Here is a 52,928-nt window from a genome sequence, read left to right as displayed (position 1 = left end):
GCCGGAAAATAGCTGACAAAAAACATCCAGTCCCTCACACGGGGGTATGAAGAACCGGAAACCAAAAACATTTGGCACTGACATTCATCGACACACTATTGAGTTCTCAAAGAACACACGCACACACTTCACAGCCGGTCTTACCCGGTATTCGGTGAGGCAGGTTTTCCAGCTTAACCAGTCAGTGGCTCAGAGTCAAACTCCGCTCTTCGACCGGTCCTGTCAGGCGCTCCTCGTCCAACCTCGTTTCCCGGGCTCTTGGGCTCCGGGTCGGTGTCCGTGTCGCTCTGACGTGGAATAAGTTACGCGGCGGAGAACACTTCGTCAAATCGCCACGACAACGGTGTGTTTACGCAGGTCAGAGGCTTGCATTCGGGCCGGAAAACGGCCTGAATCACACAGATGTGACTCAGGCCACCAAGATCAATTTCCGGAACCGCGGACAGCGCCGGCGAAATTGCGCTTGCCCCTGCGCAGCACGAGCCAGCGTTCGTGCAGGTAGTCGGCCTCGTCGGGGGTCCAGTCGGGGTCGCTGATCCGCTGGTTGTTCACCGATGCGCCGCCTTCGTGCACCGTGCGACGGGCCGCTTTCCTGCTCTCACACAGGCCGGTGGCGACCAACAGGTCGACGATCGTGTTCGAACCGGCGGGCGAGATCTCGGGAACCGCCCCGTCCACCGCGGCCTCGCGCAGTGCTGCGGCAAGGGTGGACTCGTCGAGATCACGCAGTTCCCCGCGACCGAACAGCGCCTGGCTCGCCAGCTGGACCGCGCGGGTGTGCTTCTCCCCGTGCACCAGGTTCGTCATCTCAGCGGCCAGCCTGCGCTGGGCTTCACGCGCATGCGGACGTTCGATCGTGGCCTGTTCCAGCTCGGCCAGTTCGTCGCGGTCGAGGAAGGTGAACCAGCGCAGGTACCGGACGACATCGGCGTCGGCGGTGTTGACGAAGTACTGGTACCAGGCGTACGGGCTGGTCAGCTCCGGGTCGAGCCAGAGGCTGCCACCGCCGGTGGATTTCCCGAACTTCTTGCCGTCGGCGGAGGTGACCAGGGGAACAGTCAGCGCGTGCACGTGCTCGCCGTCAACGCGGCGGTTCAATTCCACGCCTGCGATGATGTTGCCCCACTGGTCGGACCCGCCGACCTGCAACCGGCAGCCGTGTTCCCGGCGCAGCTGCAGGTAGTCGTTGGCCTGCAGCAGCATGTAGCTGAACTCGGTGTAGGAGATGCCCTCGCCTTCCAGGCGGCGTTTGACGGTGTCGCGGGCGAGCATGACGTTGACCGAGAAGTGCTTGCCGATATCGCGCAGGAAGTCGACGGCGGTCAACGACCGCGTCCATTCCATGTTGTCGACGATCTTCGCTCCGGTGGGCGAATCGTCGAGGTCGACGAAGCGTTCCAACTGAGAACGGATGCGCTCGGCCCAGTCGGCGACGGTTTCGGCCGAGTTCATGGTGCGTTCACCGACATCACGCGGGTCGCCGATCATGCCGGTGGCGCCGCCGGCGAGCACGATCGGCCGATGGCCGGCGCGCTGGAAACGTTTCAAGGTCAGCAAGGGCACAAGGTGACCCGCGTGCAGGCTGGCGGCGGTGGGGTCGAAACCGGCATACAGGGTCAGCGGGCCGTCGGCCAGCGCGGCACGCAGCGCGTCGAGGTCGGTGGACTGCGCGATGAGACCGCGCCAGGTCAGTTCGTCGATGATGTCGCTGCTCACGGTGCCTATCTTTGCGCATTCCCGGAGCGCGGGCGGCCACGGGATCTCCCCGGAACACGATGGCGCGCCCGATGCTGCTTCGGGCGGGCGCGGTGGCCTTCGAGTGGTCAGGCCGTTTTCTCTATCCGGGGAGCGCGCGGGCTGCGGCGATAGACCGAGACGGCGCTGGAGTCGGACAGCCACAGCCGCCATGGGCGATCCGCCGCGGTGCTGACCCCGACCCGCGGACCGGAGGCGATCAGCGCCGGGTCGATCGGTTCCCCCAGCTCCAGCCGAATCGACGACCGCGGATCGAACAGCGGGGTGCCGTAGTCGGCGAGTTCGATGCCGAGAGCACCGCCGAGGTTGCCCGGGCCTTTCGCCAGATCCGCGTCGGTGCGGGCGGGACGGCGGCGTTCGCGTGCTACCGCATGGCCCGCGACGACCTCCCCGGCGCGGATCAGCACCGCGCTGGCCACCCCGTCCGGTCCGCTGGTGACGTTGACGCAGGTGTGCATCCCGTAGCTCAGGTACACGTACAGCACGCCGGGCGGCCCGAACATGACCGCGTTGCGCGGGGTGCGCCCGCGACCGGAGTGCGCGGCGGGGTCGTGCCAGGGCCCGGCCGGGTCACCGCCGTATGCCTCCACCTCCACGATGCGCACCGCTACCTGACCCGACCACAGGGTCGCCCCCAGCAGACGGCGCGCGGCGGCCAGGGGTTCGACGTCTAGTTCCTCGGCGCTCACGCCCCGGATTGTCGCAGCAGTTCCGGACGAGGACGCCATGGAGGGGCCGCACGGTGCCTCGTTGCGGCGGGTGGGCCGAGACGAGCAGAGGCGAAATCAGGGTGCGGATCGGGGCTGTCCTGGATGTGCTCTACCTGCCGGAATTCCTACCGTCGCTCCATGTCTTACACCACGCGGCCACGAGGTAAGCGGCCACTTTTCGCCGGTCTGGGTTTGCTCGTCATCATGCTGATGGCGTTGGGGGTGGGCGGTGTCGCCGTGGTGTACACGCGGGCGGAGGTGTCCACGGTCGAAGCGGTGGAGTTCACCGAGGAGCTGGCGATCCCGCCGATGGCGCCGTCGCGGATCGATCCGGACGGGACCCGCGTCTTCGATCTGCAGATGCGCTCCGGGCAGCGGGAGTTCCGGTCCGGGCAGACCACCACTACCTGGGGCTTCAACGGTGACTACCTCGGGCCCACGCTGCGTGCCGCCCGCGGTGAACGGGTGCGGGTACAGATCCACAACGCGCTGCCGGAAGCGTCGACGGTGCATTGGCACGGTATGCATCTGCCTGCGGCGATGGACGGCGGTCCGCATCAGATGATCGACCCGGGCGGCAGCTGGGCACCGGAATGGACGGTGGACCAGCCTGCGGCCACGCTCTGGTATCACCCACATCCGCACGGCGCGACCGAAGGCCATGTACAGCGCGGGCTGGCGGGTCTGTTCCTGCTCGATGATGCCGCATCGGCGCAGCTACCGCTGCCGCGCACCTATGGGGTGGACGATCTGCCGCTGATCGTGCAGGACGTGCGATTCCGGGGCAGTGGATTCGACAGCAGTCACACGATGTTCCGCGATGTCGGTTTTCTCGGGGATCGGACCATGGTCAACGGGACACTCGCCCCGTACCGCACGGTTTCCGATGAGCTGGTGCGGTTGCGACTGCTCAACGCGTCGACTGCGCGCACCTACACTTTCGGTTTCGCCGACGATCGCGATTTCGCGCTGATCGCCTCCGACGGCGGGCTGCTGGAACGACCCGTGCGGCTGCAGCGGCTGCGGCTTTCACCAGGCGAACGGGGTGAAATCGTGGTCCGGGTGCGGCCGGGTGAGCGCACCGTACTGCGCAGCTACCCGCTGGAGGCGGGGATGAATTTCTGGACTCAGCGGTTCAGCGGTGGTGACGACACCTTCGACATCCTCGAATTGCGGGCGGCCGAGCAGTTGCGTCCCTCCCCCGCGCTGCCTGCCGAATTGGTGCCTGCCGCTACCCCCGACGGGTCGGATTCGGTGGCCGAGCGCCGCTTCGATCTGGCCTTCGCCACCGTGAACGGCCAGGAGATGGCCATGGACCGTATCGATCTGACCGTCACCCGCAGCACCACGGAAACCTGGGTGGTGCGCAATATCGACGGGATGCCGCACAACTTTCATGTGCATGATGTGCAGTTCCGGGTGCTGGAGTTCGACGGCGCCGCCCCACCACCGGAACTGTCCGGTCCGAAGGACACAGTGTTCCTGCCGCCGGGTAGTTCGGTGCGGCTGGCCCTGCGTTTCGACGGTCCCGCCGATCCGGATACGCCCTACATGTATCACTGCCATCTGCTCTGGCACGAAGACCTCGGAATGATGGGCCAGTTCGTGGTCGTCGAACCGGGCGGCGCAGCAGGAACACCTCCGCGCCACCACCATTGACCAGCCGGAACAACCCTTGTGCCTTGCGCGCTGAACACCCCGACGGTAAATTCATCGCATAATGAATTAACGCTCGACGAATCGAGACGGCCATGCCCGATCACACGACCTCCCCTGCCGTCGACGTCCGCGGCCTCACGGTCCGCCGGGGCAGGAAGGTGGTGCTGCACGATGTGTCGCTCACCGTCCCGCGGGGCACGATCACCGGCCTGCTCGGGCCGTCCGGGTGCGGTAAGACGACGTTGCTGCGCAGTATCGTCGGCACCCAGATCACCGAATCCGGTGAGATCGACGTGATGGGGCTGGCTGCGGGCAGCGCCGCGCTGCGCCGTCGGATCGGATACGTGACCCAGGCACCCAGCATCTACTCCGATATCAGCCTGCGCGATAACGTCGCCTACTTCGCAGCGCTCTACGGGCGCGACCGCGACGATATCGAGGCCGCGCTCGACGCCGTCGGGCTGCGGGAGTACCGGCAGCAGCGGGGAGACGAACTCTCCGGCGGCCAACTCACCCGCGCTTCCCTGGCCTGCGCGCTGGTGGCCCGGCCCGAACTGCTCGTCCTGGACGAGCCGACCGTCGGCCTGGATCCGGTGCTGCGCGTCGGTCTGTGGAAACAGTTCCGCGAGCTGGCCGCGGCAGGCACGACGCTGCTGGTGTCCAGTCATGTGATGGACGAAGCCGACCACTGCGACCAGTTGCTGCTGATGCGTGACGGCAGGCTGCTGGCCCAGCTCAGCCCCGATCAGCTGCGCGAACAAACCGGTGAGCAGAACCTCGAACGAGCCTTCCTCACCCTGATCACGATGGGAGAGCCGGTATGAGCACCGTCGGCGTGCGTGTGACGCCGTATACGGCGACCACGACCCGTATCCTGCGCCAGTTACGCAACGACCACCGGACCGTCGCGATGATCCTGGTAGTGCCTGCCCTGCTGATGACGCTGCTGTATTTCATCTACAAGGAGACACCGGCCACCTCGGCTTCACCGCTCTCGCTGTTCGACCGGGTCGGGATGAGCATGCTCGGCATTCTGCCGTTCATTGTGATGTTCCTGATCACCGCGATAGCCATGCAACGGGAACGCACCTCGGGCACCCTGGAACGGCTGCTGACCACCCCGCTGTCCAAACTGGACCTGCTCGGCGGCTACGGGACCGCGTTCTCGCTGGCCGCGGCCGCGCAGGCGGCGGTGGCCTGCCTGGTGTCGTTCTGGTTGCTCGGCCTCGAATCCGCGGGCAGTCCCGGCTGGGTGGTGCTGATCGCGGTGGTCGACGCTGTGCTCGGGGTCGCGCTCGGCCTGTTGTGCAGCGCATTCGCGCGCACCGAATTCCAGGCGGTGCAGTTCATGCCGATAGTGGTTGCGCCACAGATCTTCCTGTGTGGGTTGCTCGTACCGCGCGATCAGTTGCCGCGGTGGCTGGAGATCATCAGCAATGTGCTGCCGTTGAGTTACGCGGTCGATGCGTTGCAACAGATCTCGCTGTATCCGGAACCGACCGCGGTGATGTGGCGGGATCTGGCGGTGGTGGCCGGTTTCGCGGTGGTGGCGCTGGTGCTCGGCGCAGCGACGCTGCGACGGCGGACTGCGTGAGCGGCGGGCGCCCCGCTCGCTCCGGGCGCAGACCGGGACAGTCCGGGACGCGGGAGGCGATACTGGCCGCCGCCCGGGCCCGGTTCGCCGACAGTGGGTTCGACAAGACGTCGATCCGGGCGGTGGCGACCGATGCCGGGGTCGATCCCGCGCTGGTGCACCACTACTTCGGCACCAAGCAGCAGCTGTTCGCCGCGGTGGTGCAGATTCCGATCGACCCCGAGATCGTGCTGCGGCAGATCGATGCGGCCCCGCTCGACCGATTGGGCGAGACCATCGTGTCCGCCGTTGTCGGCGTCTGGGATTCGCCGGCAGGTGCCGGGGCTGTGGCAGAGGTTCGCAGCGTCATCGCCGGTGGGGAGACCTCGCTGATACGCAACTTCCTGCTGCAGGTGGTGCTGGAGCGGGTCCGGCGGCGGGTAGCGGGGCCAGGAGACGACGGCTGGCGGCGGGTGAGTCTGGTCGCCTCGCAGATGGTCGGTCTGATCGTGGCGCGCAAGATCGTCAGGTTGGAACCCCTCGCCTCGCTGCCGTTACCCGAGGTCGTTGCCGCCGTCGGCCCCACGCTGCAGCGGTACCTCACCGGAGATATCGGCTCGGTCGACGAGACACCCGGCTGACAGGTGCCTCGGAAAACTGTCAGTCTTCGGTGAACTGGGCGCTCAACTGTTCGTGTTCAGCCTCGTCGACGTCGCGGGCCTCGTCGACGAGCAGCACCGGGATACCGCTGTCGATCGGATAGGCGCGGCGGAGCCGGGGGTTGTAGAGGACGTGCGCACCGTCATCGGCGCGGACCAGATACAGCGAACCCTTGTCCTGCGGGCAGGCGAGCAGACGCAACAGAGTGGGGTCGATAACCGTTTCCTCCGACATACCGGCCAACCTACCCGACACCGGCCCGCGCTCGGCGTACGCCGCCCGGGGCCCGCATGGCCAGGGAGTACTCTGGGGCGCTTCCCCTGGGCGTCGGCGGGACAGGTGTGGATCCTTGTTCCCGGCTCGCACGGTGTTTCGTTCATACCTGGGCAGTCGCGAGTTCGCGGCCGGGGATGGGTGGGTCGCTGGTGTCCGGTGCCGGTGGGTCGCTGTTGCGGCGGTGTCGGCGGATATGCATCCATTCGAGGAGGGCGAGCCCGAGCACGCCGAGCAGGGCTGTTGCGGCGCCGATTTTCCAGCCGGGCGGCCGCCAGGTGAGTTCGAGTTCGGCGCCTGCGGTACCCGGTGGGATGTCGACGGTGACGAAGGAGTCCGCGACGACGTCGATCGGGATCGGGTTCCCGTCGAGGTGGGCGCGGTAGCCGGGCCAGCCGAGGCGGGCGAAGACGATGCGGCCGCCGTCGGGTGAAGTGACGCGCACGCGACTGGTGCTGTCGGATTCGGAGATCGAGGTGGCGGTGACGCCGTCGGTGTGGGCGATCCGGCCGTTGCGGGTGGAGACAGGGCCGGTCGTGCGTTCGAGGACGGCGATATGGGCCTCGTGGCCCGGATAGTCGACCCAGGTCCAGCCCGGCGGGGCGGGCTGGTCGCGGGCGTCCGGATAGAGGGCGCGGTGCAAGACCACCCGGTCGATTTTCATCAGATCCACGATGCGGCGGCCGGTTTCGGGTTCGGTGGCGAAGGCACGACGGTAGGCGTCGGGGCAGACGCTGGTGTCCCAGCGCATGCACAGCAGGTGACCGAAATGGAAATGCCCATTGGGGGTGTAGCCGCCGACGTAGTCCAGTTCCAGGTTCTTCGCATAGTTGCCGAAGGCGAGCGATCCGTAGGCTGCGTCGAGGGTGTGCTGTCCTGATGGGATCAACGCGCGATCGGCCAATTGCAGTGTGGTGCCGTCGAAATCAGGGAAGGCGGCCTTCATCTCCGAACGGCGTTCCGGCAGGTTCCAGCTCATCGGGGTCGGTTGCGCGGCCCGCACCTGCCAGTAGGCGATGGGGCCGACGGCGGCCACGATCAAGGCACAGGCCCATGCCGTGCCGCGGGTGCGGCCCAGACCGACCACGAGCGCGCCGAGTCCGCCGACCCCCAGGGCGGCGAGCAGATGCCAGGGCGCGTAGTGCGGTGCGGACCCCAGCGACCGCAACAGCAGCACGCCGATCAGCAGGCCGGCGGTGCTACCGCGACGGCGCCAACCGGCGGTGGTTCCGTAGCGGCCCAACAGCACGCACACCAGCACCAGCAGGGCCAGGGCCACCATCGGCAGCACCCGCACCGGCCAGCGCAGCGGGCCCATCGTCCCCGGCCCCGCTGCCCACAGCAGTGTCAGCACCGCGAACCCGGCGACAGCGCTGAGCTCGCGACCGGCCGCCGTCGCGCGCCGCCAGTCGACGAATGCCAGTGCCGGAATCAGGAACCACGCGATATAGACCATCGGCAGCGGCTGCACATACCCCCACCAGGAGGTGAACGCGGGCAATGTGCTCGGCAGGCTGGCGTTCAACGACTCCGACCACGGCACGGTGAGGAACTGGTCGTTGACGATATCGCCTGCACCGCGCCAAGTGACATCGGCGGTGAGCACACTGGGTAGATAGGTGGCCAGCCCGGCCAGCGCCGCGCACCCGGACACCGCCGCCAACCGCAACGACGGCACCCACCGGCGCTGGTGCACCACCTCTCCCACGACCACACAACCGATCAGCAGACCCGCCTCCACCGCCGGAAACACGTACTGCACCGATATCGCCAGGTACAGGAATACGAACACCGGAATCGGCCCACCACGCCCACGCACATACCGCACCGCCGCCGCCCACGCGTGCACCAGCCACGCGGTGCCGGTGAACGCGGTCATCCAGCTGGCCGCATCGAAGAACAGCACAAAACCGCTGAACGGCAGCGATACACCGGCCACCGCCGCCCAGGCGGGGTGGGCGCCGTAGGCCAGGCAGACCCGGTACACACCCAGCCCGAGCACGATCGCGAACACCAGCTTCACCACGGTGGCGTACAACGCCAGGTTGTCCACCGAAGGCGCGATCAGGTCGATCAGCAGCTGTGGCGGATTGAGCAGACCCGCTTCTTCGATCGCGTAATTACCGGCCAGCCAATGCTCGGGTACCAGCACCGGGAACCGGCCTGCGCGCAGCCGATCACCCAGCATCACCCATAGCGGGGCGTATTGGGATTCGGTGTCGTCGGTATAGAAATGCCGGGAGTTCGCCGACAGCACCGCCAGGTACCCGGTGAGCACACCCAGCACGCACACCGCACCCCACCGGAGCACGTCTCGCCGGCTGCCTGCTCGACCATCCGTCACGGGTTCCAGACCCTACCGCCCATCGCGCCGTCAGCGGCCGTAACGGCGCGTCTGCCGAAACCGCCCGAACTTCGCCGAAGTACCTGTTACAGTTCACGATCTCGGGCTCAGCCAGCGTCAACGAGCACCGGCACGCGTACCGTCGTCGAAAGTCGATCTCGCCAATGCCGTTTTCTGACAGCTCTTTTCCCTCCGGTCCGAATGCTTATTCGGCATCGCCCCGCTATCGCATGCGGGCCCGCGGCGACACCGTGTCCTCAGGGCCGCAGGCGGTTACCCGTCCTCGGTTGCCCGCTGTGTGCTCGGTGTCGGTGGTGATTCCGGTGTACCGGGGCGAACAGACCATCGCCGCACTGGTCGGTGAACTCGACCGGCTCGCCGCACCGACGGTCGCCGGACGTATCGCCTTCGCGGTCGAGGAGATCGTGCTGGTGCACGACAACGGTCCCGACCGTTCCGATATGGTGCTGCGGCAACTGGAGTACGACTATCCGCAGGTGCGGGTGATCTGGCTGAGCCGCAATTTCGGCCAGGACGCGGCGACCATAGCCGGAATGGCGGCGGCGCGCGGCGACTGGATCGTCACCATGGACGAAGACGGCCAGCACAATCCGGCGTTCATCGCCGATTTCCTGCACGCCGCGCTGAACGCCCGCGCCGATCTGGTCTACTCCAAACCCACCAACACCCGGCCGCACGGCCTGCTGCGCAATATCACCTCCCGCGCCGCGAAACTCGCGCTGGCCACGGTATTCGCGTTTCCGAGCTCCACCAGGTTCGAAAGTTTCCGGCTGATCCGCGGTGATATCGGCCGCAGGCTCGCCGAAGTCGCGAGCAACGGCGCCTACCTGGATGTGGCACTCACCTGGGTGGTGGGGCGATGTGTATCGGTACCGGTGATCTTGCGGGCCGAGGGCCGCGCCGAATCCGGGTACAACTACCGGCGGCTGTTCTCGCTGTTCTGGAAGATGGTGTTGTGCACAGGGACTCGCGGCCTGCGGCTGGTGAGCCTGCTCGGTGTGACGCTGGCGCTCGGGGGTGGCGCGCTCGCCGCCGTTGTCATCGGTACGGCGTTGACCAGCGGCGACGGGAACCCGGAGGGCTGGGCGTCGATCATCGTCGTACTACTGCTGTGCTCGGGGGCGATCCTGTTCTCCCTCGGCCTGATCGCCGAATATCTCGGGGTCGCATTGCACATCCTGGTCGGCAAACCGCTGTACCTCACCGTCGACTCCCCCACCCCACGGCCGCCCGAACCCGCCGGTGGTCGTCCTGGTTCCGGTGTGCGGGGGAAGGTCTCGGCGTCGTGAGCGCCGAACGGATCATCTTCAGCAGACCCTTCCGCACCGGCGCGGAACTGGCGAACCTGGCCGCTGTCCTGGATTCCGATCACAGTCACGGCGACGGGCCGTTCACCGCGGCGGCCAGCGCGAAGCTCGCCGCGATCACCGGCGCACCCCATGTGCTGTTGACGACCTCGGGCACCCATGCCCTCGAACTGGGCGCGCTGCTGCTGGAGCTCGGACCGGGCGACGAGGTGATCGTGCCCAGTTTCGCGTTCACCTCGGCGGCGACCGCGATCGCATTACGCGGCGCGACCAGCGTTTTCGCCGATATCGACGACACCACCGGCAATCTCGACCCGGCCGCGGCCGCGGCAGCCGTCACCGAACGCACCAGGGCGATCATGGTCATGCACTACGGGGGTGTGGCCGCCGATATGGCGGCGCTGCTGGCGCTGGCCGACCAGCACGGCCTGGCGATCATCGAGGACAATGCGCACGGTTTGGGCGGACGCTGGCGCGGGCGTGCGCTGGGCACCCTCGGCACCATCGGCGCCCAGAGCTTCCACGACACCAAGAATGTGCACTGCGGGGAGGGCGGCGCGCTGCTGTTGTCCGACGAGATCCTGCTGGGTCGCGCGGAGATCATGCGGGAAAAGGGCACCGATCGCGCCCGGTTCCTCCGCGGACAGGTCGACAAGTATTGCTGGCAGGACATCGGCTCCAGCTATCTGCCCAGCGAACTGAACGCGGCGGTGCTGGACGCACAACTGACTGCGTTCGGCACCATCCAGGCCAACCGGCATCGGGTGTGGAATGCCTATGCGGCGGCGCTGGCCGACTGGGCCGACCGGCACGGGGTGCGGCCGATGAGGGTGCCGCCGGACTGCAGGCACACCGCTCACCTGTTCTATCTGCGGATGCCATCCGAGGACGCCCGCGACGGCCTGATCCGGTATCTGGCCGAACGGGGCATCGTCGCACCGTTTCATTACGTGCCCTTGGATTCCAGCCCGGCCGGACTGAAATACGGCCGGACACCGGTACCGTGTCTGCGCAGCGCGGAGTTCGCCGCGACGATCGTGCGGTTGCCGTTGTGGCCCGCGCTCACCGAGGCACAGGTGGACCGGGTAATCGACGCGGTCACCGGTTACACCTGCTGTTGACTTCCTCCCCCGCCTGAAGGCGGGGGATTCCCGGGTTCACACCCGAGGTTTCCTGTTTCATCAACGGCTGCCTCCCCGCATCAGCTGCGGGGCGGTCTCACACCATCTCCGCAGGCGAGCACGGCCAGCCCGGCCGCGCGTATGTTTTTGGCCGCGTTCACGTCCCGGTCGTGGGATGCCCCGCACAGGCACTCCCACTCCCGGACGTGCAACGGCATCGTATCGGTGATCCGTCCGCAAGCCGAGCACGTCTTGCTGGACGGGTAGAAGCGGTCGACCGCTATGACGGTGCGCCCGTACCAGTCGGCCTTGTACTCCACCATGCCCCGGAACTGCGCCCACGACGCATCCGAGATCGCCCGCGCCAGCGAGCAGTTGCGAACCATGTTCCGCACGCTCAGGTCCTCGATGGCGATCACTTGGCTTTCGCGCACCAAACGAGTCGAGAGCTTGTGCAGATGATCGCGGCGGCAATCGGAGATCCGCGCATGAATCCGCGCCACCCGCCACCGCGCCTTCGCCCGGTTCTTCGAGCCCTTCTGTTTCTTCGACAGCACCCGCTGAGCCTTCGCCAACCGAGCGCGGTCGGTCTTCTCGTGCCGAGGATTCGACACCTTCTCCCCGGTCGACAGCGTATACAGCGAGGCGATGCCCGCATCCACCCCGACCGTGGCCTCGGTGGGGGCGTGTTCGCTGATGGTGTCCTCGACCAGAATCGAGACGTGATAGCGACCCGCCGAATCCTTCGACACCGTCACCTGCGACGGCACCGCCCCCTCCGGCAAGGGGCGCGACCAGCGGATATTCAACGGCTCGGACTGCTTGGCCAGCTTGATTTCCCTGTCGCGGTAGGTGAAACAGTTCGAGAAATAGGTGGCTGAGTCTTTCGACTTGCCTTTCTTCTTGAACTTCGGATACCCGGTCTGTTTGCGCCAGAACTTGTCGAACGCGCCCTGAAGGTTACGCAGAGCTTGCTGTAGCGGACCTTTCGACGGCTCCGCCAGCCACGCGGTGTCGGGGTCGCGTTTCTACTGCGTCAACATCAGGGACGTGTCAGCGTAGTTGACGCGCCGCTGTTGCTGGGTCCAGGCGCGGGAGCGTTCCGCGAGAGCCCGGTTGTACACGTAGCGGACACAGCCGAAGGTCACCGAAAGCTGTTGCATTTGATCGGGAGTCGGGTAAAAGCGGTACTTGTACGCCCGTCACCGCCGTAGCTCCCATGCTTGGCATGATAGGAGGTTATTGCGTCACAATCGAACTGATGCGCTATCCCCGCCCTGAAGGACGGGGTCTGCACGCTACGTTTTCTGATCAACTCAGCAGGGCGCGTCCGGTCTCTTCGGTCAGCTCCTCGTACACCTCGGTATCCGAGTTGTAACGCCAGGTAAGCGGGCCCGGCTCGGGCGCCCCTGCCGCCTGAACCGCTGCCGCCGACGGGCGGTACCACGGGCTGCGGGGGATATCGGCGACGACATACACCAGGTCGGGGCGTTGCGCGGGGGCCAGTGCGCGCAACGCCTCGGTGAGGTGTTCGGGTTCGAGCCGGAATCCGGGCCGGACGCTCACTGCCGCCACCGCCAGCGTCCGGTCCCGTGCAGTCAGGCCGTAGACGACCTCCATATCGACGGCGGTGATGTCGTTGAGCGCGTCGGCGATCGGCTGGGTGAACACCGGGCCACGCGGGGTGCGGATCACGGTGTCGGTGCGGTCGACCAGCCAGTAGTCGCCGTCGCTGTCGCGGCGGAACAGGTTTTCCGTCGGCATCCACGAATCCCCCGGGGCGAAAACGCCGCGCAGGCCGCCCGCGGACAGGTCGACCGAATCGGCGGCCGAACCGATCAGCAACCCGACCTCGTTATCGCCGCAGCGGCGGGCGAAACCGGACTCGTCGACGAGGATCTGCTGGGTCTCCGGGTCGTAGGCCACCAGTTCCACTTTCGCGGTGCCGGGCAGCGGCCTGCCCTTGCAGCCCGCCTTGTTGCCCGGCACGTTCGCCAGCACCACATCGCCTTCGATGGAGGCGTAGAACTCGACCACGCGGGCGGGCGCGAACTGTTCGGTGGTGCGTCGCCACAAACCCGCGGGCATACCGGAGCCGATGAACAGGCGGATCGGGTGGCGGTGCCCGGGCGGGAACACGTCGGCGTCGAGGATATCGCGCAGCATCGTCCACGTGTAGGTGACCACGGTGACGCCATACCGGTACACCTCCTCGGCGAAGCGGGCCGGGTCCATCGATCTGGCCAGCGCGATCCGGCTACCACCCGCGACCGCGCCGCCCAAGCTCACCAGCAGTCCGGACGAATGGTGCAGCGGGGCGAGGCAGTACACGGTGTCCCGGTGGTCCAGGTCGGCGGCCGAGGCGGTGCCGAACGCCGACAGCGCCCACCGGTAGTTGGTGATGTATTTGACTTCCAACCGGTCTCCGGTGCCGGTGACCAGGATGAACGCCAGTTCTCGCGCCCGCCCCGGGTTGGGCCGGTACCAGGCGGGCAGCCGCACCAGGGCGGGGTCGATCTGTTCCAGGTCGACCAGGTTCGCGCCCAGCGGGACATCGAGGCCGCGGTTGTCGCCCCCGCCGAGTACCAGCACATCGGCGCCGGTACTCACCGCGTGGCGCACATTCTCCGGGTCGGCGATCACGATCTTGGCGCCGGTGCGGGCCAGCGCCTGTTTCAGTTCGCTGCCCGGCGCCAACAGCACCGCGACGGCGCCCAGCCGGGACAGCGCGGCCACGGTCACCAGCGCGCTCGGCCGGGTCTCCATGACCACGGCCACGCGAATGGCGGGCCGGATTCCGACGGAGATGAGCCCGCGGACCACATTGTCGATGCGCACCTCGACGGCAGCGTGGGTGTGCACCCGGTCGTCGAACAGGAAGCATTCGCTGTCCGGCGAGCGCCGTGCCTGCTCGGCCATGAGCCGGCCCAGCGAGATCCGGGTGCTCGGCTGGATCTTCCCCAGCCGGGTCAACCTGGGCAGTGCCCGCGCGGCCTCGCCGACCAGCCCGACCGAGCCGCGCAAGGTGTTGGCCGCGATCTGTTCCAGCGTTCGGCTCATGCTCGCGCCGGCTTCGACGATCCCCGCCGCGGTATGCGCGGCTCGGCGGCCCGCCGACCGGGGACGATTGACCGGCACATGTTCGGCCATAGGCACGATTTCCTCGGGCAGCGGCGCCTGCCCGGTCTGCCATCTGATCCAGTCGCGCACCAACGGCCAGGTGTGCTTGCCTGCCATACTGCCCGCGACGAGGCCGAAATGCCCTGCCACCAGGGTCGCCTCGTACACCTCTGCGTTCGGTGCGGCGCGCACGATAGCGCGCACGGCCGCAGGCTGGCCGATATCGTCGACCTCACCGACGAACGCCAGGATCGGGCATTTCAGTTCGGCCAGCGAAATCGGCTGATCCCGGATGACGAACCCGCCCGTCATGAGCCGGTTGTGCACCACGAACTGTTTGAGCAGGTCGGCGGCGGCCGGTCCGGCGTAGCCGACCCAGCCTTCGCTGTTGAGGAACCGCCGCTGGCGTTCTTTCGGCAGCAGCGCATCCCGGTCGTGCAGTTGCCGCAGGAAATCGATTCTGGCCTTGGCCGTTTTGACCGGATCCAGCATTTGGAACCCGAAGCGCACCATGGCGTCGGTGATCGGCAGTCTGGTCACCACATGATCGGCCAGGAAACCCGCGACATCGGAGACCATGTCATACGGGAGGCCGAACGGGATGCCTGCAATGATATCGACCGGGCTGCCGAAGGTGACGATACTGGCCACGCCCTTGCCGTAGCGGAACGCCGCCGTCTGGTAGGCGAACATCCCGCCTTGGGAATACCCCATCAGGTGCACGTTGTTGCCGGTGGCCGCGCAGACGGTGTCGATCGCGGAGTTCACGGCGAGCACGTGGTCGGCCAGATCGCGTTCCCAGCCGCCTTCCTCCGCCGCCGGGGAACCGAAGTCCACCACCCAGCAGTCGATCCCGGCCCGGTGCAGGATTCCTACGGCGCCGTCGTCGGTGTTGACGTCCCAGATATCGGCGCTGACCATCAGCGGCGGTACCAGCACCGCGACCGGGCTGCCCGGGGTGACATCGTCAGGGAAGTAGTGCCGCAACCGGTAGGTGCGCCGCCGCTCCACCACCTCGAAAGGTGAGGATTCGATATCGCTGCTCAGACCCCCGTAGCGGATCACCTCGAGACCGTTCTGCGCGGTCGCCATCAACCGCCGCACCGGTCCCGTCACCTCTGCCACACTGAACTTCACGATCCGCTCCCAGCCCTACCCTGAACATGACGGACATCACACACCCCGATATGTCGCGCCGAGCTTCCCATGCGCACCTCGCTCGCACTGCCGTTGTGTCATCTTCCATCATGGACCCGCCACCTGCTGGGGCGGTGTCACCGGCACGGATATGGTGGGGCGGTGACCGACCCCCTGGATCAACCGCTGACCGACCGCGAGACGCTGCCCGTCGAGCTCGTCGACGAGCACGGCCGCGCCGTCGGCGTATGCCAGGTATCGCAGGCGCACCGGGCGCCCGGCCTGCTGCATCGCGCGTTCTCCGTGGTGCTGTTCGACTCCGCGGGGTGGGTGCTGTTGCAGCAGCGCGCCCACGTCAAGACCCGGTTCCCGGCCCGCTGGTCCAACACCTGTTGCGGGCATCCGGCACCCGGTAAACCGGTCGCCGAAGCGGCCAACGTGCGACTGGCCGAGGAGATGGGCCTCACCGCTGAACTCATCCAAGCCGGTGTCTACCGTTACCGTGCCGAGGACCCGGCTACCGGCCGGATCGAGCACGAATGGGACCACGTGCTGGTCGGCCTGCTCGGCACCGAAACCCCGCGCCCCAATCCCGCGGAAGTCGCCGACCATCGCTGGGTGCACCCCGACGAACTCCGGGCCGCCCTGCACGAAGATCCCACGCGCTACAGCCCGTGGCTTCCCGGCGTTCTGGATGTAGCCACCACCCGAAGCGCCCCGGCCTGATCGATCGGCTCCGGCCGACATACCGCCCCGCTTCCTGTGAAATGTCGAGGTGTGCGCGCAGTGGCGCCATCATGGGCGAGGTCAGTTGGCGGCGCCCAGTTCGAGAGCCAGGACGCCGAGGACGACCAGGACGATACCGCCGACTTGGACGAGGGTGAGACGTTCGTTCAGGAAGAACGCGCCGATGGTGGCGACCGCGGCAACGCCCACGGCCGACCAGATACCGTAGGCGACGCCGATCGCCATCCCTCGTTTCAGCGCCTGGGACAGGAAGGCGAAGGCCGCTACGTAGCCGATCACCACGACGATCGAGGGCACCAGTTTCGTGAAGCCCTCGGATAATTTGAGCGCGACGGTCGCCGAGATCTCGGAGACGATGGCCAGCGCCAGGAACAGCATGGTCATCGTCGGCTCAACCCAGCCAGCTCCGGACCTCACCGACGGCGCAGCGCACCTCGTCGAGCTGTTCGGCGACCCGCACGCCCGCGGTCCCACCCCTGGCGTCGCGGGAGGCGACCGAACCTGCGACGGTCAGCACTTCCCGTACCTGCGGAGTGAGCGCGGGATCGATGCCCGCGAATTCCTCGTCGGTCAACTCGTCCAGGCCGACACCGCGCGCCTCGGCGACGCGCACGCAGGCGCCCGCCGCTTCGTGCGCCACCCGGAACGGGACCCCCTGACGGACCAGCCATTCGGCGATATCGGTGGCGAGGGTGAAACCGGCGGGCGCGAGTTCGGCCATCCGGTCGGTGTGGAAGGTCAGGGTGGACACCAGTCCTGCGATGGCGGGCAGCAGCAGTTCCAGCTGCGCGACCGAATCGAACAGGGGTTCCTTGTCCTCCTGCAGGTCCCGGTTGTAGGCCAGCGGCTGCGCCTTGAGCGTGGCCAGCAGGCCGGTGAGGTTGCCGATCAACCGGCCCGCTTTGCCGCGGGTGAGCTCGGAGACGTCCGGGTTCTTTTTCTGCGGCATGATCGACGAACCGGTTGACCAGGCGTCGGCGAGGGTGATGTAGCCGAATTCCGGGGAGCTCCAGATGATGACCTCTTCGGCCATGCGGCTCAGGTCCACCCCGATCATGGCCAGCACGAACGCTGCCTCGGCGGCGAAATCACGCGCAGAGGTGGCGTCGATCGAGTTGGCGGCGGCGGCGTGGAAGTCAAGGTCGGCCGCGATGGCCTCGGGATCGAGGCCGAGGGAGGACCCGGCCAGCGCACCGGAACCGTACGGCGAGACCGCGGCGCGTTTGTCGGCATCGCGCAGCCGGTCGATATCGCGCAGCAGCGGGTGGGCGTGCGCGAGCAGGTGATGGGCCAGCAGCACCGGCTGCGCAGCCTGCAGGTGGGTTTTGCCCGGCATCACGGCGTCCGGATGGGCTGCCGCCTGCTCGACCAGCGCGTCCACCACCTCGACCAGGCCTGCGGCCACGCGGCGGATCGCGTCGCGCAGCCACATTCGGAACAGGGTCGCCACCTGGTCGTTGCGGGAACGTCCCGCGCGCAGCCTGCCGCCGAGTTCCGGACCGACCCGCTCGATCAGGCCGCGCTCCAGCGCGCCGTGCACGTCCTCATCGGATTCGGCCGGGACGAACGCACCTGAGGCCACATCCGCGGCGAGCCGGTCGAGCCCGGCGAGCATACCGGCCAGGTCGGTCTCGGACAGCAACCCTGCGGAGTGCAGCACCTTGGCATGTGCCGTGGAGGCGCGGATATCGTAAGGAGCGAGCGCCCAGTCGAACTGGGTCGATTTGCTCAGTGCCGCCATCGCCTCGGCGGGTCCGGATGCGAACCGGCCGCCCCACAACGCGCCTTCGTTGGTGCCCACTACTTCTCCCAGTCGTTTCGATGACGATCGGCACATGGTTCGCCGATCACGGTATTCCGGCGTACCGGGTCGGCCTGCGCTGGTCCCGGCAGGGCACACAGCGGCGGGAACATGCGGAACCTGGTGGGTGCCGCACGTTCCCGGCGTGTGCCCCTACTTCTGGTTGAGGTCCCGGCGGGCGGCGACCTTCGAGGACAGGCCGTGGATCTGCACGAAGCCCTTGGCCAGGCTCTGGTCGAAGGTATCGCCCTCGTCATAAGTGGCGAGGTTGAAGTCGTAGAGGGACTGCTCGCTGCGACGGCCGTTCACCACGACGTTGCCGCCGTGCAGCACCATCCGGATCTCACCGGAGACGTGCTGCTGGGTTTCGGCGACGAACGCGTCCAGGGCACGCTTGAGCGGCGAGAACCACAGGCCGTCGTACACCAGCTCACCCCAGCGCTGCTCGACCTGGCGCTTGTAGCGGCCCAGTTCGCGTTCGATGGTGACCGCCTCCAGTTCCTGGTGGGCGGCGATCAGGGCGATGGCGCCGGGGGCCTCGTAGATTTCGCGGCTCTTGATGCCGACGAGGCGGTCTTCGACCATATCCAGGCGGCCGACGCCCTGGCGGCCCGCCCGGTGGTTGAGTTCGGTGATGGCTTCGAGCACGCTGACCTGGCGGCCGTCGATAGCGACCGGGACGCCCCGGTCGAAGGTGACGATCAATTCGTCGGGTGCCTCGAAGTTGACGGTCGGGTCGGAGGTGTAGTCGTAGACGTCCTTGGTAGGGGCGTTCCACAGGTCTTCCAGGAAGCCGGTTTCAACTGCGCGACCCCACACGTTCTGGTCGATGGAGAACGGCGACTTCTTGGTGACGTTGATCGGGAGCTTGTTCTCCTCGGCGAAGGCGATGGCCTTCTCCCGGGTCCAGGCGTAGTCGCGGACCGGGGCGATCACCTCGAGGTCGGGCGCGAGCGCGCCGATGCCTACCTCGAACCGCACCTGGTCGTTGCCCTTACCGGTGCAGCCGTGCGCGACGGTGCTCGCGCCGTGGAATTTGGCGGCCTCCACCAGGTGCTTGACGATGAGCGGGCGGCTGATTGCCGACACCAGCGGGTAGCGGCCCATGTAGAGGGCGTTGGCCTGGACGGTGGGCAGGCAGTAGTCGTCGGCGAACTCCTCGCGGGCATCGATCACGATGGCCTCGACCGCACCGCAGTCCAGGGCGCGTTGGCGCACCACGTTCATGTCCTCGCCGCCCTGTCCCAGGTCGATGGCGACGGCCACGACCTCGGCGCCGGTCTCCTTGCCGATCCAGCTGATGGCGACGGAGGTGTCCAGCCCACCGGAGTAGGCGAGTACGACGCGATCGGACATGTTCTGGTGCTCCTCGAAAGTGTGTGTAGTGCCTGGGTCTGTGCGGCTGCCCTGAGCAGTATGCTCGCCCATCGACAGCTCGGGCCAGTCCGAGTCGGTCCTGGCCGGTTCGGGCCTGTCCGAACCAGCGCGAGCCGGTCCGAGCCGGCCGGAGCCAACCCTGGGCAACCCGGGGCCGGGTTGGGCTCCCTCCATCGCCACAAATGATTATGCAGGATGATGCAATCTCATTCACACCCGGGGTCTACCGCCCACTACCTGCGCGAACCCGTCAGTGAACCCCTCGACTTCGCGGCCGTGACCCCTTGGCCGGACACAGAGGATATGGGACGCTGGTCGCATCCATCCTCGGAGGCCAAGGACGCCAACCATGGAGCAACTCAGGGAACAGTTACAACAGTTCGCAGAGGATAACTACGAGACGATCGGCTTCTTCGTCATCACCATCGGCAACGCCGCACTCACCATCGCCAAGACCGCGCTGGAGCTGAGCACGCCGCTCCTGCGGGACTTCTTCGCCACGTTCTAGTACTACCGACCGAAGACGCCGACAACGGTGCGGCAAGCATGCCTCACCGCAGCACTCCGCTGTCGCCGGAATCGGGGCACGACATCGGGAGACAGTGTCTCGGGCCGATCTACAGCTCCGAGTAGCGGGCCTGCAGCCCTTCGAACGTAATCAGCGGTCTCGCTGTCGCCCGGTGTTCGCCACGAAGCCTTACGCCACCCCGGCTACCGAGCTTGCCCGCATACACATCGTTCACCACATCGACCGACTACCCTTGCTTTCGCTCGAGAGTTTGCGGTGCGGACAATGCCTACGGCCGCAAACGGTGACACGCTATCCCCGCACGAGGTCATCATGCTTGTTCGCCGGGCAGCTGCTCTGGCTGCCGTCTTCGTCGTGTCGACTCTTCTGGTCGTGGCGCCGCCGGCGGCGGCATATTCGAAACCGGGGACATGTCGAAACCATTCCCTGACTGTCGCGCTCATCGAGGGGGCACCGAAAGAGCACACTCTCGCGGCGACGCTATGCCTACCGCAGGTATGGGCACCGGGTGAACACCAAGTCGACCTACTCGTGGCCGGCGGCAGCTACAACCGAATGTATTGGGATTGGCCGACCAACCCGGCCGTCTACTCCTACGTGGATCACACTTTGGCCGCGGGACGGGCGACACTGAGCTTCGACCGCTTGGGTTCCGGCGCCAGCAGCCGACCGGCGGCATCGGATCTCACTTCGTCGGTGGGCGCCTTCGTGATACATCAACTGGTCGATTGGCTACACAGTCAGGGTTACTCGGAGGTCAACGGGATCGGGCATTCGCTCGGCTCTGTCATCTTGACCGACGAGGCGTCCCGATGGCAGGACCTGGACCGGGTGGTGCTCACCGGACTTCTGCATCTTCCAGGTATCGGCAAGGACATCGGCGGACTGGCGACCAGCATGTATCCGGCGTTTCTCGACCCCAGGTTCGCCGGGGAGATCACCGATCCCGGGTTCCTCACCACCATCCCAGGGAAACGCGGTACCAGCTTCTACGATCAGCGGACCGCTGATCCCGAGATCATCGCGGCCGACGAGCGCAGCAAAGACGTCTTCTCGATTGCCGCAGCAGTCGAAGGCCTTCCCGTGGTGGTGGCTCCTCCGGCGCTGAACCCGTCCCGCACCATTACTGCGCCGGTTCTGTCGGTCATCGGCGCAGAAGACGGCATCTTCTGCAATCTGGCGGTAAATTGCCACAGCGCAGACGATGTGCGAGACAACGAAGCCCCTTATTACCCCAACGCCGCAGACTTCGACACCATCGTGGTTCCCCGCACCAGCCATAATCTCGCGCTGCATCCTTCTGGACCGCAGACCTTTCAGCAGATCGACGCCTGGATCGAAACCGGAAACGTGGATTGACGCTACGGCGCGCACAGTCGTTCGCCGATCCACCGACCTCGTCAGGCCAACTGTTCGATCTTGGCCGCCAGTTCCGCCCCGGTGAGCGGTTCCCGCGCGATGACGGCGATGGTGTCGTCACCGGCGATCGTGCCGACCACCTCCGGCAGCGCTGCCCGATCGAGTGCGCTGGCCAGGAAATGCGCGGCTCCCGGCGGGGTGCGCAATACAGCGATATTGCCGCTGGCGTCGGTAGAAACCAGCAGATCGCCGAGCAGTTTCGACAACCGGTCGGTGCCGCCGGTGACGCCGCGCACCGCCGGGCCACCGTCCTCGGGCACGACATAGACTCCGGCGCCGCCGTCCGCGGCCCGCAACTTCACCGCACCGAGTTCGTCCAGGTCACGGGAGAGGGTGGCCTGGGTGGTTTCGATCCCCTCGGCGGCGAGCAAGGCGGCCAGTTCGGTCTGGCTGCGCACCGCGTGCGCGGACAGCAGCGCGATGATGCGCGACTGCCGTCCGGCGCGGGTGGCGGCGGTGGTGGGCCCGGCGGTACCGGCCGCCGGACCCGTATGCGGACAGGAAGCTCTCATCGGCGGTCCAGCAACCACGCCAGCAGCGCCTTCTGCGCATGCAACCGGTTCTCCGCCTCGTCCCACACCACACTGTGCGGGCCGTCCAGCACCTCGTCGGTGATCTCCTCGCCGCGGTGCGCTGGCAGGCAGTGCAGCACCACGGCGTCGGCGGCGGCGCGGCCGAGCAGCTCGGCATTGACCTGGAACGGGCGGAACGGGCCGACACGGTCCAGACCGTCGTCCTCCTGGCCCATCGACGTCCAGGTGTCGGTGACCAGGGCGTCGGCGTTGTCGGCGGCGACCGCGGGATCGTCGGTGATCGTGACGATCGCGCCGGTTTCGGCGGCGCGGGCGCGGGCGGCCTCGACCACCCAGGGCAGCGGCGCGAACCCGGTCGGGGCGGCGATGGTGACGTGCAAACCCGCGGTGACGCCGCCGAGCAGCAGCGAATGCGCCATATTGTTGGCGCCGTCCCCGAAGTAGGCCAGCCGTTTACCGCGCAGCTCACCGAGATGTTCGGTGAGGGTGAGCAGGTCGGCCAGCACCTGGCAGGGATGGAATTCGTCGGACAGCGCATTGACCACCGGAACCGTGGCCGTGGCCGCCATCTGCTCGAGGCGGCTCTGCTCGAAGGTGCGCCAGACGATCGCCTCCACATACCGCGACAGCACGCGCCCGGTGTCGGCGAGGGTTTCCTCGCGACCCAGCTGGGTGGCGCGGCCGTCGACCACCACCGCATGCCCACCGAGCTGCGCGATGCCGAGCTCGAAGGAGAACCGGGTCCGGGTGGAGTTCTTGTCGAAGATCACCCCCACCCCGCGCGGGCCGGCCAGCGGCTGCCGCGCGAACGGGGAACGTTTGAGTTCGGCAGCGAGCGCGAGCACCTCGGCTTGTTCGGCGGGAGCGAGGTCGTCGTCGCGCAGAAAATGCCGGACTGCCGTACCGCCGGCCGCGACCCCGGCGTGATCGGACACGGTCATGCTGCCTCCTCCGGGCCCTGACACGGTCATGCTGGGTCTCCCTTCGCGTCCGCGACGGCCCGGTCCAGGATGCCGGGCAGGTCGGCGACGAAGCTGTCGGACTGGGTTTCGGTGAGCACCAGCGGCGGGGCCAGCCGGATCACGTTCGGTTTGGGCGGATTCACCAGGTAGCCGGCCTCACGGGCCCTGGCCTCGACACGGGCGGCGATATCGTCGGTGAGCACGATGCCGATCAGCAGCCCCGCGCCGCGCACCTGCGCAATAAGCGGATGCTTCAGCTGTTCGATCCCGTCGCTGAGCCGTTTACCGACCGATTCGACATGGGCAAGCAGACCTTCGTCGTCGATGGTGCGCAGCACCGCCAGCGCAGCGGCCGCGCAGACGGGATTGCCGCCGAAGGTGGTGCCGTGCATACCGGGGGTGAGCAGCTCGGCGGCCGGGCCGGTGGCCAGGACCGCGCCGATCGGCAGCCCGCCGCCCAAACCCTTGGCCAGGGTCATCACGTCGGGGGTGATACCGGCAGCGTGGTGGGCGAAGAACTTGCCGGTGCGCCCGATACCGGTCTGCACCTCGTCGAGGACCAGCAGCGCGCCGTGCCGTGCGGTGATCGCGCGGGCTTGCGCCAGATAGTCCGGAGGCGGCACCACCACACCGCTCTCGCCCAACACGGGTTCGAGGAAGACCGCGGCGGTATCGTCGTCGACGGCACGTTCCAACGCTGCGGCATCACCGAACGGCACGTGCACCACCCCGGGCGGCATCGGCTCGAACGGCGCCCGTTTGGACGGCTGGCCGGTGAGCGCGAGCGCGCCCATGGTACGGCCGTGGAACGCCTCCTCGCAGGCGACGATCTTGGTGCGGCCGGTGAGCCGGGCGATCTTGAACGCGGCCTCGTTGGCTTCGGTGCCGGAATTGCAGAAGAACGCCCGGCCGTCACCGTCGCCGAAATGGGCGAGCAGGCGTTCGGCGAGTTCGATCACCGGTTCGCTGACATACAGATTCGACACGTGCCCGAGCGTGCTCAGCTGCTTGGTCACCGCACCGAGCACCGCCGGATGGCCGTGGCCCAGGCTGTTCACCGCGATACCGCCGAGGAAGTCGAGGTAACGCTTGCCGTCGGCGTCGTAGACGACCGCACCCGCGCCGCGCACCAGCGCGACCTGAGGGGTGCCGTAGTTGTGCATCAGCGCGGCCGACCACCGCTGTTGTAGTTCTGGCGTGCTCATTGTGCGGCTCCGTATCCGTTCGGCTGCGCTGTCGTGCTCGTCGTCTCGGCGGCCTGCGTCGGGGTGACCATGGTGCCGATCCCCTCTCCGGTGAACAGTTCCAGCAGCACCGAATGTGGTACGCGTCCGTCGATGACATGCGCGCTGGGCACGCCGCCGCGGACGGCGCGCAGGCAGGCTTCCATCTTCGGCACCATGCCCGCGTCCAGGCTCGGCAGCAACCGCGCCAGCGCGTCGGCATCGATGGCACTGGTCAGCGACGAGCGGTCCGGCCAGTTGGTGTACAGGCCCGCCACATCGGTGAGGACCACCAGTTTTTCTGCGCCGATCCCTTCGGCCAGTGCCGCGGCGGCGGTATCGGCGTTGATGTTGTGCACCACGCCGTCGGCGTCGGGGGCGATGGTGGAGACCACCGGGATGCGGCCCGCGGCGATGAGGTCGAGCACGGCTTCCGGTTTCACCTCGGTGACGTCACCGACCAGGCCGATATCGGTGGGTTCACCGTCGACATCCACGGTGCGGCGGGTCGCGGTGAACAGGCGCGCGTCCTCACCGGAGATGCCCACCGCGTACGGGCCGTGCGTGTTGATCAGGCCGACCAATTCCCGGCCGACCTGGCCGAACAGCACCATGCGCACCACGTCCATCACCTCGGGCGTGGTGACCCGGAAACCGCCGCGGAACTCCCCGGCCAGGCCGAGCCGTTCGAGCATCGCGGTGATCTGCGGGCCGCCGCCGTGCACCACCACCGGATGCACGCCAACGGTGCGCAGAAACGCCATATCGGCGGCGAAATCGCGTTTGAGCCCGTCGTCGACCATGGCGTTGCCGCCGTATTTCACCACCACGATCTTGTCGCGGAACTTCTGCAGCCAAGGCAGCGCGCCGGCCAGCACCTGCGCGGTCTCCAGCGCGGACAACTGCGGGGTCTGTTCGGTCATGAGCTGTAGGCCGAGTTCTCTTCGACGTAGCCGTGCGACAGGTCGGTGGTGCGGATCGTCGCGGTGCCGTCGCCGAGCTGCAGATCGACGAGCACCTCGATATCGGCGCCGGACAAGTCGACGTCCCTGGCGCCGGGTGCACCGACGCCGTCCACACAGACGGGTGAACCGTTGAACGACACCGTGATCCGGTCCGGATCCAGCTCCACCGGTGCGATCCCGACCGCGGCCAGCACCCGGCCCCAGTTGGGGTCGGAGCCGAACAGCGCGGTTTTGACCAGGCTGTCGCGGGCGATGGCACGGGCGGCGACCAACGCCTCGTCCTCGGATACCGCGCCGGTCACGGTGATCAGCACCCGTTTGGTGACGCCCTCGGCGTCGGCCATCAGCTGACCGGCCAGGTCGTCGCAGACCGCGAGCACGGCGGCGTCGAGTTCGTCCTGGGTGGGGGCGACCTCGCTGGCGCCGTTGGCCAGCAGCAGCACGGTGTCGTTGGTGGAGCAGGAGCCGTCCACGTCGAGCCGGTCGAAGGTGAGCCGGGTCGCCTTGCGCAGCGCCTCGTCGAGTTGGGCGGGTGTGGCGACGGCGTCGGTGGTGAGCACCACCAGCATGGTGGCCAGCGAGGGGGCCAGCATGCCTGCCCCCTTGGCCATACCGCCGACGTTCCATTTTCCTTCGTGATGGAAGGAGGCTTCCTTCGGGACGGTATCGGTGGTCATGATCGCGTAGGCGGCGTCGGTGCCGCCGGACATCCCGCCACCCATCTCGTGCACGATCTCGGTCACGGCCGGGATCAGCTTGTCCATCGGCAGCCGGTCCCCGATCAGGCCGGTCGAGCAGACCGCGACCTCACCGGCGCCGGTTTCGGTGCCCCAGTTGCTCAATGCGGTCGCCAGTTCTTCGGCGGTGCGGTGGGTGTCCTGGAAACCGGCCGGGCCGGTGCAGGCGTTGGCGCCACCGGAATTGAGGACGACCGCGCGCAGCATGCCCGCTTTCAGCACCTGCTGCGACCACAGCACGGGTGCGGCCTTCACCTTGTTGCGGGTGAATACCCCGGCGGCCGCGTATTCGGGTCCTTCGTTGAAGACCAGGGCCAGGTCGGGTTTGCCGTTGGCCTTGATACCGGCCGCGATACCGGCCGCCCGGAAGCCGAGCGGGGCGGTCACGCCCTGGTTGTGGACCAGTTTGCCCTCGGTGTTCTCGGTTGTCGTCACGGTGCCACTCCTACGGTGGGAAGCCCGGCGGTCTCGTCGAGGCCGAGCGCGAGGTTCATCGATTGCACCGCGGCGCCCGCGGTGCCCTTGGTCAGGTTGTCGACAGCTCCGATCACGACCAGCCGGCCGGCTTCGGCGTCCACCGCCACCTGCAGGGTGACCGCGTTGGAGCCGAGCACCGCGCCCGTCTGCGGGAGTACCCCCTCCGGCAGCAACGTCACGAACGGTTCGCCTGCGTAGGCCTTGTCGTATACCTCGCGGGCCTGGGAGCCGTCGCCGCGCAGCGGGGCGGTGCAGGTCGCGAGGATGCCGCGCGGCATCGGCGCCAGCACGGGGGTGAACGACACCCGTACGTCGGCGCCCGCCAGGGCGGACAGGTTCTGCGCGATTTCCGGGGTGTGCCGGTGCGCGCCCGCGATACCGTAGGCGCGCGCCGATCCCATCACCTCGGATCCGAGCAGGTCGACGGCGAGTTTGCGGCCCGCACCCGAGGCGCCGCTGACCGCGACGATCTGCACGTCGGGTTCGATCAGGCCCGCGGCGACGGCGGGCGCCAGCGCCAGGCTGGAGACCGTCGGGTAGCAGCCGGGGACCGCGATCCGGTGCGCGCCGCGCAGCCGCTCCCGTGCGCCCGGCAGTTCCGGCAGCCCGTACGGCCAGCTCCCGGCGTAGGGGGTGCCGTAGTAACGCTGCCATGCCTGCTCGTCGGTCAACCGGAAGTCGGCGCCGCAGTCGATGACTACCGTGGTGGCAGGCAGTTCGGCGGCGAGGGCGGCGGACTGCCCGTGCGGCAGGCCGAGGAAGACGACATCGTGGCCGGCCAGCTCATCTGCCGTGGTGGGGCCGAGCACCCGGTCGGCCAGCGGCAGCAGATGCGGCTGCAGCGTGCCCAGGGCGGCGCCTGCGTTACTTCCCGCGGTCAGCGCCCCGATCTCGAGGCGCCCGGCTCGGTATTCCGGATGTCCGAGCAGCAGGCGCAGTACTTCACCGCCCGCGTAGCCGCTCGCGCCTGCGACCGCCACCCGGCGCACGGGGGCGGTCCGGTCGGACATAACCGTGGAATCAGCCATGTGATGATTATGCACAACTGTGCAATCTCATGCATCCGGGAGGGTTGCCCTGCGCGCGCACCCGCCCTCCGGGCCGGACTACCGGGGGGCGGGGTCGGAGTCCCTTCCACGCCCTGCGGCGGGTCGGCGACCACCACTCACCGACGTGCGCTGGTCGATGAAGGAACCGATACTGTCGAGCACTCGCGCCAAACCGAATTCGAACTGCCGCTCGGGTTGCGCAACGAATACCGAGGTGGCGAGCAATTCACTCACGTGCGGATACCGGCGCTCATCGATCACATCGGCCAGCGCTCGGACATAGGCGTCCGCCCATTCGTCGCCGCAGACCCCGGTCCGCTGCGCCGCACCCGCAGCTACCGACGCGTATGCCTGACCCAGCACATACCTGTTGACCAGCAGCACGACATCGGCCATTTCCTGCGCGCCAAGGCCGGTATCGGCCACCGCTTCCAACGCCGCCTCGAACCACGCCATCTCGTTCGGCCCCATCGCGCGCCGAGCGACAAGGACTTCCAGAATCCACGGATGCCGATCGAATATGGCGAGAATACTCACGGCCCAACTCTCGAGCCGGGGACGCCAGCCGTCGGCCCGAAATCGCGGCGGCGGACCGATAGCGGCATCAATGACGAGGTCGACCAGTTCGGATTTGTCGGTTACATACCGGTACAGCGACATGGTGCCGACACCGAGCCGCTTGGCCAGCTGCGGCATGGACAAGGCTGCCAGACCATCGGCGTCTGCCAGCTCGATGGCGGCCTGTGCGATCTGGGACACGGTCAGTTTCGGCTTCGGACCTGGCCGGTTCCCCGATCGCCGTCCCCACAGCAACTCCACACTGCGCGCAGGGTCGACCACCCGCGCACTCTCGGCTGCCCCGCGCTTGCTGTTTCGCACCGACCGAGTATAGGAACGCACCTTCCGTCGTCCGAGCATGCACACTCGACCGCACCGCCGCGACGATGATTCACCCCAGCCATAAGCGTATGGCATACCCAGATAGAGCGTAAAGTACCCCCGGTGACCGTCGGCAACACCGAACGAAGAAAGGGAATCGGCGATCGTGGTCGACCACCAGGAGGGAACACCACCCGTGACCAGAAAGTCGCGCACACGCGTACCGCAGCAGATTTTCGGACAACAGAGATACGGGCAATGCCGAATACCGGCGGAAGCCACCGACCGGACCGGGGTCGAGTAATGAGTTGGGCTTTTCTGATCACCTCTTTCGCGATCGTCGCCACTCCGGGCACCGGGGCGATTCTGACCGTCGCCAACGGACTGCGGGGCGGGCCGCGCTTGGCAGTCGTCACCGCCTTCGGATGCACACTGGGGATCGTGCCGCACCTGGTGGCCGCGATCACCGGTACCGCGGCCTTGTTGCGGGCCGGTGGGGTCGCCTTCGAAATCCTCAAGATCGCCGGGGTGCTCTACCTGCTGTACATGGCCTGGACCACCTGGCGCGACAAGGGCTTGCTCATCGTCGACGAGGCCCCACCCCGGCAATCGACGACCCGAACCATAACCGTGGCCGTCCTGGCGAATCTGCTCAATCCGAAACTGACACTGTTCTTCTTCGCGTTCCTGCCGCAGTTCGTCGATCCGGCGGATCCGAACTCGCTGATCCAAATGTCGCACCTGAGCGCGGTTTTCATGGCGATGACTCTCGTCGTCTTCGCGGGATACGGGTTGTTCGCCAGCGCCATGCGCAGGCGCCTGATCGAGCGTCCGCACGTGGTTCGCCGCATCCAACGCACATTCTCCCTCGGCTACCTGGCATTGGGCGCGAAGCTCGCCACCACTCGGTGACCCGCGGCCCCACCCGCCAGCGATCAGGTCCAGCCCGCGATACCGAGGTTGACCGCCGCGACTAATTGGGCATAGCTTACGCAATAAATGCGTAAGCTATACCCAGTCAAGCCCGCACTTCCGGAGGTACTGTGTCCACCGATATTTCTCGTCGCAACATGCTGCTCGGCAGCACGGCGGCCGCACTGGCGATCGGCGGCGGGGCCGGCGCCCTGCTCGGACGGGCAACCGATCGCCCGCAGCCGCCCGCGATTCGGGTTCCCGCCCCGCCCCCGGCCGGTGACTCGGCGTTCCTCTCCGGTGCGTTCACACCTGTCGAGGCCGAGGTCACGTCGTTCGATCTGGCCGTGACCGGCGCGATTCCCGCGGAACTCGACGGTCGTTACCTGCGCATCGGACCCAACGCCCTCGGCATCGACGACCCCGCCGCCTTCTACTGGGTCACCGCGCCGGGAATGGTGCACGGCGTAAGAATCCGCGACGGACGCGCGGAGTGGTATCGCAGTCGATGGATACGCTCGGCCGCGGTCGCCGCCGAACTCGGTGAACCGGCCAGGGGTGAGGCGTTGCCGATGGACCACGCCTGCAACACCCACATCATCGGTTTCCGCGGCCGAACCCTGGCTCTGGAGGAGTCCGGACCGATGCCCTACGAACTCACCGACGAACTGAGCACCGTAGGGCCGTACACCTTCGGCGGAACCCTGGAGGGCGCGTTCACCGCCCACACCAAGATCGATCCAGCTGCCGGAGAAATGCACGCCATCACCTACAACCCGCAGTGGGACCACGTGCGCCACCTGGTCGTCGACGACAGCGGAACCGTCGCCCGGCTACGGCGGATCCCGGTCGGCGACAAGCCGATGATGCACGACTTCGCGCTCACCCGGAACTATGTCGTCGTCTGCGACACCCCCGTGACCTTCCGGCCTGCGGCGCTCGAGCATTCCCCCAACCCGTACGCCTGGAACGACGACCACCCCGCGCGGCTGGGCATACTGCCGCGCGGCGGCGGCGCGATCCGATGGTTCGACATGCAGCGCGTCTTCGTATCCCACGTACTCAACGGATACGACGACGGTACGACGGTGGTCATGGATTATGTCGGGTTCCCCGCGTTCCACCCGGACCGCAGGTACGGACCCGCCGCGGACGGCCCGCCCACCCTGCGCCGAGTCTCGGTCGACCTGCACGACGGACGCATCCGCGAGCAGGTGATCGACGAACGCGCGCTGGAATTCCCCCGCCTCGACGACGCCCTCGTCTCGCGGCGGCACCGATTCGGATACTCCTGCTGTGCCGAGGATTTCGTCCGCGCCTACGTGCCGGATCACGCCCGGCTACCCGACTCGGCCTTCTCGAACGTACTGATCAAACACGACCTGGACGCCGGGCGCCGGGAACTACACCGATTCCCCCGCGGCGCGGCGGTCGGTGAACCGGTCTTCGTCGCCCGCGAGGGCGCCCGAGCCGAGGACGACGGATACATCCTGGCCTACGTGCACAATCCCGAGCGCGGAGCCGCGGCCCTGGTGATCCTGGCCGCCCAGGACTTCGGTGGCCGCCCACTGGCCGCGATCCACCTGCCCGCGCGCGTCCCGCTCGGCTTCCACGGCAACTGGATCCCCACCACGCCCGGCTGAACCGGCGCGGCCGGCGCTCAGTCCCACACCTCCGACGCGTACACCCGGAAATCGCGTAGCAGATTCTCCTCCTGCAGCAACGCCTCCCGCGCGTTACGCCCGAGCCTGCGCGCGACATCGGCGGCCAGTGCCTGCACCAGCGCGGTGAACGCGGTCATCGAACGCAGCACCGAGGCGGCCGAGGACTCGACATAGAACACGTCATCGGCCGGTTCGACCAGCGGCGACGCCGGATTGTCGGTGAGCACGACGACATGCGCACCGGCCGAACGGGCCCAGTGCGTTGCGCGTACGGTATCGGCCATGTAGCGGTGGATCGACATCGCGACGAACGTGTCACCGGGCCGCACCGCCCGCAAGTCGTCGGTCAGTGCTCCGGCCGCGGCCGTCACCAGCGCGACGTCCTCCCGCAACAGGCCGAGCAGATAACTGAGCAGGTAGGCGGGAGCATGGCATTTCCGCAGGCCCATGATGTGCACTTTGGGCGCGTCGGCGAGGTCACGGACCGCGCAGCGCCAGGCCTCCTGGTCGACATTGGCGAAAGTCCTGGCAAGATTCGCCTGGTCGTAGGCCAGCGCCCGCGGGAGCAGGCCACCGTCGGCGTCGGTCAACTGTTCCAGGGTGTCGAAGCGGCGCAGTAGTTGCGCCTGCTCCTGCAACCACTCCCGGCACAGCCGGGTCAGCCCCGGGTAGCCCTTGAGTCCGAGCACGGTCGCGAAACGCACCACGGTGGCCTCGTTCACCTCCGCGGCGGCGGCGAGTTCGGAAACGGTCATGAATGCCACCGTTTCCGGGTCCGCCATCACCCGATCGGCGAGTTTGCGATGCGAGGGCGAGAGGGTGCCGTGCCGCGCCCTGAGTTCGACGAGCAACTCGGCGTAGCTACGCGGGCCTGCGGTTTCTGCGTTCATCCCGGCCATTCTTCCCGCACCCTCCAGCGCCCACCTCCCATCGGGTGGACGGCCAACCAGCGGAAACGAACACATATTTGCATTCCCAACAGTGGGTGCAAATGAATTTGCATACCTTGGAGCTCACGGTGTTGGCTGTATCACAACCCCTTCTTCCCGAGTTGGATGCCCATGACGAATACTCCGACACCGCCCGCAGTCACCGACCTCCCCGTGATCTCGCTGCGGGCAGTCACCAAGCGATACGGCGCCACTACCGTGCTCCGTGGTATCGACCTCGATATCGCCGAAGGCGAAGTGGTGGTCGTGATCGGCCCCTCCGGATCCGGTAAATCCACACTGTGCCGCACCATCAACCGCCTCGAGCCGATCAGCGAAGGCACCATCACCTACCAGGGGCGGCCGCTACCCGCCGAAGGTGCGCCACTGCGCCGACTCCGCGCCGATATCGGCATGGTCTTCCAGTCGTTCAATCTGTTCCCCCATATGAACGTCTTGGACAACATCACGTTCGCGCCGATCCGAGTCCGCGGACTCGGCCGCGCCGAAGCCGAAGCAGCGGCGGTGGAACTGCTCGAACGCGTCGGTCTGGCCGACCGGGCCAGCGCCTTCCCGCCGCAACTGTCCGGCGGACAGCAACAGCGTGTCGCCATCGCGCGCAGCCTGGCCATGCGCCCCAAGGTGCTGTTGTTCGACGAACCGACCAGCGCACTGGACCCGGAGATGGTGGGCGAGGTGCTCGACGTGATGAAGTCGCTGGCCGCCGAGGGGATGACCATGGTCGTGGTGACCCACGAGATGGGCTTCGCCAAAGCCAGCGCCGACCGGGTGGTGTTCCTGGCCGACGGGGTCGTCGCCGAACAGAACACCCCGGACGTCTTCTTCTCCGCACCCGCCACCGACCGGGCCAAGGATTTCCTCGCCCGCGTCCTCCCTCACTGACCACCGGGAGCCGTTGTGCAACGCCTGCTCCGCCGCGGCGCGGTCCTGCTCGCCGCCCTCCTGCTCAGCGCCGGATGCGATTCCGGCGCACCGCCGATCTCGACCGAGGAGTATCAGCCGCCGGTCGACACCGACGTCTCCTTCCCACTCGACTCCACCATGTATCGGCTGCACGAGTCCGGCGAGATCCGGATCGGCACCAAATTCGATCAGCCGCTGTTCGGGTTGCGCAACCCGCTGACCGGCCGGCCGGAGGGCTTCGACGCCGAAATGGGCAAGCTCATCGCCGCCCGGCTCGGGATACCGGCCGAAGGCATCGACTGGGTCGAGACCGTCTCGGCCAACCGTGATCCGTTCCTGCAACAAGGCCGGGTCGATCTGATCATCGCGACCTACACCATCACCGAAGCGCGTAAACAGGTCATCGACTTCGCCGGTCCCTACTACGTCGCCGGCCAGTCGTTCCTGGTGCGGGCAGGCAACCCCGAACGCATCGGCACCCCGGAGGACTTGCACGGCAAGACGGTCTGCGCGGTAGAAGGCTCGGCGTCCTCCACCCACTTCCGGGAACGCGTTCCCGACGCCGACCTGGTGCTGTTCGACTCGTTCAGCAAATGCGCGCAGGCGGTGAAGAACGGCCAGGTGACCGCGATGACCACCGACAACACCATCCTCGCCGGACTACGCAGCCGCGACGAGGAGAGCTTCGATCTGGTCGATGTCACCTTCACCGAAGAGCCGTATGGCATCGGCGTGGCCAACGGTCGCAAAGACCTGGTGGCCTTCATCGACGACGTGCTGCGTACCGCGTTCGCCGACGGTAGCTGGGCCGCGGCATGGGATCGCACCGCCGGGCGCATCCTCGGTCCCGCACCCGAACCGCCCGACCTGGACCGCTACTGAGCGAGGCACGAACAGGAGCAACAACGGTGCACATTCTCACCGAACACGCCGGTCTGCTCGGCCGAGCGTTCACGATGACCGCGCTGCTCGGGCTCGGCGGCGGCGCACTCGCCGCCGCGCTCGGGCTCGCCGTGGCCGTGGCCCGGCTCGCACCGGTGCCACTGCTACGCCGCGGGGCAACCGGTTACGTCGAGATCATTCGCAACACTCCGCTGACGGTGGTGTTCTTCCTGATCGTCTTCGTGCTACCCGAACTCGGGGTGACTCTTCCCGGCTATCCGATCGCCGCTGTCGCCGCGCTCGGCATCTACACCGCGGCATTCGTGTCCGAGGCGGTCCGGGCCGGGGTGTACACCGTCGGCCGGGGCCAGGCCGAAGCGGCGCGCGCACTCGGGCTCTCGTTCACCGAGGGGATGCGGTTCGTGATCATTCCGCAGGCCTTGCGCGCGGTGGTGCCGCCGCTGGCCAGCGTGTGGATCGCCCTGGTCAAGAACACCTCCGTGGCCGCGGGCTTCGGAGTGCTGGAATTGACCGCCGCCGGGCAGCGGATCAATTTCCTGGCCCCCGGGTCGGTCGTCGTCGCGCTGCTGTGGATCGCGGCCGCCTACCTGGTGATCACCCTCGGCTCGGCCTACGGGTTCCGCCGGCTGGAGCGTCGATTGGCGGTGGCGCGGTGAACACCTCGTTCCTCTACGATCCGTTGGGTCCGCGTGGCCTGCGCCGCGCCCGCATCGTGTCCTTCGTGACGCTGGCGGTGGTGGCCGTACTCGTCGCGGCCGTCGTCCTGCGGCTGGAACACCTCGGCCAGCTCGATCCACGCCGCTGGGCGATCCTGGTCGACTCCGATACCGGAGTGCCGCAGGCGTTGTGGCGCGGCTATGTGGCGACGTTGCAGGCCGCCGGACTCGCCATGATCATCGCGCTGGCGGTCGGGCTCGCGCTCGCGGCCGGATGCAGATCACGCTTCCGCCCGGTGCGGCTGGCGCTGGGGGCGACCGTCGAGGTGCTGCGCGGTCTTCCGCTGCTGCTGATGATGCTGTTCGCCGCATTGGGGCTGCCGCAACTGGGCATCGAATTGAGCCTGCTGCAGGTCGTAGTTCTCGCCCTGGTGGCCTACAACGCGTCGGTGCTGTGCGAAATCTTCCGCGGCGGTATCGACGCGATCGATGCCGGGCAAACCGAGGCGGCCGCCGCACTCGGGGTCCGCCCCGGCGTGATCTGGTGGAAAGTGCTGCTGCCGCAGGCCGTGCCGAAGATGTTGCCGGTGATCGTCAGCCAGCTGGTGATCCTGCTCAAGGACACCTCGCTCGGTTTCATCGTCGGCTACACCGAACTGTTGCGTTCCGGGCGTTCACTCGTCGAGTACTACGGCAGCCAGTACTCCCTGCAGCTGTACCTGGGTGTGGCCGCCATGTACATCGCGACCAACTTCGCCATCTCGCTGCTCGCCACGAAACTCACCGGCCGCGCCCCACGTCGCGCCCGGTCCGGTCCCGCCCCGAGCAGCCCGGCGCCCACCGGTGCCGGGCTCACCCCCACCCCGGCGCTCACCGGCACCGACGAACCCACCCAGAAGGAGACCCACCGATGACCGATTCCGCCCACAACCCGAGTCAGGCAATCGAAACCTCCGGTACCGAACCACCGGTGCTGATCAGCAGGCACCGCGATACCGCGATATTGACGTTGAACCGACCGGACCGGCTCAACGCGGTGAGCGAGCAACTGTACCGCGAGTTGATCGCCGCCCTCCTGGTCGGCGACGCCGACCCCTCGGTGCGTTGTGTCCTGCTCACCGGCGCCGGGCGCGCGTTCTGTGTCGGCGCCGATCTGAAAGACCACCAGGCGGGCACCCGCACCGCCGACGACCGGCAACGCTATGTCGAACTCGGCCAGCAGGTGTGCAGGCAGATCCAGACCATGAGCACCCCGGTGGTCGCCGCGGTGCACGGCTACGCGTTGGGTGCGGGCGCGGAAATCGCGATCAGCGCGGACTTCCTGGTCATGGCCGCAGAAGCGAAGATGGGCTTCCCCGAGGTCAGCATCGGGACATTCGTCGGCGGCGGGATCACCCACCGGCTGCCCCGGCTGATCGGCCTGCGCCGGGCCACCGACCTGCTGATCCTGGGCGAACGATTCACCGGAGAACAAGCCAGGGACTGGGGACTGGCCCATATGGCGGTACCGGCAACCGAAGTCACGCTGGCCGCGACCGCGCTGGCCGCCGAACTCGCGGGCAAGGCGCCGCTGGCGCTGGCACGGATGAAGGAAGCGCTGCGTCGTGACGACCCGCCCGAGACAGCACTGGCCAATGAAGCCCGGGATCTGCTCGCCCTGATGGAAACCAGTGACTGGGCCGAGGGCGTCGCGGCCTTCGCCGACCGGCGTGACCCGGTGTTCCAGGGAAAGTAGGCCGAGGTGACGGAGACGAAAACAGCCACAGCCACCGAAAGCGATGCGCTACAGCGACTTCTGGTTCCCGAGTCCATCGCGGTGATCGGCGCCTCGGCCGACCCGGCGAAACGCGGCCACCAGATCATCCGGGCACTGCAGGAATCCGGATACGCCCATCCGGTGTATCCGGTGAATCCGTCCGCCACCGAGATCCTCGGCCTGCCCGTAGTGCCTGACGTCGGCGCACTGCCGCATGGGGTCGATATCGCGGTTGTCGCGGTGCCCGCCGCCCGGGTCCCGGAGGTCCTGCGCCAATGCGCGGCCGCCGGGGTGAGCGGTGCCGTGGTACTGGCCAACGGGTTCGCCGAAACCGGCGCGGCGGGCGCAGCGATCACCGACGAACTCGCCGCGGTGATCGCCGGCACCGGGGTGCGGGTGGTCGGCCCGAACACCTCCGGCCTGTTGAACACGGCGAGCGGGGCGAACCTGGTCGGGCTGCCCGACGTGCCGCACGGACCGATCAGCGTTATCACCCAGAGCGGCAATATGCTGCTGTCACTCGTCCAGGACAACCGGACGCTGCGCGGCCCGGGGTTCCATATCTACGTCGGCCTGGGTAATCAGGCCGACGTGCGCTACGGCGAATGCCTGACCATCCTCGCCCAGCAGACCGATACCCGCGCGGTGGCCGTGCACGCCGAAGGGTTCACCGACGGTCGCGCCTTCCTGACCGCGGCGACGCACGCCACCGCCACCACCCCGGTTGTCGTGCTGCGCGGCGGGCGGTCGGCGGCCGGGCGGCGCACGGTGCTCTCACATACCGGTTCGATCGCGGCCTCGGACGCGGTCGCCACGGCGGTGCTGCGTCAGGCAGGGGTCGAACTGGTGACCCGATCCGATGAACTGGCCGTCGTCGCGGGAGCGCTGGCGACCTGCCCACCGGTCCGGCCGGGACGACGAGTGGCGGTGCTCAGCGACGGCGGCGGCCATGCGGCGCTGGCCGTCGACGCCCTCGCCGGACAGGGCGTCGAACTCGCGGAACTGGGCCAGGACACCACGGCGGCGCTGCGCGAACTGCTCGGACCTGCCGCCGCCGTAGCCGACCCGGTCGATGTAGCGGGCGCGACCGATTCCGATCCCACCGTGTTCGCCGCCGCCACCGAGATCCTGATTCGGGACCCGGCGGTGGGCATGGTCGTGCTCATCGGCCTGTTCGGCGGATACCACCGGCGATTCGATCACCGGCTGGAGACCGCCGAGAACCAGACGGCCGAACGCCTGCTGCGGCTGTCCGCCGAATACGGGACACCGCTGCTGGTGCAGAGCTGCTATGCGGGCGACACCATCGCCAACCATGACATCCTGCGGGGCGGCGGGGTCCCGGTGGTCGCGTCGGTCGACCATGCGGCGCGGATCGTGGCGGCACTGGACCGTCGCCGCGCCCGGCTCGCCACCGCAGCGCAGCGCTCGTCACTGGAGCTGCCACCACCGGCCGAACCACTGACTCCGGTGGAGACCGTCAGCTCTCCCGCCGAGGTGACTCCGCCAGAATCGGCGTTCCCCCCGGCAGACGTTCCACGGGAACCGCTTGCCGATATACGACCGACGGGTGAGCTCAGCGCGACAGCCGCGCCCACACCCTCGAACGGCACCTCCCCCTCGAGCGGCGCATCATCGCCCGGCAGAGCACCGGGACCGGCTCCGACAACGACATCGGCCACCGCATACACAGCACCGGCCCGGGACACGCCCGCCGCGGCGACGGCAGGGACGGCGGGGACCACCGCGATAGACGAACCGCGGGCACGGAAGTTCCTGGCCGCTGCCGGTATCGACCCCGGGCCCTGGACGTTCGCCGCCTCGCCCAGCCGGGTCGCGGCCGCGGTGACGAGCTACGGCTGCCCGTGCGCGGTACGGATCGTCTCGCCGCAGGTGCTGCACAAGTCCGACGCGGGCGGGGTGCGGCTCGGCGTGACCGCGGAAACAGCGCTCGAGGTCAGCACGGGCATGGTTACGGACGTGCGCGCCGCGGTTCCCGGCGCCCGGATCGACGGATTCCTGGTCACCCCCATGGCGGGACGCGGCGTCGAACTGTTGATCGGCGCAACCAACGACCCGACCTTCGGCCCCGTCGTCGCCTTCGGTAGCGGCGGCTTGCTCGTCGAAGCCCTCGACGATGTCACTTTCCGGGCGGCGCCGTTCACCGAGTTCGAGGCGGCGGAGATGATCGCCGAGACCCGTATCGGGCGGGTGCTGGACGGCTACCGTGGGCTGCCCACGGTGGACCGGACGGCGCTGGCGCGACTGCTGGTCCAGGTGGGCGAGCTGGTGGCCGCGCATCCGGAGATCACCGAACTGGACCTCAATCCGGTGATCGCCGGCGAATCGGGCATTGTTCCCGTGGACATCCGCATCATCGTGAGGGAGCAGAATTCATGAACGCACCTGTGCGCGTGGAACGCACCGGCGATATCGTCGTCTGGACCATCGACAAGCCGCAGACCCGCAACGCGATTTCCGACGCCGACACCGTGGCCGCGCTGGAAGACGCGGTGCACAAGGTGAACCGGGATCCGAGCGTCCGGGTGGCGATCATCACCGGCGCGGGCACGGCCTTCTCCTCCGGCGGCAACGTCAAGCAGATGCGCGACCGGGCGGGCATGTTCGGCGGGACACCCGCGCAACTGCGGCAGGGCTACCGGCACGGTATCCAGCGGATACCGAAAGCCCTGTACCACTGCGAGGTCCCCACCATCGCCGCAGTGAACGGTCCGGCCGTCGGCGCGGGCTGTGATCTGGCGCTGATGTGCGACATGCGTATCGCCTCGACCACCGCCACCTTCGCCGAGAGCTTCGTCCGGCTCGGCCTCATCCCCGGCGACGGCGGAGCCTGGCTGCTGCCGCGCGCCGTCGGGATGGCCAGGGCCAGCGAGATGGCGTTCACCGGCGGAACCATCGATGCGGCAACCGCACTGGAGTGGGGCATGGTCAACAGTGTGGCGCCGCCGGAGGAACTGCTACCCGCGGCGCACGAGCTGGCAGACCGGATCGCGGCCAACCCGCCGCATGCCCTACGGATGACGAAACGGCTGATGCGGGAGGGCCAGCAGTCCACCCTGGAGACACTGCTGGAGCTGTCGGCGGCGATGCAGGCCGTGGCCCATCACACCGACGACCATCACGAAGCGGTGGCGGCCATGCTGGAGCGGCGGGAGGCCCGGTTCACCGGGCAGTGACCACGGCCTCGGCATTCAGCGCTTGGTGACCACCCGTTCGCCTTCACCCGGCTTCCAGATGGTCACCAGCATCGTGTCGTCGGTGACCTCGACCGATGAGGCATTGCTGAGGTCGGCGACGAAGAAATGGTCGAATGGGGTATCGCGTAGGTCGAGGCCGCTGTCGTCGAACAGTTGCTGTGCGAAACGGGCGTGCAGGGCGGTGTCGGGGACATCGGTCACCCGGCCGAGGACTTTGGCATCGCCGTCGGCGACCCGGGTATCGACCGTGGCGGTGTGCAGGCAGAATCGGGGGTCGCGCAGCAGATCCTGGAATTTGGTGGTGCCCGGCATGCCGACGATCACCAGATTGCCTTCGAACACCATGGGCTCGACGGGGCTGATCCGCGGAAACCCATCCTTGCGCAGGGTGGCGAGCATGCACAGGTTCTTTGCCGCCCGATGCCGTCGCAGGAAGATTTCGCTGATTTTCGGCGCTTCTTCGGTGAATGCACTCCATGAAGTCATAGCGGCGACTCTAGAAGTAAAACCTGACATCTCCTGTCAAGGTTGTACAGCTAGTCTCGAACCGTGCGCGCAAGCAGGTTGGTGCAGCTTCTGCTGCTGTTGCAGACCCGGGGCCAGACCACCGCGGCCGAGCTGGCCGAGCATCTGGAGGTGTCGGTGCGCACGATCTACCGGGATGTCGAGGCGTTGTCGGCGGCCGGGGTTCCGGTGTACAGCGAGCCGGGCCGGGCGGGCGGGGTCCGGCTGGTTGACGGCTACCGCACCCGGCTGACCGGCCTCACCACCGAGGAAGCCGACGCCGTACTGCTCGCCGGTTTGCCGCAGGCCGCCGCCGACCTCGGCCTGGGCACCGTAGTCGCCACCGCGCAACTGAAAATGCTGGCCGCACTGCCACCGGAACTACGTGGTCGCGCCACCCGCATCGCCGAACGCGTGCACGTCGATATGCCAGGCTGGTTCCACCGCCCCGACCGGACCCCGGCGCTGGCCACCGTCGCCGACTCCCTGTGGCACGACCGCAGGATCGATATCCGCTACCAGCGCGCAGACCGGGAAGTGCACCGGCTGCTCGACCCGCTCGGACTGGTCCTCAAAGGCGGCACTTGGTATCTCATCGCGCGGGAGAAAACCGCGGTGCGCTCGTATCGGGTGAGCCGTATCCTGTCTGCCGAACCCACCGGCGAAACTTTCACCCGCCCAGCCGATTTCGACCTCGTCACCCACTGGGGCACCGCCAAAGAGGACTTCGCCCGTTCCATGCTGCGCGTCCAAGCCCGCTGCCGCGTCGCCGTCTCTCACCTGAGCAGACTGCGACTGATGAACGAACCGGCCGCGGTCGAGGACGCCTTGGCCACCGCCACCCCACCCGATCCCGAAGGATGGGTCGAACTGACCATCCGCTCCGAATCGTTCGACGTCCTCGCCAGCGCTCTGCTCCCGCTGGGTGAGTACGCGGAAGTGCTGGAACCACCGGAATTGCGCGCATCCCTCACCGCAACCGCCGCCGCCATGCATGCCCGGTATCAGCGGCGCACCTGACACAGCTACACATTTACCGTCACGTGCGCAAGGGCGGCTTCCACCCGGTCCTGATCGACCGCCTCGTCCTGCCCCGCCTGCTGTGCCGCCCTCGAGTTCGGCTGCTCGCGCTCAACACGGGCTCTGCTGCTGTGCCGCACCGCCTTCGGCACGCACCTTCGAGTACCGACCGATGCCGACGACCGGAGATCGCGGTAGCCGGGCCGAACGGTCACTTCCAGTCGAGCACCGGCGCCATGGCCGCCATGGAAACTCTCACGGGAACCAATCGCATCGCTGCATTGCGCGCGAGCACTGCGGGCTTCGACGACCACCTGGCCACAGCCCCCAGCCGATGGGCCCGGTCGGCGATCATCCGGGTGCGCGGGCGACGTTGCCGGTCGTAACTGTCGAGGGCGGTATCACCATTGCCGGCCAGACGGGCCAGCACGATTGCATCCTCCATCGCCTGGCAGGCCCCCTGGCCGAGGTCGGGTGACATGGCGTGCGCGGCGTCGCCGAGCAGCGCGATCCGCCCGCGGACGAAGGTCGGCAGCGCCGGGAGTTCGTATACGTCGTGCCGCAGCACCGTACTGTCCGAGGCGGCAGCAAGCAGCCGTGGGATCGGCTTGTGCCATTGTCCGAAGCGGCGATGCAGTTCGGAGAGGCCGGCGTCGTGGCCGCCTGCGGGGACGGCCGCGCTGCCGAAGCAGTAGGCACGGCCATCGGCGAGCGGCATATATCCGAAACGCTCACCGTGACCCCAGGTTTCGCCGCCCTCGTAGAGCTGTACCGGCGCGGTCACCAGTCGCCATGCGGTATAGCCGGTGTAGCGGGGCGCGACCGAGCCACAGACTGCCCGGCGGGTCACACTGTTGATACCGTCCGCGCCGACCACCAGATCCGCACTGCTGACACCTTTCGCATGCATCACTGTCCCGTCAGGTCGGACCTCGGTGACCGCGATATCGGTCCGCACGACGGATTCGGGAAGCGCCGCGCGCAGCAGGTCGAGCAGATCGGCGCGGTGCAGCACGATCGGGCTGCCATATCTGGCGCCGACCGCCGCCACGTCGAGGCGGACCAAGCGCCGCCCCTGTTCATCGCGGATTCCGGCGGAGACGTCGTCGACAGCTCGCGCTCGCACGGCCGCGCCGAGCCCGATCTCGTCGAGCGCGCGAACAGCGTTGGGCCACAGCGATATGCCCGCACCGACCGCCGTGAGTTCCGGCGCCCGTTCCAGCACCTGCACCGACCAGCCCCGGCGCAACAAGGCAATGGCGGCGGTGAGGCCGCCGATTCCAGCGCCGACAACAACCGCTTCGGACATGTTCTCCTCCGATTTCGCGAGCCCATCCACAGACACTACACCTGTAGTGTAGTAACTACTTTTGTAGTGGGTTGCTGGTGTAGATTCCCGATGTGCCGACGAAACGCGAACTGATCCTCGACGCCGCGATCGAACTTCTCGGCAGCCGTGGCCCGCGAGCCCTCACTCACCGCGCTGTCGACGAAACCGCCGGAATGCCGCCCGGATCCACATCGAACTACACCCGCACCAGGACCGCCCTGCTGTCCGCGGTCGCCGAACGCCTGGAGGAACACGACTACGCGGATTGGGCGTTGCTCAGCCGTTTCCCTCGCCCGACCACGCGAGCCCAACTCGTCGACGGTATGGCCCGATACGTCGTGCATGCGGTCACCACCGACCGCGCCCGGACCCTGGCTCGATATGCTTTGGTACTCGAGGCCGGAAACACACCTGCGGCGCACGAATCCGTGCTGCGCGGGCACATGCGATTGATCGCATGGTCGGGCGAGCTACTGGCCGGGCTCGGTGGCGACGAGACGGCGACCACGGCGCTGGTCGACTACCTGGACGGGGTGATCATGCACCAGCTGCTGATCCGCCGGGAGCCCGACTTCGATCCGCGGCCGATGCTGGACCGGATCGTGTCGTCTGCGCTCGACGGTCGCGACGGCTGACCACACGGGCCTGCTGTCCCGAGTCCGGGCACCACTCAGCCCGAGTTGCGCAATGCGGTGGCCAGTCCGTTCATAGTCAGCAGGATGCCGCGTTTCACCAGTTCGGAGTCGTCGCCGGAGCGCAGGCGGCGCAGGAGTTCCACCTGCATCTGGTTCAGCGGTTCCAGGTAGGGGAAGCGGTTGTGGATGGACTCGGCCAGCGACGGGTTGTCGGCGAGTAGGTGATCGTTGCCGGTGATGGCGGCATGCATGGCGACGGTGCGGGCGTGTTCGGCACAGATCATGCCGAAGATGTGATCGCGCAACTGCGTATCGTCGACGAGTTCGGCGTAGCGGGCGGCGATGGCGAGGTCGCTTTTCGCCATCACCTGCGCCAGATTCGACAACACTGTGCGGAAGAACGGCCAGCGGCGGTACAGATCCGACAGTATTGCCAGACGCTCCGGGTCGCCGCCGATCCAGTCCTCGAGGGCGGTGCCGGTGCCGTACCAGCCGGGCAGCATCACCCTGGCCTGGCTCCAAGCCATCACCCAGGGAATAGCGCGCAGGTCGGCAACAGAATTCGTGGGTTTGCGGGAGGCGGGCCTGCTGCCGATATTCAGGTCGCCCACTTCGGCGACGGGGGTGGACTGGCGGAAATACTCGACGAAACCAGGGGTTTCGTGCACCAGACGGGCATAGGCGGCGCGGGCGCGAGCGGCGAGATCGTCCATGATCGCGTAGGACGGTTCGGCGTCGGCACCCAAACCCTCCACATCGAGCAGAGTGGATTCCACGGTGCCCGCGATGAGGGATTCCAGGTTGCGGTGCGCGGAACCGGGTTCGGCGTATTTGGCGGCGATCACCTCCCCCTGTTCGGTGAGCCGCAGCGACCCCCGCACCGCGCCGGCGGGCTGGGCGAGGATGGCGTCGTAGCTGCGGCCGCCGCCACGGCCGACCGTACCACCGCGGCCATGGAACAACCGCAAGCGGATCCCGGTTTTGCGCGCGAGCTCAACCAGATCGAGTTCGGCCTGGTACAGCGCCCAGTTCGCGGCCAGATATCCGCCGTCTTTGTTCGAGTCGGAATACCCGAGCATCACCTCCTGCTGCATCCCCCGGGAGGCGATCAGGTTCCGATACACCGGGACCCCCAGTGCCGCGGCCAAGGTCGCTGCGCCCGCGTCCAGATCCTCGATGGTTTCGAACAGCGGCACGATGCCCACCGGACAGGTGGGCTCGGCATCCGCTGCGCCCGGTTCGAGCAGGCCGCCTTCTTTCAGCAACAACGCTGCCTCGAGCATATCGCTGACCGAAGTGCACATACTGATGATGTAGTTCGGTACCGCATCGGCTCCCAACGTGTCGATGGCATCCTTGGCAGCGGCGATGACACCGAGTTCTTTGGTGGCGAGTTCGCTCAGCTGAGCGTGCGGGCCCAGCAGGGGACGGCGGGTGCGCAGTTCGGCGGTCAACAATTCGACGCGCTCGGATTCGGGCAGGCTCCGGTAATCCTCGTGCACCCCCGCCCACGCCAGCAGTTCGGCCACCACCTGTTCGTGTATTTCGGAGTTCTGCCGCATATCCAGGCCCTGCAAATGGAACCCGAACGTTTCCACGGCGTGCCGCAGAGCGGCGAGCCGATCGTCGGCGAGCAGGCCGTCACCCGAGGTCCGCAACGCGGCGTCCACGGTGTCCAGGTCGTCGAGGAAAGCCTGCGGGGTGGGATAGGCCGGGAAACCGCTGTCGATATCGCCGGCCAGGGCAGCGTCGAGACCGTCCGGCAACTGACCGACCCCGAGGCGGGCGGCCACTCCGCCCGACAGGGAACGTGGCGTGGCCGAACCGGTCCCGGCCCCCCGGTCACGCTCACCGGCGGCAACGCCGAGAGCGCCGGTGACCAGCGCATATTTTGCGGTGGCGGTCACCCGGGCGCGGATGCCGTGTATCGCGCGACGATACGGTTCGTCGGCGTAGGAATCAGGGTCGGGATATCCGGCGGCGGCCAGGGCTGCGAGCCCGGGTGTCACCGCAACCAGCCGCGCCGACTGCGACAACCGCTTCTCCAATTCCACCAGGTCGCGCAGATATCGCCCGAACGCCACCCCGGCCGCCTGCCGCGCCGCGGTCCGCACCACCTCTGACGTCACATACGGATTGCCGTCGCGGTCGCCGCCGATCCAGGAACCCGGCCGCAGGATCGGCCGCGGCAGCAGCCCGGCATCGGGCCAGCGGGACTGCAATGCCGCACGCACCTGCGCATTGATCGCCGGGATCACATCGAGCAGCGTCAGCTCGTAGTAGCGCAGCCCGACCGCGATCTCGTCTTGAATCCGCAGCCGCGACAAACGAATCAGCGCCGTCCGCCAGAGCATCAGCACTTGACGGCGGATCTCCAGTTCCAGCGGCCCGCGCTCGCGTTCGGGGTAGCGTTGCCGCTGTCGCATCAGCTCGGTGATGCGTGTCTGGGTGTCGAAGACGGTGCGCCGCCGCGTCTCGGTCGGGTGCGCGGTGATCACCGGAGACACCAGCGCGTCGGTGAGCAGCTCGGCGACCCGATCCCCCGGCAGTCCCGCCGCGTCCAGTTTGCGATAGGTCGCGGCCAGCGACGAATCCTGCGGCGGTTCGCCCGCGCCTTCGTGCACGGCACGACGGCGGTCCCGTTGCAGGTCCTCGGCCAGGTTGGCCAGCAGGACGAAGTAGCCGAACGCCCGGATCAGCGGCAGCGCCACCGCGATGTCGACATCGGCGAGCAGTTCGGCGACCGCGCTGCGTCCCACCTCCTCACGGCGCACCCGGAACGCCTCGATCCGGGTCCGTTCGATCAAGTCGAACACCTCCGGACCCTCATGGTCGCGGATGGTGTCACCGAGCACGCCGCCGAGGAAACGGATGTCCTCGCGCAGCGGCCGGATGGCCTCATGCACGGTATCGGCCTGCGATTCACCCATGACCAGACAGTATTGCCGTTACCGGCGCCGCGGTAGGCGACGCCGCGCACAATCGTGTCGGGCGCTGGTCAGCTCGGCCACTGCGAGAAGCGCAGCTCATTACCCCACGGATCGCGGAAACCACAGTCACGCACCCCGTACGGCTGGTCGATCGGCTCCTGGGTGACCGCGACACCGGCGTCCCGCAGTCGCGCGAAGGTGTCGTCCACGGCGTCGGTGGTGAAGATCAACGTCCCCTGCGCCCCGCCGGCCAGCCGCGCCCGCGCCGCCTCCCGCATGGGCCCTTCCGGCGCTATCTCGGGCGTTTCGAGAATGAACTCGATCCCCGGCTGCCCCGCGGGCCCCACCGTTACCCAGCGCCACTCACCGAGCTCCATATCGGCGCGCACCTCCAAGCCGATCACATCCCGATAGAACTCCAGCGCCTGCTGCTGATCACCCACCAGCAATCCCACATGCGACAGCGCGAGATCTTTACCGTTGCTCATCGAATTCTCCTCTGTTGGTATCCGTTATCCGATTAGACACAGGCACACCGACAAATTCATCGGTCGAAGGGGTTGACGCCTCGGACAGAGATGGTTCAGCACGCAGTGCCGCCGAGGATGCCGAGCACCTCATCGGACAGGAAGAACGGTTCGAGTCGTTCCCGGATCAGCCCGGCGAGTACTCCGTCGCGTTTAGCGGCTTCGATGACGGCGGGACCGTAGCGCAGGATTTCGGCGGTGATGTCGTCGGCGGTGAGGCCGAGCTCCGGCAGCATCGCGGCCAGGGTGTAGTCGCCGTATTTGCTGTGGAAGACCTGCACGCATTCCTCGACCAGCAGGCCGAAGTACTCTTTTTCCCTGGTGGTGACCGCGATCTCGTAGCACAGCAGCACCAGATCACGCAGATCCTGCTGGGTGAGGTAATCCCGCAGACCGCTCACCGGTTCGTCGGCGTGCAGGTCCCAGAATTCCATTGCCGCGTCGTGCACGGGGGCGTCGCGCAGCATTTCCCGGATCGCGTTGTTGGTGCGGCGCAGCGCGAACAGTGCGCCCTTACCTGCCATATCGCCGAGGAAAGTGTTGTTGTCGGCGGCTTTGCGCGCCCGGCTGGCGGCCGACTGTCCCAGCGACATCAACGACGACATACCGGGGATCTTCTCGGCGCGTTCCCGGTTGGCCTGCATGAAATCGCTGAGCAGTTTGTCCACGAATTTCGCGGCCACGGTGGCCACCAGCGGACTTTCGGTGAGGCGGTCCAGGATGCGTTCCTGGGCCTGGTGCATGGCGAAGATCTTCTCCAGCAGCGCTTCCACCGGTTCGCGTTCGACCACTTCACCGAGGGTGTAGTCGTCGTTGCCTGCGATATTGTCGTAGATCGCGTCGGCGAACACCCCGACCATATCGGCGATCACCGGGCTGCCGCCGATCAAGTCCATCACAGTGGAGACGGTCTGCCCGGCCTGCTCGACGGGAGCCACTTCCCGGTATTCGATCGTGTCGGCGACCTGGAGCACCGCCGCCACATCGCGGGCGACGACATCGGCGAACCGGTCGCCGCTCACCTCACCCAGCAGGTACTCGACCTGCGCGTCGAGCAGCCGCTCCGCGATTCGCCGCGCATGCCCATGCGGCTCGGTCATGGAATCCACCCATCGTTACCGGCGCCGGGCCAGACCGTGGGCTCATTACGCGCGATCGTCACGCATCGACTTCCGTATCTGTTCCAGACGCTCACGCGCTGCTCTTTCGCGCGCCTCGAATTGTTCCTCGGCGCTGCGGCCCGCCGGGGACTGCCGGTCCAGTTCGCCCATGCCCTGGGACGTGCCGAAGCGCTGTTCGAGCTTATCCCGAACTGACTCGAAAGTAGGTACTCCACCTGAGGTGTACCCACCCACCCCGGCCGCGGTATCGGCCGATGCTTCCGATATCACACCGTGCCCGCCCCCGAGCTGAGGCACAACCGCATCGGGCCCGAGGTCGCGATAGCCGGAATCATTCGCAGTGCCGGGGGACACACCGCTGTCGGGCGCTCCCGCTCCCCGCTCGGCGAGCAGCCGGGTCAGCACCTCGTACACCGGCTCCAGCGCCGGACGTCCCGCGGTCACCACGCTCAGCACGGCCAGCAGTTGATCATCGGATAACGCCGCGAGGCGGGTAGCGAGCACAGCAGGATCGTCTTCGCGAGGATCACTCATACCGCCAGGCTACGCAGCGCCTCGCGCGCCCGCTCAGCGCCGCAGGGCACTCGGTTCACAAAGGCGGCAGCAGCGCTGACGCACGGTATAACAGCGTGCGACCGGCATGCGATGTGCCATCGATACAGTCCTCGGCCGCCCGCACCGACCGGTCGAGGAAGGCCGGTGCGATACCACCGGTTCAGCAGAGACCGTTGTCTCGCGCCCAACCGGTGATGGTCGCGGTCCACTCCGTCATCGCCTGCGCGATGATGTCGTTGTGCCCAGCACCTGGATAGATGACGAGCTGTTTGGGTTCCGGGGCGGCGGCGTAGATGCGGTCCGCGTGGCTCAGCGGGATCAGTTCGTCGTTGTCGCCATGCATGAGCAGCAGCGGGGCGCGCAACGCACCGATGCGGCGCAGGGTCGGGTAGGCGTCGGGGATCAGCGGTGCGGGTAGGAACGGATACAGCGACCGCGCCACGGCGCGCAACCCGGTGAAGGTGGACATCAGGATCAGCCCGGCGGGCGGATGCACCACCGCGAGTTCGGTCATCACCGCGCCGCCCAGGGATTTCCCCAGGTAAAGCACCCTTTCCTCGGCGACTCCCGGCTGTTCGAGCAGCACCTTCCTTGCAGCGCGGGCATCCAGCGCCGTACCGGGTTCATCGGGTCTGCCGGTACTGCGACCGTAACCGCGGTAGTCGAAGGCGAGCACGTCGAACCCTGCCTCGGTCAGCAGCGCATAGATCGGGACCCGGTCGCCGATATTTCCGGCGTTGCCGTGACCGAACAGCACGTGACCGACCGAGCGCGGGGAGCGTAACCACCATGCGTGCAGTGTCTGCCCGTCGGCGGTCGGGATGGACAGGTCGGTGTAGTCCAGCCCGAGCGCCGACGGAGTCTGCTCGATCCGTCGTGTCGGCTGGTAGGTCAACGCGTGCATCACCGGGCGGGCCGGATGCCCCACCCGGCGATACCGTGCTCCCCGCGCAGGCATCGGTCAAGAACGCAGCACCGCGCCGACCGCGGCCGCTGCGGCGGACACCGCGGCGTCACGGGCCGCGCTGGCTTCATCTTCGGTGAGGGTGCGATCAGGCGCCCGGAACCGCAGCGCGTAGGTGAGGGATTTGCGGCCCTCCCCCGCCTGGGCGCCCTCGTACACGTCGAACAGCGCGATATCTTCGAGCAGTTCGCCGCCGCCTGCACGCAGCGCGGATTCGACCCGGGCCGCAGGCATCTCGCGGTCGACGCTCACCGACACGTCCTGCAGCACCGCCGGGAACGGGGAGATCGCGGGAACCGGGCGCGCTTCCCGCAGTGGCAGCGCGTCCAGCTCGAGTTCGAAGGCACAGGTGCGAGCAGGCAGGCCCGCCCGCTCCAGCACCGCCGGATGCAGTTCACCCGCGTATCCGACGACCACGTCATCGACCACCAGTTCCGCGCAGCGACCCGGATGCCACGGCAGGTACTTGCCTGGGCGCCGCCGGATGGTCACACCGGCGGCGTCGGCGACCACATCGGCGAGGGCGAACGCGTCGGCGGCTTCGGCCTGACGGCCCGGCCCCCACGGCCCGCGCGGCTCCCGGCGCCCGGTCAGCACCACCGCGACATGCTGCGGCTGCTCGGGCAGCGACGCCAGCAGTTTTGTGATCTGTTCGTCGGTCGGGCGGCGGTCCACCGGCAGCGGCGGCACCGGCTTGGTCTGCGGACCTGGCAGCACCACCTGTGCGATACCGTACAGCGCGAGGTCGCGGGCGCCGCGGGAGATATTGCGGGCGGCCACTTCCAGAAGTCCCGGCAGCAGGGTGGTTGCCAGCTCGGAGCGCTCGACGTCCAGCGGGTTGAGCACCCGGGTGGTGTGGCGGCGCGGATCGTCGGCGTCCAGACCCCACACGTCGAACACGCCTGCGGGCAGGAACACCGGCGGCGGCACCTCGACACACCCCGCGAACGCCAACGCCCGGCTCACCGCACGACGGCGACGCTGGATCGGGGTGAGCCCGCGGCCTGCGGGAGCGGCGGGCAGCACCAGCGGAATCCGGTCGAGCCCCTCCAGCCGCAGCACCTCCTCGACCAGATCGGCGGGCTGCACCAGATCGGGCCGCCAGCTCGGCGGAGTGACAACCAGCTGGCCGTGTCCGGTTTCGCTGACGCCGACCTCGACGACACACCCGATCTGGCTGAGCCTGCGCGCCGACGTCCCCGTCGGGTACACCACCCCGGCGACCCGGTCTGCCTGATCGATATCCATCCGGATCGCGGCGGGCGGTTCGGTCGGCACCCGCACATCGGTGAGCGCGGGTACCACGGTGCCGCCTGCGATCTCGGCCAGCAGGGCGGCCGCGCGGTCGAGGGCGGCGAGATTGATCTCCGGGTCGACCACCCGCTCGTAACGTTTACTCGCCTCCGACACCAGCTTGTGCCTGCGCGCGGTGCGGTAGACCAGCAGCGGATTCCAGGTCGCCGCCTCGAGCACCACATCGGTGGTGTCGGCGCCGACCTCGGTGCTCGCGCCGCCCATCACACCGGCCAGCGAGACGACACCGGAATCGTCGGCGATCACGACGTCTTCGGGGTCGAGCACTCGCTCGGTGTCGTCGAGGGTGCGCAGCTTCTCGCCCTGACGCGCCTGCCGCACCACCAGCTCACCGGACAGTGCCGCGGCGTCGAAAGCGTGCAACGGCTGGCCGAGTTCGAGCATCACGTAGTTGGTGACGTCCACCGCGGGCGAAATCGGCCGCACCCCGGCCAGCAGCAGCCTGCGCTGCAGCCACCACGGGCTCACCGCATTCGGGTCGACCCCGGTGACTCGGCGCACCGCGAAACGGGTGCACTGCGATTCCGGCTCCAGCCGCACCGGCCAGGCAGCGTCGGCGGCGGGGTCGGCGTCGGGCAGCGAACGCACCGCGGGGTCAGCGAATTCCAGGTCGAAACCGCAGGCCAGTTCGCGGGCCAGGCCACGCAACGAGAAGCAGTAGCCTCGGTCGGGGGTGATGTTGAGCTCGATGACGGTGTCGTCGAGGCCGAGCAGCTCATTGGCGTCGGCGCCCGGTTCGGCGCTACCCGGCTCCAGCACCAGGATGCCGGAGTGGTCCTTGCCGATACCGAGTTCGGCTACCGAGCAGATCATGCCGTTCGAGATGTGCCCGTAGGTTTTCCGCGACGAGATGGCGAAACCACCGGGCAGCACACCGCCGGGCAGAACCACGACCACCAGGTCGCCGACCGCGAAGTTGCGGGCGCCGCACACGATCTCCTGCAGTTCGGGTTCGCCGATATCGACCTTGCAGAAGCGGATGGGTTTCTTGAACTCGGTCAGCTCGGTGATCTCGGCGACCCGCCCCACCACCAGCGGTTTTTCGATCTCGCCGCCGACCCGCTCCAGCTTGTCGACCTCTTCGACCTCCAGCCCGACCCGGACGAAACCGGCGTCGAGCTCTTCCGGGGTCACCGACCAGTCAGGGGTGGTGCGCCGGATGATTTCGGTCAGCCAGGACTGCGCTACTCGCACTTGGGTTTTCGCTCTCTCGATCGAAGGGGGTCAGGACCGGACACCGAAGGGCAGCGTGAAACGCACGTCACCTTCGACCATGTCGCGCATATCGGGGATGCCGTTGCGGAACTGCAAGGTCCGCTCCAAGCCCATCCCGAACGCGAACCCGCTGTACACCTCGGGGTCGATACCGCTGGCGATCAGCACCTTCGGGTTCACCATGCCGCAACCGCCCCATTCGACCCAGCCCGCACCGCCCTTCTTGTCCGGGAACCACACGTCGACCTCGGCCGAGGGCTCGGTGAACGGGAAGTAGTTGGGGCGGATCCTGGTCCGGGTCTGCGGCCCGAACAGGGCACGCGCGAACGCCTCCAGGGTGCCGCGCAGATGGGCCATGGTCAGGCCCTTGTCCACCGCAAGCCCCTCGACCTGGGAGAACACCGGGGTGTGGGTGGCGTCGAGCTCGTCGGTGCGGAAGGTGCGGCCAGGACAGACCACATAGATCGGCAGCTCCCGCTCCAGCATCGAGCGCACCTGTACAGGGGAGGTGTGTGTGCGCAGCACCTGCCGGGAACCCTCCGGCGCGATATGGAAGGTGTCCTGCATGGTGCGGGCCGGATGGTCGGGCAGGAAGTTCAGGGCGTCGAAGTTGAAGTGCTCAGTTTCCACTTCGGGGCCTTCGGCGACCTCCCATCCCATCGCGACGAACACGTCGGCGACCTGTTCGGAGATGACGGTGATGGGATGCCGCGCCCCGATCGGTGCGCGACGGGCGGGCAGGGTCACGTCGATGGTCTCGGCGACCAGCACCGCGGCGTCGCGTTCGGCGAGCAGCACCTCGCGCCGCGACTCGAACGCCTCCGACACCCGCTTGCGGGCCACATTCACGCGTTTACCGGCATCGGCCTTCTGCGCTTTCGGCAGCGAACCCAGCGCCCGCTGGGCCAGCGCCAGCGGCGCCTTGCCGCCGAGATGCTCGGTTTTCGCGACCGCGAGCGCGTCCAGGTCAGCAGCAGCGGCGAATGCCTTCTCAGCGGCCGCCGCGGCCGCGGCCAGCGCCTCCTCGGTCAGTTCGGGATGCTGTCCGTCGCCGGTCTGCGCGACTGCCTCGTTGTCGTCGGCCACGATCTTTCGTCTCTCCCCTGGGGATCGGTTGGCGGGCCCGGCTGGCTGCCTGCCCCGTATTCCATATTGCTGCTGGTCGAATCGTATTCGATGCGTTGCGAGCGGTTCATCCGGATTACCCGGCGGTGTGTCCTCATGTCCTCGGCTATGACCGGGACCGCCATGTCCGCGGCCGTCGCGACCACGAGAGGGGGCCGTGGAGCCGGTAGAGTCCCCGGGGATGAGGAACGCTCCCACTCGTACCGCCGTGCTCCCCGGAGACCGCACGCTCCCACGCGCCGTGTGGCTGCTACCGCTGCTGGCCGCGGTGTTCACCACGCTGTGCCTGACGGTGCCGCTGGGGCCGTTCCAGCAGATCTCCCGCGGATATATCGACCTCGAGGTGTA

The 52,928-nt window shown here is 67.6% G+C and carries 45 protein-coding genes and 2 pseudogenes; 20 read left to right on the top strand and 27 right to left on the bottom strand.

What is annotated here, in order from left to right; translation table 11 throughout:
- Window positions 1–423: 423 nt before the first annotated feature.
- A complete protein-coding gene (gene tyrS / locus B0T44_RS20055) occupies window positions 424–1,716 on the bottom strand; it encodes a tyrosine--tRNA ligase (protein WP_077121709.1) in 1,293 nt (430 codons plus the stop codon).
- Between the two features lie 107 nt (window positions 1,717–1,823).
- Window positions 1,824–2,444: a DNA-3-methyladenine glycosylase gene (locus B0T44_RS20050; protein ID WP_425436876.1), complete on the bottom strand. Its 621-nt coding sequence runs from the start codon at window positions 2,442–2,444 to the stop codon at window positions 1,824–1,826.
- A 159-nt stretch (window positions 2,445–2,603) separates the two neighbouring features.
- On the opposite strand from B0T44_RS20050, the gene B0T44_RS20045 reads away from it, so the two are divergent.
- The 4 genes from B0T44_RS20045 to B0T44_RS20030 all read left to right on the top strand — a co-directional run bounded on the left by B0T44_RS20045 (window position 2,604) and on the right by B0T44_RS20030 (window position 6,338).
- The gene (locus B0T44_RS20045) at window positions 2,604–4,124 is read left to right on the top strand and encodes a multicopper oxidase family protein (RefSeq protein ID WP_077121713.1); all 1,521 of its coding nucleotides are present in this window, start codon (window positions 2,604–2,606) and stop codon (window positions 4,122–4,124) included.
- Window positions 4,125–4,216: 92 nt separating this feature from the next.
- Window positions 4,217–4,948 carry an ABC transporter ATP-binding protein gene (locus tag B0T44_RS20040; protein WP_077121715.1) on the top strand — a complete coding sequence of 244 codons (732 nt, stop codon included), beginning with the start codon at window positions 4,217–4,219 and terminating at the stop codon, window positions 4,946–4,948.
- Window positions 4,945–5,718, top strand: coding sequence for an ABC transporter permease (locus B0T44_RS20035; RefSeq protein ID WP_139348027.1), 774 nt, complete (start codon window positions 4,945–4,947; stop codon window positions 5,716–5,718). The genes B0T44_RS20040 and B0T44_RS20035 overlap by 4 nt, the downstream gene beginning before the upstream one ends.
- Window positions 5,715–6,338 (top strand): TetR/AcrR family transcriptional regulator, encoded by a 624-nt coding sequence (locus B0T44_RS20030; protein WP_077121717.1) that lies wholly within the window; start codon window positions 5,715–5,717, stop codon window positions 6,336–6,338. Before B0T44_RS20035 ends, B0T44_RS20030 begins: the two co-directional genes overlap by 4 nt.
- Before the next feature lie 19 nt (window positions 6,339–6,357).
- On the opposite strand, the gene B0T44_RS20025 is transcribed toward B0T44_RS20030, so the two are convergent.
- Window positions 6,358–6,591 carry a Trm112 family protein gene (locus B0T44_RS20025; RefSeq protein WP_077121719.1) on the bottom strand — a complete coding sequence of 78 codons (234 nt, stop codon included), beginning with the start codon at window positions 6,589–6,591 and terminating at the stop codon, window positions 6,358–6,360.
- Window positions 6,592–6,733: 142 nt separating this feature from the next.
- A complete protein-coding gene (locus tag B0T44_RS20020) occupies window positions 6,734–8,941 on the bottom strand; it encodes a YfhO family protein (RefSeq protein WP_139348031.1) in 2,208 nt (735 codons plus the stop codon).
- A 329-nt stretch (window positions 8,942–9,270) separates the two neighbouring features.
- Here B0T44_RS20020 and B0T44_RS20015 point away from each other — a divergent pair, with 329 nt between their 5' ends.
- Window positions 9,271–10,284 (top strand): glycosyltransferase, encoded by a 1,014-nt coding sequence (locus B0T44_RS20015; RefSeq protein WP_077121754.1) that lies wholly within the window; start codon window positions 9,271–9,273, stop codon window positions 10,282–10,284.
- The gene (gene rffA, locus B0T44_RS20010; RefSeq protein WP_077121723.1) at window positions 10,281–11,423 is read left to right on the top strand and encodes a dTDP-4-amino-4,6-dideoxygalactose transaminase; all 1,143 of its coding nucleotides are present in this window, start codon (window positions 10,281–10,283) and stop codon (window positions 11,421–11,423) included. Before B0T44_RS20015 ends, rffA begins: the two co-directional genes overlap by 4 nt.
- Window positions 11,424–11,503: 80 nt before the next feature.
- Here rffA and B0T44_RS20005 read toward each other — a convergent pair.
- The 3 genes and pseudogenes from B0T44_RS20005 to B0T44_RS20000 form a co-directional block, all read right to left on the bottom strand.
- A pseudogene (locus tag B0T44_RS20005) lies at window positions 11,504–12,430 on the bottom strand (RNA-guided endonuclease InsQ/TnpB family protein); the annotation flags it as partial.
- Window positions 12,431–12,451: 21 nt separating this feature from the next.
- Window positions 12,452–12,613, bottom strand: a pseudogene (locus B0T44_RS28790) (helix-turn-helix domain-containing protein); the annotation flags it as partial.
- 121 nt (window positions 12,614–12,734) lie between these two features.
- Window positions 12,735–15,680, bottom strand: coding sequence for an AMP-binding protein (locus tag B0T44_RS20000; RefSeq protein ID WP_077121725.1), 2,946 nt, complete (start codon window positions 15,678–15,680; stop codon window positions 12,735–12,737).
- 162 nt (window positions 15,681–15,842) lie between these two features.
- Between B0T44_RS20000 and idi the strand changes: the two genes are divergently transcribed.
- Window positions 15,843–16,406, top strand: coding sequence for an isopentenyl-diphosphate Delta-isomerase (gene idi, locus B0T44_RS19995; protein WP_077121727.1), 564 nt, complete (start codon window positions 15,843–15,845; stop codon window positions 16,404–16,406).
- A gap of 81 nt (window positions 16,407–16,487) precedes the next feature.
- Here idi and B0T44_RS19990 read toward each other — a convergent pair whose 3' ends face one another.
- The 3 genes from B0T44_RS19990 to B0T44_RS19980 all read right to left on the bottom strand — a co-directional run bounded on the left by B0T44_RS19990 (window position 16,488) and on the right by B0T44_RS19980 (window position 19,584).
- Window positions 16,488–16,811 carry a DMT family transporter gene (locus tag B0T44_RS19990; protein WP_077121729.1) on the bottom strand — a complete coding sequence of 108 codons (324 nt, stop codon included), beginning with the start codon at window positions 16,809–16,811 and terminating at the stop codon, window positions 16,488–16,490.
- A gap of 7 nt (window positions 16,812–16,818) precedes the next feature.
- Window positions 16,819–18,228 carry an argininosuccinate lyase gene (gene argH, locus B0T44_RS19985; RefSeq protein ID WP_425436875.1) on the bottom strand — a complete coding sequence of 470 codons (1,410 nt, stop codon included), beginning with the start codon at window positions 18,226–18,228 and terminating at the stop codon, window positions 16,819–16,821.
- Window positions 18,229–18,381: 153 nt separating this feature from the next.
- A complete protein-coding gene (locus B0T44_RS19980; protein WP_077121733.1) occupies window positions 18,382–19,584 on the bottom strand; it encodes an argininosuccinate synthase in 1,203 nt (400 codons plus the stop codon).
- Between the two features lie 370 nt (window positions 19,585–19,954).
- On the opposite strand from B0T44_RS19980, the gene B0T44_RS27270 reads away from it, so the two are divergent.
- Window positions 19,955–20,113: a hypothetical protein gene (locus tag B0T44_RS27270; RefSeq protein WP_175648153.1), complete on the top strand. Its 159-nt coding sequence runs from the start codon at window positions 19,955–19,957 to the stop codon at window positions 20,111–20,113.
- A 552-nt stretch (window positions 20,114–20,665) separates the two neighbouring features.
- Window positions 20,666–21,493 carry an alpha/beta fold hydrolase gene (locus tag B0T44_RS19975; RefSeq protein WP_077121735.1) on the top strand — a complete coding sequence of 276 codons (828 nt, stop codon included), beginning with the start codon at window positions 20,666–20,668 and terminating at the stop codon, window positions 21,491–21,493.
- Between the two features lie 41 nt (window positions 21,494–21,534).
- Here the strand turns inward: B0T44_RS19975 and B0T44_RS19970 are convergent, their stop codons facing one another.
- The 7 genes from B0T44_RS19970 to B0T44_RS19940 form a co-directional block, all read right to left on the bottom strand.
- Window positions 21,535–22,065, bottom strand: a complete 531-nt coding sequence (locus tag B0T44_RS19970; protein ID WP_077121737.1) for an arginine repressor — start codon at window positions 22,063–22,065, stop codon at window positions 21,535–21,537.
- Window positions 22,062–23,027, bottom strand: a complete 966-nt coding sequence (gene argF, locus B0T44_RS19965) for an ornithine carbamoyltransferase (RefSeq protein WP_077121739.1) — start codon at window positions 23,025–23,027, stop codon at window positions 22,062–22,064. Before argF ends, B0T44_RS19970 begins: the two co-directional genes overlap by 4 nt.
- A gap of 26 nt (window positions 23,028–23,053) precedes the next feature.
- Window positions 23,054–24,253, bottom strand: coding sequence for an acetylornithine transaminase (locus B0T44_RS19960; protein WP_077121741.1), 1,200 nt, complete (start codon window positions 24,251–24,253; stop codon window positions 23,054–23,056).
- Entirely contained in the window at window positions 24,250–25,194 is a 945-nt protein-coding gene (gene argB, locus B0T44_RS19955; RefSeq protein ID WP_077121743.1) for an acetylglutamate kinase, read from the bottom strand. Before argB ends, B0T44_RS19960 begins: the two co-directional genes overlap by 4 nt.
- Window positions 25,191–26,408: a bifunctional glutamate N-acetyltransferase/amino-acid acetyltransferase ArgJ gene (argJ, locus tag B0T44_RS19950; RefSeq protein ID WP_077121745.1), complete on the bottom strand. Its 1,218-nt coding sequence runs from the start codon at window positions 26,406–26,408 to the stop codon at window positions 25,191–25,193. The genes argB and argJ overlap by 4 nt, the downstream gene beginning before the upstream one ends.
- The gene (gene argC, locus B0T44_RS19945; protein WP_425436874.1) at window positions 26,405–27,478 is read right to left on the bottom strand and encodes an N-acetyl-gamma-glutamyl-phosphate reductase; all 1,074 of its coding nucleotides are present in this window, start codon (window positions 27,476–27,478) and stop codon (window positions 26,405–26,407) included. The genes argJ and argC overlap by 4 nt, the downstream gene beginning before the upstream one ends.
- 78 nt (window positions 27,479–27,556) lie before the next feature.
- Window positions 27,557–28,378 (bottom strand): TetR/AcrR family transcriptional regulator, encoded by an 822-nt coding sequence (locus B0T44_RS19940; protein ID WP_175648154.1) that lies wholly within the window; start codon window positions 28,376–28,378, stop codon window positions 27,557–27,559.
- 303 nt (window positions 28,379–28,681) lie between these two features.
- Between B0T44_RS19940 and B0T44_RS19935 the strand changes: the two genes are divergently transcribed.
- Together B0T44_RS19935 and B0T44_RS19930 are read left to right on the top strand one after the other, a co-directional pair.
- Complete coding sequence (locus tag B0T44_RS19935; RefSeq protein ID WP_077121750.1) at window positions 28,682–29,290, top strand: LysE family translocator; 609 nt, start codon at window positions 28,682–28,684, stop codon at window positions 29,288–29,290.
- Window positions 29,291–29,421: 131 nt separating this feature from the next.
- Window positions 29,422–30,933: a carotenoid oxygenase family protein gene (locus B0T44_RS19930; RefSeq protein WP_217808770.1), complete on the top strand. Its 1,512-nt coding sequence runs from the start codon at window positions 29,422–29,424 to the stop codon at window positions 30,931–30,933.
- A 17-nt stretch (window positions 30,934–30,950) separates the two neighbouring features.
- Here B0T44_RS19930 and B0T44_RS19925 read toward each other — a convergent pair whose 3' ends face one another.
- Window positions 30,951–31,844, bottom strand: coding sequence for a MurR/RpiR family transcriptional regulator (locus tag B0T44_RS19925; protein ID WP_081512390.1), 894 nt, complete (start codon window positions 31,842–31,844; stop codon window positions 30,951–30,953).
- A 213-nt stretch (window positions 31,845–32,057) separates the two neighbouring features.
- On the opposite strand from B0T44_RS19925, the gene B0T44_RS19920 reads away from it, so the two are divergent.
- The 7 genes from B0T44_RS19920 to B0T44_RS19890 are packed head-to-tail and all read left to right on the top strand — an operon-like array spanning window position 32,058 to window position 39,319.
- Window positions 32,058–32,786, top strand: a complete 729-nt coding sequence (locus B0T44_RS19920) for an amino acid ABC transporter ATP-binding protein (RefSeq protein ID WP_077120022.1) — start codon at window positions 32,058–32,060, stop codon at window positions 32,784–32,786.
- 15 nt (window positions 32,787–32,801) lie between these two features.
- Window positions 32,802–33,689, top strand: coding sequence for a glutamate ABC transporter substrate-binding protein (locus tag B0T44_RS19915; RefSeq protein ID WP_077120020.1), 888 nt, complete (start codon window positions 32,802–32,804; stop codon window positions 33,687–33,689).
- A 26-nt stretch (window positions 33,690–33,715) separates the two neighbouring features.
- Window positions 33,716–34,366 carry an amino acid ABC transporter permease gene (locus tag B0T44_RS19910; protein ID WP_077120017.1) on the top strand — a complete coding sequence of 217 codons (651 nt, stop codon included), beginning with the start codon at window positions 33,716–33,718 and terminating at the stop codon, window positions 34,364–34,366.
- Entirely contained in the window at window positions 34,363–35,280 is a 918-nt protein-coding gene (locus B0T44_RS19905) for an amino acid ABC transporter permease (protein ID WP_077120015.1), read from the top strand. Before B0T44_RS19910 ends, B0T44_RS19905 begins: the two co-directional genes overlap by 4 nt.
- Complete coding sequence (locus tag B0T44_RS19900; protein WP_081512380.1) at window positions 35,277–36,101, top strand: enoyl-CoA hydratase/isomerase family protein; 825 nt, start codon at window positions 35,277–35,279, stop codon at window positions 36,099–36,101. Before B0T44_RS19905 ends, B0T44_RS19900 begins: the two co-directional genes overlap by 4 nt.
- 6 nt (window positions 36,102–36,107) lie before the next feature.
- Window positions 36,108–38,522: an acetate--CoA ligase family protein gene (locus tag B0T44_RS19895; RefSeq protein ID WP_077120013.1), complete on the top strand. Its 2,415-nt coding sequence runs from the start codon at window positions 36,108–36,110 to the stop codon at window positions 38,520–38,522.
- Complete coding sequence (locus tag B0T44_RS19890; protein ID WP_077120011.1) at window positions 38,519–39,319, top strand: crotonase/enoyl-CoA hydratase family protein; 801 nt, start codon at window positions 38,519–38,521, stop codon at window positions 39,317–39,319. The genes B0T44_RS19895 and B0T44_RS19890 overlap by 4 nt, the downstream gene beginning before the upstream one ends.
- Before the next feature lie 15 nt (window positions 39,320–39,334).
- On the opposite strand, the gene B0T44_RS19885 is transcribed toward B0T44_RS19890, so the two are convergent.
- Window positions 39,335–39,826 (bottom strand): pyridoxamine 5'-phosphate oxidase family protein, encoded by a 492-nt coding sequence (locus tag B0T44_RS19885; protein ID WP_077120009.1) that lies wholly within the window; start codon window positions 39,824–39,826, stop codon window positions 39,335–39,337.
- Between the two features lie 63 nt (window positions 39,827–39,889).
- On the opposite strand from B0T44_RS19885, the gene B0T44_RS19880 reads away from it, so the two are divergent.
- Window positions 39,890–40,864 carry a helix-turn-helix transcriptional regulator gene (locus tag B0T44_RS19880; RefSeq protein WP_077120007.1) on the top strand — a complete coding sequence of 325 codons (975 nt, stop codon included), beginning with the start codon at window positions 39,890–39,892 and terminating at the stop codon, window positions 40,862–40,864.
- Between the two features lie 211 nt (window positions 40,865–41,075).
- Here the strand turns inward: B0T44_RS19880 and B0T44_RS19875 are convergent, their stop codons facing one another.
- Entirely contained in the window at window positions 41,076–42,209 is a 1,134-nt protein-coding gene (locus B0T44_RS19875) for an FAD-dependent monooxygenase (RefSeq protein WP_254854232.1), read from the bottom strand.
- 56 nt (window positions 42,210–42,265) lie between these two features.
- Between B0T44_RS19875 and B0T44_RS19870 the strand changes: the two genes are divergently transcribed.
- Entirely contained in the window at window positions 42,266–42,829 is a 564-nt protein-coding gene (locus B0T44_RS19870; RefSeq protein ID WP_077120002.1) for a TetR/AcrR family transcriptional regulator, read from the top strand.
- Between the two features lie 35 nt (window positions 42,830–42,864).
- Here the strand turns inward: B0T44_RS19870 and ppc are convergent, their stop codons facing one another.
- The 7 genes from ppc to pheS form a co-directional block, all read right to left on the bottom strand.
- Entirely contained in the window at window positions 42,865–45,759 is a 2,895-nt protein-coding gene (gene ppc / locus B0T44_RS19865) for a phosphoenolpyruvate carboxylase (protein WP_077119999.1), read from the bottom strand.
- A gap of 68 nt (window positions 45,760–45,827) precedes the next feature.
- Entirely contained in the window at window positions 45,828–46,247 is a 420-nt protein-coding gene (locus B0T44_RS19860; protein ID WP_077119997.1) for a VOC family protein, read from the bottom strand.
- Between the two features lie 95 nt (window positions 46,248–46,342).
- On the bottom strand, window positions 46,343–47,386 hold the full coding sequence (locus B0T44_RS19855; RefSeq protein WP_077119994.1) for a hypothetical protein: 1,044 nt from the start codon (window positions 47,384–47,386) through the stop codon (window positions 46,343–46,345).
- A gap of 45 nt (window positions 47,387–47,431) precedes the next feature.
- Window positions 47,432–47,941, bottom strand: coding sequence for a hypothetical protein (locus B0T44_RS28190; RefSeq protein ID WP_245839570.1), 510 nt, complete (start codon window positions 47,939–47,941; stop codon window positions 47,432–47,434).
- Between the two features lie 181 nt (window positions 47,942–48,122).
- Window positions 48,123–48,920, bottom strand: a complete 798-nt coding sequence (locus tag B0T44_RS19845) for an alpha/beta hydrolase (RefSeq protein WP_245839568.1) — start codon at window positions 48,918–48,920, stop codon at window positions 48,123–48,125.
- A gap of 3 nt (window positions 48,921–48,923) precedes the next feature.
- Window positions 48,924–51,434, bottom strand: coding sequence for a phenylalanine--tRNA ligase subunit beta (gene pheT / locus B0T44_RS19840; protein ID WP_077119991.1), 2,511 nt, complete (start codon window positions 51,432–51,434; stop codon window positions 48,924–48,926).
- A gap of 30 nt (window positions 51,435–51,464) precedes the next feature.
- Window positions 51,465–52,541 (bottom strand): phenylalanine--tRNA ligase subunit alpha, encoded by a 1,077-nt coding sequence (gene pheS / locus B0T44_RS19835; RefSeq protein WP_077119989.1) that lies wholly within the window; start codon window positions 52,539–52,541, stop codon window positions 51,465–51,467.
- Between the last annotated feature and the right edge of the window lie 387 nt (window positions 52,542–52,928).

Origin of the sequence: Nocardia donostiensis, from assembly GCF_002081715.1 — a bacterium.
GTDB classification, from domain to species: Bacteria; Actinomycetota; Actinomycetes; order Mycobacteriales; family Mycobacteriaceae; genus Nocardia; species Nocardia donostiensis.
This window is presented reverse-complemented; position numbering and strand designations above follow the sequence as displayed.

What these genes read in the sequence shown, in the direction of transcription:
- B0T44_RS20045 (WP_077121713.1), top strand. Translation starts at nt 2,604, where the DNA reads ATGTCTTACACCACGCGGCCACGAGGTAAGCGGCCACTTTTCGCCGGT.
- B0T44_RS20040 (WP_077121715.1), top strand. Translation starts at nt 4,217, where the DNA reads ATGCCCGATCACACGACCTCCCCTGCCGTCGACGTCCGCGGCCTCACG.
- B0T44_RS20035 (WP_139348027.1), top strand. Translation starts at nt 4,945, where the DNA reads ATGAGCACCGTCGGCGTGCGTGTGACGCCGTATACGGCGACCACGACC.
- B0T44_RS20025 (WP_077121719.1), bottom strand. Translation starts at nt 6,591, where the DNA reads ATGTCGGAGGAAACGGTTATCGACCCCACTCTGTTGCGTCTGCTCGCC.
- B0T44_RS19990 (WP_077121729.1), bottom strand. Translation starts at nt 16,811, where the DNA reads ATGACCATGCTGTTCCTGGCGCTGGCCATCGTCTCCGAGATCTCGGCG.
- B0T44_RS19980 (WP_077121733.1), bottom strand. Translation starts at nt 19,584, where the DNA reads ATGTCCGATCGCGTCGTACTCGCCTACTCCGGTGGGCTGGACACCTCC.
- B0T44_RS27270 (WP_175648153.1), top strand. Translation starts at nt 19,955, where the DNA reads ATGGAGCAACTCAGGGAACAGTTACAACAGTTCGCAGAGGATAACTAC.
- B0T44_RS19970 (WP_077121737.1), bottom strand. Translation starts at nt 22,065, where the DNA reads ATGAGAGCTTCCTGTCCGCATACGGGTCCGGCGGCCGGTACCGCCGGG.
- argF (WP_077121739.1), bottom strand. Translation starts at nt 23,027, where the DNA reads ATGACCGTGTCCGATCACGCCGGGGTCGCGGCCGGCGGTACGGCAGTC.
- B0T44_RS19960 (WP_077121741.1), bottom strand. Translation starts at nt 24,253, where the DNA reads ATGAGCACGCCAGAACTACAACAGCGGTGGTCGGCCGCGCTGATGCAC.
- argB (WP_077121743.1), bottom strand. Translation starts at nt 25,194, where the DNA reads ATGACCGAACAGACCCCGCAGTTGTCCGCGCTGGAGACCGCGCAGGTG.
- argC (WP_425436874.1), bottom strand. Translation starts at nt 27,478, where the DNA reads ATGGCTGATTCCACGGTTATGTCCGACCGGACCGCCCCCGTGCGCCGG.
- B0T44_RS19935 (WP_077121750.1), top strand. Translation starts at nt 28,682, where the DNA reads ATGAGTTGGGCTTTTCTGATCACCTCTTTCGCGATCGTCGCCACTCCG.
- B0T44_RS19925 (WP_081512390.1), bottom strand. Translation starts at nt 31,844, where the DNA reads ATGAACGCAGAAACCGCAGGCCCGCGTAGCTACGCCGAGTTGCTCGTC.
- B0T44_RS19900 (WP_081512380.1), top strand. Translation starts at nt 35,277, where the DNA reads ATGACCGATTCCGCCCACAACCCGAGTCAGGCAATCGAAACCTCCGGT.
- B0T44_RS19890 (WP_077120011.1), top strand. Translation starts at nt 38,519, where the DNA reads ATGAACGCACCTGTGCGCGTGGAACGCACCGGCGATATCGTCGTCTGG.
- B0T44_RS19885 (WP_077120009.1), bottom strand. Translation starts at nt 39,826, where the DNA reads ATGACTTCATGGAGTGCATTCACCGAAGAAGCGCCGAAAATCAGCGAA.
- ppc (WP_077119999.1), bottom strand. Translation starts at nt 45,759, where the DNA reads ATGGGTGAATCGCAGGCCGATACCGTGCATGAGGCCATCCGGCCGCTG.
- B0T44_RS19860 (WP_077119997.1), bottom strand. Translation starts at nt 46,247, where the DNA reads ATGAGCAACGGTAAAGATCTCGCGCTGTCGCATGTGGGATTGCTGGTG.
- B0T44_RS19855 (WP_077119994.1), bottom strand. Translation starts at nt 47,386, where the DNA reads ATGACCGAGCCGCATGGGCATGCGCGGCGAATCGCGGAGCGGCTGCTC.
- B0T44_RS28190 (WP_245839570.1), bottom strand. Translation starts at nt 47,941, where the DNA reads ATGAGTGATCCTCGCGAAGACGATCCTGCTGTGCTCGCTACCCGCCTC.
- B0T44_RS19845 (WP_245839568.1), bottom strand. Translation starts at nt 48,920, where the DNA reads ATGCCTGCGCGGGGAGCACGGTATCGCCGGGTGGGGCATCCGGCCCGC.